This is a genomic window from Achromobacter deleyi, assembly GCF_016127315.1.
GTDB lineage: Bacteria > Pseudomonadota > Gammaproteobacteria > Burkholderiales > Burkholderiaceae_B > Achromobacter > Achromobacter insuavis_A.
Map to the genome: position 1 here is coordinate 5302215 of NZ_CP065997.1, position 55772 is coordinate 5357986.

General features: G+C 69.7%; 54 protein-coding genes (2 of these 54 cut by a window edge). 32 read left to right on the forward strand and 22 right to left on the reverse strand.

The genetic code is table 11. The annotated features are described in order from the left end of the window. Window positions 1–313, forward strand: partial view of a LysR family transcriptional regulator gene (locus tag I6I07_RS23845; protein ID WP_198483990.1) — the final stretch only. 659 nt of this gene lie to the left of the window's left edge; 313 of the gene's 972 nt are visible here — the last part of the coding sequence; the start codon falls outside the window, past its left edge; it ends in the stop codon at window positions 311–313. Window positions 314–442: 129 nt separating this feature from the next. After that, window positions 443–1066 (forward strand): glutathione S-transferase family protein, encoded by a 624-nt coding sequence (locus I6I07_RS23850; RefSeq protein WP_006394992.1) that lies wholly within the window; start codon window positions 443–445, stop codon window positions 1064–1066. Window positions 1067–1138: 72 nt separating this feature from the next. Here the strand turns inward: I6I07_RS23850 and I6I07_RS23855 are convergent, their stop codons facing one another. Then, a complete protein-coding gene (locus tag I6I07_RS23855; protein WP_198483991.1) occupies window positions 1139–1597 on the reverse strand; it encodes a DUF6389 family protein in 459 nt (152 codons plus the stop codon). A gap of 78 nt (window positions 1598–1675) precedes the next feature. Here I6I07_RS23855 and I6I07_RS23860 point away from each other — a divergent pair, with 78 nt between their 5' ends. The 6 genes from I6I07_RS23860 to I6I07_RS23885 all read left to right on the forward strand — a co-directional run bounded on the left by I6I07_RS23860 (window position 1676) and on the right by I6I07_RS23885 (window position 8108). Continuing rightward, a complete protein-coding gene (locus I6I07_RS23860) occupies window positions 1676–2206 on the forward strand; it encodes a GbsR/MarR family transcriptional regulator (RefSeq protein WP_006394990.1) in 531 nt (176 codons plus the stop codon). Window positions 2207–2317: 111 nt separating this feature from the next. After that, window positions 2318–3574 (forward strand): SDR family oxidoreductase, encoded by a 1257-nt coding sequence (locus tag I6I07_RS23865; RefSeq protein ID WP_198483992.1) that lies wholly within the window; start codon window positions 2318–2320, stop codon window positions 3572–3574. Beyond that, on the forward strand, window positions 3571–4044 hold the full coding sequence (locus I6I07_RS23870; RefSeq protein ID WP_061071241.1) for a DUF2269 family protein: 474 nt from the start codon (window positions 3571–3573) through the stop codon (window positions 4042–4044). Before I6I07_RS23865 ends, I6I07_RS23870 begins: the two co-directional genes overlap by 4 nt. Before the next feature lie 281 nt (window positions 4045–4325). Then, window positions 4326–5312 (forward strand): amino acid ABC transporter substrate-binding protein, encoded by a 987-nt coding sequence (locus I6I07_RS23875; RefSeq protein WP_061071242.1) that lies wholly within the window; start codon window positions 4326–4328, stop codon window positions 5310–5312. 36 nt (window positions 5313–5348) lie between these two features. Next, a complete protein-coding gene (locus I6I07_RS23880; protein WP_198483993.1) occupies window positions 5349–6551 on the forward strand; it encodes a trans-sulfuration enzyme family protein in 1203 nt (400 codons plus the stop codon). A gap of 63 nt (window positions 6552–6614) precedes the next feature. Next, complete coding sequence (locus I6I07_RS23885; protein WP_198483994.1) at window positions 6615–8108, forward strand: PLP-dependent aminotransferase family protein; 1494 nt, start codon at window positions 6615–6617, stop codon at window positions 8106–8108. A gap of 53 nt (window positions 8109–8161) precedes the next feature. Here the strand turns inward: I6I07_RS23885 and I6I07_RS23890 are convergent, their stop codons facing one another. From I6I07_RS23890 to I6I07_RS23935, 10 genes are all read right to left on the reverse strand, one after another. Further along, a complete protein-coding gene (locus I6I07_RS23890; protein ID WP_198483995.1) occupies window positions 8162–9142 on the reverse strand; it encodes a Bug family tripartite tricarboxylate transporter substrate binding protein in 981 nt (326 codons plus the stop codon). 100 nt (window positions 9143–9242) lie between these two features. Then, window positions 9243–10043, reverse strand: coding sequence for a 2-oxo-hept-4-ene-1,7-dioate hydratase (gene hpaH, locus I6I07_RS23895; RefSeq protein ID WP_198483996.1), 801 nt, complete (start codon window positions 10041–10043; stop codon window positions 9243–9245). Between the two features lie 49 nt (window positions 10044–10092). Then, window positions 10093–10500 carry a nuclear transport factor 2 family protein gene (locus I6I07_RS23900; RefSeq protein ID WP_232625711.1) on the reverse strand — a complete coding sequence of 136 codons (408 nt, stop codon included), beginning with the start codon at window positions 10498–10500 and terminating at the stop codon, window positions 10093–10095. 18 nt (window positions 10501–10518) lie between these two features. Continuing rightward, entirely contained in the window at window positions 10519–11745 is a 1227-nt protein-coding gene (locus tag I6I07_RS23905; RefSeq protein ID WP_198483997.1) for an NAD(P)/FAD-dependent oxidoreductase, read from the reverse strand. After that, window positions 11742–12062 carry a non-heme iron oxygenase ferredoxin subunit gene (locus tag I6I07_RS23910; RefSeq protein WP_035361513.1) on the reverse strand — a complete coding sequence of 107 codons (321 nt, stop codon included), beginning with the start codon at window positions 12060–12062 and terminating at the stop codon, window positions 11742–11744. Before I6I07_RS23910 ends, I6I07_RS23905 begins: the two co-directional genes overlap by 4 nt. A gap of 2 nt (window positions 12063–12064) precedes the next feature. Continuing rightward, window positions 12065–13333 carry an aromatic ring-hydroxylating dioxygenase subunit alpha gene (locus I6I07_RS23915; protein WP_198483998.1) on the reverse strand — a complete coding sequence of 423 codons (1269 nt, stop codon included), beginning with the start codon at window positions 13331–13333 and terminating at the stop codon, window positions 12065–12067. 22 nt (window positions 13334–13355) lie between these two features. Further along, the gene (locus I6I07_RS23920; protein ID WP_198483999.1) at window positions 13356–13847 is read right to left on the reverse strand and encodes an aromatic-ring-hydroxylating dioxygenase subunit beta; all 492 of its coding nucleotides are present in this window, start codon (window positions 13845–13847) and stop codon (window positions 13356–13358) included. 28 nt (window positions 13848–13875) lie between these two features. Continuing rightward, a complete protein-coding gene (locus I6I07_RS23925; RefSeq protein ID WP_198484000.1) occupies window positions 13876–14976 on the reverse strand; it encodes a cupin domain-containing protein in 1101 nt (366 codons plus the stop codon). 67 nt (window positions 14977–15043) lie between these two features. After that, a complete protein-coding gene (locus I6I07_RS23930) occupies window positions 15044–16042 on the reverse strand; it encodes an ornithine cyclodeaminase family protein (RefSeq protein WP_198484001.1) in 999 nt (332 codons plus the stop codon). Between the two features lie 16 nt (window positions 16043–16058). After that, window positions 16059–16910 carry a fumarylacetoacetate hydrolase family protein gene (locus tag I6I07_RS23935; protein WP_198484002.1) on the reverse strand — a complete coding sequence of 284 codons (852 nt, stop codon included), beginning with the start codon at window positions 16908–16910 and terminating at the stop codon, window positions 16059–16061. A gap of 219 nt (window positions 16911–17129) precedes the next feature. On the opposite strand from I6I07_RS23935, the gene I6I07_RS23940 reads away from it, so the two are divergent. Further along, entirely contained in the window at window positions 17130–17864 is a 735-nt protein-coding gene (locus tag I6I07_RS23940; protein ID WP_198484003.1) for a GntR family transcriptional regulator, read from the forward strand. A gap of 113 nt (window positions 17865–17977) precedes the next feature. On the opposite strand, the gene I6I07_RS23945 is transcribed toward I6I07_RS23940, so the two are convergent. Next, a complete protein-coding gene (locus I6I07_RS23945; protein ID WP_198484004.1) occupies window positions 17978–18325 on the reverse strand; it encodes a hypothetical protein in 348 nt (115 codons plus the stop codon). Between the two features lie 119 nt (window positions 18326–18444). Here I6I07_RS23945 and I6I07_RS23950 point away from each other — a divergent pair, with 119 nt between their 5' ends. From I6I07_RS23950 to I6I07_RS24005, 12 genes are all read left to right on the forward strand, one after another. Continuing rightward, on the forward strand, window positions 18445–19587 hold the full coding sequence (locus I6I07_RS23950) for an NAD(P)/FAD-dependent oxidoreductase (protein WP_198484005.1): 1143 nt from the start codon (window positions 18445–18447) through the stop codon (window positions 19585–19587). Window positions 19588–19600: 13 nt separating this feature from the next. After that, entirely contained in the window at window positions 19601–19972 is a 372-nt protein-coding gene (locus I6I07_RS23955; RefSeq protein WP_061071255.1) for a RidA family protein, read from the forward strand. A gap of 116 nt (window positions 19973–20088) precedes the next feature. Beyond that, the gene (locus I6I07_RS23960) at window positions 20089–21534 is read left to right on the forward strand and encodes a M81 family metallopeptidase (RefSeq protein ID WP_198484006.1); all 1446 of its coding nucleotides are present in this window, start codon (window positions 20089–20091) and stop codon (window positions 21532–21534) included. Between the two features lie 49 nt (window positions 21535–21583). Then, window positions 21584–23161, forward strand: a complete 1578-nt coding sequence (locus tag I6I07_RS23965) for an ABC transporter substrate-binding protein (RefSeq protein WP_198484007.1) — start codon at window positions 21584–21586, stop codon at window positions 23159–23161. Between the two features lie 106 nt (window positions 23162–23267). Continuing rightward, complete coding sequence (locus I6I07_RS23970; RefSeq protein ID WP_198484008.1) at window positions 23268–24203, forward strand: ABC transporter permease; 936 nt, start codon at window positions 23268–23270, stop codon at window positions 24201–24203. A gap of 13 nt (window positions 24204–24216) precedes the next feature. Then, window positions 24217–25092, forward strand: coding sequence for an ABC transporter permease (locus tag I6I07_RS23975; protein ID WP_198484009.1), 876 nt, complete (start codon window positions 24217–24219; stop codon window positions 25090–25092). A 9-nt stretch (window positions 25093–25101) separates the two neighbouring features. Beyond that, a complete protein-coding gene (locus I6I07_RS23980) occupies window positions 25102–26115 on the forward strand; it encodes an ABC transporter ATP-binding protein (protein ID WP_232625714.1) in 1014 nt (337 codons plus the stop codon). Then, window positions 26112–27104: an ABC transporter ATP-binding protein gene (locus I6I07_RS23985; RefSeq protein WP_198484010.1), complete on the forward strand. Its 993-nt coding sequence runs from the start codon at window positions 26112–26114 to the stop codon at window positions 27102–27104. Before I6I07_RS23980 ends, I6I07_RS23985 begins: the two co-directional genes overlap by 4 nt. Window positions 27105–27131: 27 nt before the next feature. Beyond that, window positions 27132–28586, forward strand: coding sequence for an N-acyl-D-amino-acid deacylase family protein (locus tag I6I07_RS23990; protein ID WP_198484011.1), 1455 nt, complete (start codon window positions 27132–27134; stop codon window positions 28584–28586). Window positions 28587–28680: 94 nt separating this feature from the next. Beyond that, window positions 28681–29325, forward strand: coding sequence for a helix-turn-helix domain-containing protein (locus I6I07_RS23995; RefSeq protein WP_198484012.1), 645 nt, complete (start codon window positions 28681–28683; stop codon window positions 29323–29325). Window positions 29326–29609: 284 nt separating this feature from the next. Further along, complete coding sequence (locus tag I6I07_RS24000) at window positions 29610–30917, forward strand: APC family permease (RefSeq protein ID WP_198487651.1); 1308 nt, start codon at window positions 29610–29612, stop codon at window positions 30915–30917. Between the two features lie 40 nt (window positions 30918–30957). Further along, entirely contained in the window at window positions 30958–31821 is an 864-nt protein-coding gene (locus I6I07_RS24005) for an SAM-dependent methyltransferase (protein ID WP_198484013.1), read from the forward strand. Between the two features lie 30 nt (window positions 31822–31851). On the opposite strand, the gene I6I07_RS24010 is transcribed toward I6I07_RS24005, so the two are convergent. From I6I07_RS24010 to I6I07_RS24035, 6 genes are all read right to left on the reverse strand, one after another. Next, entirely contained in the window at window positions 31852–33000 is a 1149-nt protein-coding gene (locus I6I07_RS24010) for a zinc-binding metallopeptidase family protein (RefSeq protein WP_198484014.1), read from the reverse strand. Window positions 33001–33016: 16 nt separating this feature from the next. Continuing rightward, window positions 33017–33970, reverse strand: coding sequence for a S66 peptidase family protein (locus I6I07_RS24015; protein ID WP_198487652.1), 954 nt, complete (start codon window positions 33968–33970; stop codon window positions 33017–33019). A 413-nt stretch (window positions 33971–34383) separates the two neighbouring features. Next, on the reverse strand, window positions 34384–35109 hold the full coding sequence (locus I6I07_RS24020) for an RNA pseudouridine synthase (protein ID WP_198484015.1): 726 nt from the start codon (window positions 35107–35109) through the stop codon (window positions 34384–34386). A gap of 245 nt (window positions 35110–35354) precedes the next feature. Then, on the reverse strand, window positions 35355–36533 hold the full coding sequence (locus I6I07_RS24025) for a cystathionine beta-lyase (protein ID WP_198484016.1): 1179 nt from the start codon (window positions 36531–36533) through the stop codon (window positions 35355–35357). A gap of 153 nt (window positions 36534–36686) precedes the next feature. Then, the gene (ydiK, locus tag I6I07_RS24030; RefSeq protein WP_198484017.1) at window positions 36687–37787 is read right to left on the reverse strand and encodes an AI-2E family transporter YdiK; all 1101 of its coding nucleotides are present in this window, start codon (window positions 37785–37787) and stop codon (window positions 36687–36689) included. 73 nt (window positions 37788–37860) lie between these two features. Then, window positions 37861–38916 carry a DNA-binding protein gene (locus I6I07_RS24035; protein WP_198484018.1) on the reverse strand — a complete coding sequence of 352 codons (1056 nt, stop codon included), beginning with the start codon at window positions 38914–38916 and terminating at the stop codon, window positions 37861–37863. Between the two features lie 299 nt (window positions 38917–39215). On the opposite strand from I6I07_RS24035, the gene I6I07_RS24040 reads away from it, so the two are divergent. The 6 genes from I6I07_RS24040 to I6I07_RS24065 are packed head-to-tail and all read left to right on the forward strand — an operon-like array spanning window position 39216 to window position 47003. Then, window positions 39216–41486 (forward strand): TonB-dependent siderophore receptor, encoded by a 2271-nt coding sequence (locus tag I6I07_RS24040; RefSeq protein ID WP_232625716.1) that lies wholly within the window; start codon window positions 39216–39218, stop codon window positions 41484–41486. Window positions 41487–41496: 10 nt separating this feature from the next. Beyond that, window positions 41497–42645, forward strand: coding sequence for an ABC transporter substrate-binding protein (locus I6I07_RS24045; protein WP_232625718.1), 1149 nt, complete (start codon window positions 41497–41499; stop codon window positions 42643–42645). Then, complete coding sequence (locus I6I07_RS24050; protein ID WP_198484019.1) at window positions 42642–43730, forward strand: FecCD family ABC transporter permease; 1089 nt, start codon at window positions 42642–42644, stop codon at window positions 43728–43730. The genes I6I07_RS24045 and I6I07_RS24050 overlap by 4 nt, the downstream gene beginning before the upstream one ends. Beyond that, complete coding sequence (locus tag I6I07_RS24055) at window positions 43727–44530, forward strand: ABC transporter ATP-binding protein (RefSeq protein ID WP_198484020.1); 804 nt, start codon at window positions 43727–43729, stop codon at window positions 44528–44530. The genes I6I07_RS24050 and I6I07_RS24055 overlap by 4 nt, the downstream gene beginning before the upstream one ends. Then, window positions 44527–45609 (forward strand): hypothetical protein, encoded by a 1083-nt coding sequence (locus tag I6I07_RS24060; RefSeq protein ID WP_198484021.1) that lies wholly within the window; start codon window positions 44527–44529, stop codon window positions 45607–45609. The genes I6I07_RS24055 and I6I07_RS24060 overlap by 4 nt, the downstream gene beginning before the upstream one ends. Window positions 45610–45623: 14 nt before the next feature. Further along, a complete protein-coding gene (locus I6I07_RS24065) occupies window positions 45624–47003 on the forward strand; it encodes an MmgE/PrpD family protein (protein ID WP_198484022.1) in 1380 nt (459 codons plus the stop codon). On the opposite strand, the gene I6I07_RS24070 is transcribed toward I6I07_RS24065, so the two are convergent. Both I6I07_RS24070 and I6I07_RS24075 read right to left on the reverse strand, forming a co-directional pair. Continuing rightward, window positions 46978–47628, reverse strand: a complete 651-nt coding sequence (locus I6I07_RS24070) for a TetR/AcrR family transcriptional regulator (protein ID WP_420094519.1) — start codon at window positions 47626–47628, stop codon at window positions 46978–46980. The genes I6I07_RS24065 and I6I07_RS24070 overlap by 26 nt on opposite strands. A gap of 167 nt (window positions 47629–47795) precedes the next feature. Continuing rightward, entirely contained in the window at window positions 47796–48698 is a 903-nt protein-coding gene (locus tag I6I07_RS24075) for a LysR family transcriptional regulator (protein ID WP_198484023.1), read from the reverse strand. A gap of 129 nt (window positions 48699–48827) precedes the next feature. Between I6I07_RS24075 and I6I07_RS24080 the strand changes: the two genes are divergently transcribed. The 3 genes from I6I07_RS24080 (at window position 48828) to I6I07_RS24090 (ending at window position 52619) form a co-directional block, all read left to right on the forward strand. Continuing rightward, complete coding sequence (locus tag I6I07_RS24080) at window positions 48828–49760, forward strand: 2-hydroxyacid dehydrogenase (protein ID WP_198484024.1); 933 nt, start codon at window positions 48828–48830, stop codon at window positions 49758–49760. A 104-nt stretch (window positions 49761–49864) separates the two neighbouring features. Beyond that, window positions 49865–50947, forward strand: coding sequence for a site-specific integrase (locus I6I07_RS24085; RefSeq protein WP_198484025.1), 1083 nt, complete (start codon window positions 49865–49867; stop codon window positions 50945–50947). 118 nt (window positions 50948–51065) lie between these two features. Continuing rightward, on the forward strand, window positions 51066–52619 hold the full coding sequence (locus tag I6I07_RS24090) for a sensor domain-containing diguanylate cyclase (RefSeq protein WP_198484026.1): 1554 nt from the start codon (window positions 51066–51068) through the stop codon (window positions 52617–52619). Between the two features lie 12 nt (window positions 52620–52631). On the opposite strand, the gene I6I07_RS24095 is transcribed toward I6I07_RS24090, so the two are convergent. Continuing rightward, the gene (locus I6I07_RS24095) at window positions 52632–53048 is read right to left on the reverse strand and encodes a DoxX family protein (protein WP_198484027.1); all 417 of its coding nucleotides are present in this window, start codon (window positions 53046–53048) and stop codon (window positions 52632–52634) included. A 123-nt stretch (window positions 53049–53171) separates the two neighbouring features. Here I6I07_RS24095 and soxR point away from each other — a divergent pair, with 123 nt between their 5' ends. Then, window positions 53172–53636, forward strand: a complete 465-nt coding sequence (gene soxR, locus I6I07_RS24100; protein ID WP_006394949.1) for a redox-sensitive transcriptional activator SoxR — start codon at window positions 53172–53174, stop codon at window positions 53634–53636. A gap of 213 nt (window positions 53637–53849) precedes the next feature. Continuing rightward, on the forward strand, window positions 53850–55613 hold the full coding sequence (locus tag I6I07_RS24105; protein ID WP_198484028.1) for a sensor domain-containing diguanylate cyclase: 1764 nt from the start codon (window positions 53850–53852) through the stop codon (window positions 55611–55613). A 78-nt stretch (window positions 55614–55691) separates the two neighbouring features. Here I6I07_RS24105 and I6I07_RS24110 read toward each other — a convergent pair whose 3' ends face one another. Then, a protein-coding gene (locus I6I07_RS24110) for a hypothetical protein (protein ID WP_198484029.1) crosses the window boundary here: on the reverse strand, window positions 55692–55772 show its 3' portion. The gene runs 69 nt beyond the window's last position; 81 of the gene's 150 nt are visible here — the last part of the coding sequence; the start codon falls outside the window, past its right edge; the stop codon is at window positions 55692–55694.

Here is a 55772-nt window from a genome sequence, read left to right on the forward strand (position 1 = left end):
GCTGTCGCCGCTGACCATCTTCCGCGACGAGCAGGGGTTCACCGGGCGCATCGTCGGCACCTCGCCGCACATCGAGGAGGTGCGGCGCATGGTGGTGGCCGGCATCGGCCTGAGCTTCCTGCCCGAGCACCTGATCGTGCCGGACGTGGTCAACGGCGAGCTGCGGCGCCTGCCGCCCAACGAAAGCGTGGCCGAGATCGACGTGTTCCTGACCTGGCACCGGCAGCGCAAGCTGAGCGCGGTCGAAATGGCCTATCTGGCCGCGTTCGAGCGTTTCCTGGAGCGCACGCCGCTGGCCGCCCGCGCACGCTGAGGCCGTGGCGCCGCACCCCGGGCCGGCCACGGCCTGCCCCGTTCGATTACCGGCAAGATAACCCTGCCCGGCGGCCCCGGTTCTGGCGATAATGATCGTTCCCCATCGCTTCGCCACCTGAGGACGCACATGTCTCGTTGGACCTTCTACACCGCGCCGGGCACCTGCGCCCTGGCCACCCATATCGCCCTGCATGAAGCCGGCGCCGACTTCGAGGTCGTGAAGCTGGACTTCAGCGCCGGACAGCAGCAAAGCCCCGAATACCTGCGCGTCAATCCCAAGGGCCGGGTGCCGGCGCTGGCCACCGAGCATGGCGTCCTGACCGAAACGCCGGCGCTGCTGGCCTTCGTGGCGCAGTCCTTTCCCCAGGCCGGCCTGGCGCCGCTGGGCGACGCCTACGCCTTCGCGCGCCTGCAGGAACTGAACAGCTACCTGGCGTCCACCGCCCACGTGGCGCACGCGCACAAGCGGCGCGGCGCGCGCTGGGCCGACGACCCGGCCGCGCATGAAGCCATGCGCGCCAAAGTGCCCGAGACCATGACGACCTGCGCCGCCTACCTGGAATCGCAGATCGCCGGGCCGTGGGCGCTGGGCGAGCAGTTCAGCGTGGCCGACGCCTATCTCTACACCATCGGCAGCTGGCTGGAGGGCGACGGCGTCGACCTGGCGCGTTTCCCCAAGCTGGGCGCCTACCTGGCGCGGGTCGCGGCGCGGCCGGCGGTGCAGCGTGCGCTGGCCGACGCCAGCCAGTGACGCGCTGAGCGATCCGGCCCCGGCCGGATTCCCTGGCGGCCGGACCGTCACATGGCGGCCCGGGTCGTGGCTTCAGCGCGCCGCGTCCGCCGCCAGGCTGCGCGGCGTGGTCGTGCCGTACTCCTCGTCCGCATAGATGCAGGCCGGCAAGGGCGACACAGAGCGGCCGCCCTGCTGCCACAGCGCTTCGAGCCAATCGGCCGCGGTGTCGGCAATGGCGTCCTGCACGCAGAAGCCGGGCTCGCGCCCGAACAGCGGCACCTTCGGTGACACGCCCTCTTCGCCGTGCACCACGTCGAACAGATGCCGATAGCCGTCGATGGCCTTGTTCAGCACGTACAGGTCGGGGCCGTCCAGGCCGATGACGATGGAAAACGTCCCTTCGCCGTCCTGGTCCGGAAAGATGCCGAACTGGATCTCGCGCGCCTTCTCGGGCAGGCGCGGAAACAGCTCCCGCAGGGTGCGCAGCGCGCCGTCGGTGTGGGCATCGAGCACGCGCCGCAGCGCTGCCTGGTAGTCTTGTTGGTTCATGGCGCCAGCTTAGCGGATCGAATCTATTTCTGTTATTTCTGTCTTGACAGAAATAACAGAAATACCTACAGTGGCCGCATGACACTCACACCGATCGCCGAACGCTTCATCCTCCACTGGGGCGAAATGGGCTCGCGCTGGGGCGTGAACCGCACCGTCGCGCAGATCCACGCCCTGCTCTACCTGCTGGGCCGCCCCGTGCCCGCCGAGGAAATCGCCGAGACCCTGGGCGTGGCGCGCTCGAACGTCAGCAACAGCCTCAAGGAATTGCAGGCCTGGCGCCTGGCCCGGGTGGTGCACGTCATGGACGACCGGCGCGACCACTTCGAGACCTCCACCGACATCTGGGAGCTGTTCAAGCTGATCGTCGAGGGCCGGCGCCAGCGCGAGATCGATCCCACGCTGACCATGCTGCGCGACACGCTGGCCAGCCCCGAAATGGCCGACGAGACCCCGCTGACCGCGCAGCGCGTGCGCGAAACGCTGGATTTCCTCGAGATCCTCACCACCTGGTCGGATGAAATGCTGCGCATGAAACCGGAGACCCTGATGAAGACGCTCGGCGTGGGCGCGAAGATCAGCAAGACGATGCGGCGCACCAAGGGCTGACGGCACGGCGGGACCGGGTTCCCGCTTTTTTTTGGCTTCTATATTTCTGTCTATACAGAAATATCAGAAATAAAAGAATCGAACAATGAAGACCCACGGAGGGCGGAATCCATGAACATCCTGGTATGCGGCGCGAACGGGTTCGTCGGCCGGGCGCTGTGCGAGGCGCTGGCGCGCGATGGCCACCGGGTGCTCAGAGGCGTGCGCCACCCCCGCCGGCAGGACGAGATCGCCGTGGACTACCTGGCCGACACGGCCCCCGCCCACTGGGTGGACCGCTTGCGCGGCATCCACGTCGTCATCAATGCGGTCGGCATCCTGGTCGAAGGCGGCGGCCGCGATTTCGACCGCATCCACCGCCGCGCGCCGATCGCGCTGTTCGAGGCCGCGCTGCGGGCCGGCGTCAGGCAGGTGCTGCAACTGTCGGCGCTGGGCGCGCAGCACGGCGACACGCCCTACTTCCAGAGCAAGCGCGCGGCCGACGACCACCTGCGCGCCTTGCCGATCGCGCATCACGTCCTGCGGCCGGCGCTGGTCTATGGCGCACAAGGCGCGTCGGCGCGCTTTTTCCGCGCGGTGGCGTCGTTGCCGCTGCACGTCCTGCCAGCGGGCGGACGGCAGGCGCTGCGTCCGATCCACGTCGACGAGCTGGCCGAAATCGTCGTCCGGCTGGTGCGCGGCACGGCCGACGCCCCGCCGGTGCTGGATCTGGTGGGCGGCACCGAAGTCACCTTCAAGCGCATGCTGGCGATCTATCGGCAGGCGTTGGGGTTCCCCGCCGCGTGGTCCATCGCCGTGCCCGGGGCGCTGATCGGCGCGGGCGCCGCGCTGTTCGATCGCATGCCGGGCTCGCTGCTGACGCGCGACACCTGGCGCATGCTGCGCGCCGGCAACAGCGCCGATGCGTCCGCCACGACGCGGGCGCTGGGACGGCCGCCCGCGGGACTGGAAAGCTTCATTCCCGCGGCCGAGGCGCCCGCGTTGCGCCAGCTGGCCCTGGCGGCCTGGCGCCCCGCCCTGCTGCGCGGCGCGCTGGCGCTGATCTGGCTCTGGACCGCCGTGTGCAGCGCCTTCATCTATCCGGTCGAAGGCAGCCTGGCGCTGTTGGCGCCCGTCGGCCTGCATGGGCCGGCGGCCATGGCGGCCCTGTACCTGGCGGCGGCGCTGGACGGCGCGCTGGGCATCGCCACGCTGTGGCGGCCCGGGCGGCGGCTATGGGCCGCGCAGCTCGCGCTGGTGCTGGCGTATTCGGCGGTGATCGCCGTCGCGCTGCCGGCCTTCCTGTGGCATCCCTTCGGCCCGCTCCTGAAAAACGCCGCCGTCATCGCGCTTCTGTTCATTCTGCTCTGCGAGGAAACCCGACCATGAACGCCTATCTCACGATCAAGACCCTGCACATCCTGTCGTCCGTCCTGCTGGTGGGAACCGGCTTCGGCACCGCGTTCTACCTGTTCTTCGCCAACCGCACCGGATCGGTGCCGGTCATCGCGGCGGTCTCCAAGCTGGTGGTGCGGGCCGACCTGTGGTTCACCACGCCGGCCGTGGTGGTGCAACCGCTGTCCGGCCTGTGGTTGGCGCATGCCGCCGGCTGGCACTGGAGCACGCCCTGGATCAGCCTGTCGATCGGTCTGTATCTGCTGGCGGGCGCCTGCTGGTTGCCGGTGGTCTGGCTGCAGCTCGAGATGGCCCGGATGGCCGCCCGCGCCCAGGCCGACGGCGCCGCCGCGCTGCCGCCGCGCTACTGGCGCTTTGCGCGCCGCTGGGAATGGCTGGGCTATCCGGCGTTCGTGGCAATGGTCGTCGTCTATTACCTGATGGTGGCCAAGCCGGCCTGGTGAGCGCGGCCGCAGGCGGACCACTTTGACGCAATTTCACTGAACCAGAACCGCGCGGCGATCCGGCGCGCGGCCGCCGGGTTACGGTGTTTCTCCCAGGAGCCGGGCTCGCGCCACGCGACGCGAGCCCGGCCCCGGCGCGAGGGCGGCTGGCGAAACGGTGTTTTCCCTCATGTACACAAAGTGTCCTGAAAGACACATTGCGTCCGACGACGCCGGCCCCTGCCGCCGCGCCGCCTATCCTGGGAGAGCACGCAGTGAACATTCCACGAATCCTTGGCGCCATGGGCCTGGCCCTGTTCAGCGCCCATGCGGCCCACGCCGGCGCCACCTTCGACACCGTCAAGAAGCGCGGCTTCGTGCAGTGCGGCGTCACCACCGACCTGCCCGGCTTCGCCTACACCGACAGCAAGGGCATCTGGCAAGGCATTGACGTCGACACCTGCCGCGCCCTCGCGGCGACGATGTTCGGCGACGCCACCAAGGCCAAGATCGTGCCGCTGACCACCCAGGCTCGTTTCACCGCGCTGCAATCGGGCGAGGTCGACGTGCTGACGCGCAACACCACCCAGACCATGACGCGCGACACGACGCTGGGCCTGATCGGCGCGGGCATCAACTATTACGACAGCCAGGGGCTGATGGTCCATACCGCGCTCGGCGTCAAGAGCGCCCGCGAACTGGGCGGGGCCACGGTCTGCGTGCTGCCCGGCACCACCACGGAGCTGAACCTGGCCGACTGGTTCCGCGGCAACGGGCTGGACTTCAAGCCGGTGGTGCTGGAGCGCTTCGACGAGATCCTGCGCAGCTTCGCCGCCGGCCGCTGCGACGCCATCACCGCCGACAAGTCGATGCTGGCCGCGACCCGCCGCAACCTCGGCGAGGCCGACCTGGCCATCCTGCCGGAGCCCTTGTCCAAGGAACCGCTCGGACCCATGGTCCGGCAAGGCGACGAGCAGTGGTTCAACACGGTCCGCTGGACCCTGAACGCACTGCTCGAGGCCGAGGAATACGGCATCACGCAGCAGAACGTGGACCAGCAGCTCAAGAGCGCCAACCCCAACATCCAGCGCATCCTTGGCGTGACGCCGGGCCTGGGCAAGAACCTGGGCGTGGACGACAAGTGGGCGTACCAGATCATCAAGCAGCTCGGGAACTACGGCGAGATCTACGAACGCACCCTGGGCATGCAGAGCGCGCTCAAACTCGAGCGCGGCATGAACGCCCTCTATACCCATGGCGGCCTGATGTACGGCTGGCCATTGCGCTGAATTTTCCCCCACCCGCCGCCACGCCGAGGAATCCGCATGAAAGAAGCACGCAACGCCCGCCCCGGGCTCCATTTCGCGACCCGGGCCATCCACCACGGCTACGATCCCGCCAACCACCAGGGCGCGGTGACCCCGCCGGTCTTCATGACCTCGACCTACGCGTTCGAGTCGACCGCCGATTTCGAGGCGGTGTTTTCCGGCGACAGCGACCGCTGCGTCTACGGCCGCCAGCAGAACCCCACCCAGCAGCTGCTGGAAACGCGGCTGGCGGCGCTGGAAGGCGGACAGGCCGCGCTCGTCACGGCGTCGGGGATGGGCGCGATCGCCTCGACCCTGCTGACCTTGCTGTCGGCCGGGGACGAGATCGCGGTGCACCACACCATCTACAACACCGCCAGCGCGCTGATGAACGAAGGCCTGCCGCGCTTCGGCATCAAGGTGGTGCGTGGCGACCTGAGCACGCCGCAAGGCACCGCGGCCGCCATCGGGCCGTCGACCCGGCTGGTGTATTTCGAGACTCCGATCAATCCGTCCGCCGAGGTGCTGGACATTGCCCGCATCAGCGCCGCCGCGCAGCAGGTCGGCGCGCGCGTGATCGTCGATTCGACTTTCGCCTCGCCGGCGCTGCAACGACCGCTGGAACTGGGTGCGGACCTGGTCATCCATTCGCTGACCAAATACCTGAACGGCCATGGCGACGTGCTGGGCGGCGCCGTCATCGGCGACCGCGAGACGATCGAGGCGATCCGCGCGGCGGGCACCAAGTACCTGACCGGCGCGACGCCATCGCCCATGTCGTGTTTCCTGGTGCTGCGCGGCCTGAAGACGCTGGCGCTGCGCATGCGGCAACACAGCGACAACGCCTTGGCCGTGGCGGAGATGCTGCGGGAACATCCGGCGGTGGCCAAGGTCACCTACCCCTTCCTGGCGGATTTTCCGGACCGCGAGATCGCGCGGCGGCAGATGTCGGCGGGCAGCGGCATGGTGTCGTTCGAACTCAAGGCCGGATTCGACGGCGTGGCGCCCCTGATGGACCGGCTGCGCGTCATCTCGCGCGGCATCAGCCTGGGCGACACCGATTCGCTGATCTACCACACGGCCGGCATGATCCGCGCAAGGCAACGGGTCAGCCCGGGATTGCGGCTGAGTCCCGGCGTGACGCCGGAACTGGTGCGCCTGTCGGTCGGGCTGGAGGACGCCCGCGACCTGATCGACGATCTGCGCCAGGCCCTGGCATGACCCTGGTCCGGCCGGCCCCGCGGCCGGTAATATCGGCAGTGGCAGCCATCGTCCGACCCATCCATGCCCCGCACCGCAAACCGCATCGAACTTCCCGTCCTCGCGCCCCTTGACCGGGGCGCGGGGCGGCTCGGCCAGCAACTGGCGCAACAGCTGCGCGACGCCATCCGCGGCGGCGCGCTGCGGCCGGGCGATCCGCTGCCTGCCACCCGCCATCTGGCGGCAGCGCTGAAGGTGGCGCGCGGCACCGTGGTCGAGGCCTTCGAGCTGCTGGTGGCCGAAGGCTGGCTGGCGTCGAAGGCCGGCGCGGGCACGACGGTGGCGCGGCCGCCGCCCGCGGATCCGCCCGCCGCATCCGCGGGCGCCGCCGGTTTCGTGCGACCGCTGCCGGCCGCCGCCGCGCGCTACGCCGCCGTCGCCGCGGCGCTGTATCCCTTGCCGGCCGCGCCCTTCGCCATTTCGGTGCCAACCGGGCCGGTCGCGCCCGACGACTCCTGGCGCAAGCTCAGCAACCGCGTGCGCGCCAGCCGTGCCGCCGCGCCCGCCGGCTATGCCGATCCGCAAGGGCTGCGGCCTTTGCGCGCCGCCATTGCCGACTACGTGCGCAAGGCCCGCTCGGTCGCCTGCGAGGCGGACCAGGTCGTCATCACCGCCGGCACGCAGCAGGGCCTGCACCTGGCCAGCGCCGTGCTGCTGGGAGAGAACGACCAGGCCTGGGTCGAGGATCCGGCCTACGTCGGCCTGACCGCGCTGCTGGAAGGCGGCGGCCGCGCCAGCCGCATCGTGCGGGTGCCGGTGGATGCCGAGGGCCTGCGCGTGGAGGAAGGCGTGCGGCGCGCGCCGCATGCCCGCGTCGCGTTCGTGACGCCGTCGCACCAGTACCCGCTCGGCATGCCGATGAGCATGGCGCGCCGCGAGGCCCTGCTGGCCTGGGCCCGCGCCCGCAATGCCTGGATCGTCGAGGACGACTACGACAGCGAACTGCGCTATGCCGGCCACCCCTACCCCGCCCTGCAGGGCATGGGCGGCCGTCAGGTGATCTACCTGGGCACGTTCAGCAAGATCCTGTTCCCGTCGCTGCGCATCGGCTACCTGATCGCGCCAGCCGATCTGGTGGCGGCATTCCTTGGAGCCCGCATCACGCTGGACCGGCATCCGCCCACCGCCGACCAGCACGTGCTGGCCGCGTTCATCGCCGAGGGCCTGCTCGACCGCCACGTGCGGCGCATCCGCCAGGCCTATTCCGACAGCCGGCTGGCGTTGATCGATTTGCTGCGCACGCACCTGCCGGCGGAACTGGCCCAGGTCCAGCCGATCGACCAGGGCGTGCACCTGCTGGTGTGGCTGCGTGCGGCCATCGACGACGTCGCCCTGGCGCGCCGCGCCGCCGACGCGGGCGTCGCGGTGCGGCCGCTGTCGGTCACCTACGGCGAGCAAGGCGGCCTGCGCCGGTCCGGCCTGATCCTCGGTTTCGGCGGCTATCCGGTCGACAGGATGACCCTGGCCGCGCAACGCCTGGCCAGGCTGATCCGCGACGCTGCGCGCCCGCGAGACTGACGGCCGCGGCTTGCCGCGGCGGCGCGTTGCCGGGCCGCCACGGCGAGCCGGGTTCAGTCGATCGCCGCGCCCGCCGTCTTCACGACCTTGCCCAGCCGGGTGTATTCCTCGGCGCCGAACTCGGCCAGCGACTGGCGCGTGGTCGGCGACGGGATCGCGCCGCGCGATTCCAGCGCCTGCTTGACTTCGGGACGCGCCAGCGCGCGGCCCACGGCGGCGTTGAGCTTGTCCAGGATGGCGGTCGGCGTGCCCTTGGGCGCATACAGCCCGTCCCAGGCAAAGAACTCGTAGCCCTTGACGCCGGCCTCGCTCATGGTCGGGATATCCGGATTCGAGCCTACCCGCTGCGGCGTGGTGACGCCCAGGGCCCGCAGCTTGCCCGCCGCGACCTGACCCGACACGTTCGGCATCACGTCGATCAGCAGCGAGATACGGCCGCCCAGCAGGTCCGTCATCGCCGCGCTGCCGCCCTTGTAGGGAATGTGCATGATCTTGACGCCGGCCATCTGGTTCAGCAGCTCACAGGCCAGGTGCGACGAGGTGCCGTTGCCGGCCGAGCCACAGGTCAGTTCGCCCGGGTGCGACTTGGCGTAGTCCAGCAGCTGCGCCAGCGACTTGAAGCGGTCGTCTGTGGCGTTGACCACCAGCGCCGCGGCGATCACGGTGAAGCGCGAGATCGGCTCGAAGTCGCCTGGCGCATAGCCGGGCGACTTGTACAGCCAGTGGTTGGTGGCCTGGGTGCCGTTGGTGCCATAGGACAGCGTGTAGCCGTCAGGGTTGGCGCGCGCGGCGATGGAGGTGCCGATGTTGCCGCCCGCGCCCGGGCGGTTCTCGACGATGATGGACTGGCCGAGCTCGCGCGACAACGGTTCGGCCACCAGTCGCGCCAGCGTGTCGCCACCGCCGCCGGCGGCGAACGGGACGACCAGCGTGATGGCGTGGGTGGGCCAGTCGGCGCCTTGCGCCAGGGCCGGGCCGGCCGCCAGTGACAGGCACGCGGCCGCCAGGCGGATCGAGGTCTTGAAGGGGGTCATGGTTTGTCTCCTTGGGGGTGCGGGACGCGCGTCCGCTGGTTTTGGTGTATCGGGCGCGCGGAATGAAAAATGGGTCTGGGGCGGTCTCCGGCCGGCCGGGTCACACAAAGCGGCAGCTGACCGCGCCAAGCGGGCCATAGTCCACGTGGAACGTGTCGCCCTGCTGGGCGAACACGGGCCGCGTGAACGAACCGCTCAGGATGATCTGGCCGGGCTCGAGCGCCACGTCGTAGCCGGCCAGCTTGTTGGCCAGCCACACCACGCCGTTGGCGGGATGATTGAGCACGCCGGCCGCCAGGCCGGTCTCCTCGATCACCGCGTTGCGCGACATCATCGCGCCGACCCAGCGCAGGTCGACCGCGTCAACGCGCACCGGCCGGCCGCCCATCACCACGCCGGCGTTGGCGGCGTTGTCGGCGATGGTGTCGAAGACCTTGCGCGGCCGCTTGCTGTCGGGGTCGATCTGGTGCGAACGCGCGTCGATGATCTCGAGCGCGGGGATCACGTAGCGCACCGCGTCCAGCACGTCGAACAGCGTCACGCCGGGGCCCTCGAGGCGGCGCTCCAGGATGAAGGCCAGCTCGACCTCGACGCGCGGCACGATGAAGCGGTCGCGGGGGATCTCGGCGCCGTCCTCGAACAGCATGTCGTCCAGCAAGGCGCCGTAATCCGGCTCGTCGATCTGCGACGACAGCTGCATGGCGCGCGAGGTCAGGCCGATCTTGTGGCCGACCAGCCGGCGGCCGCCGGCGATCTTGGCCGCCACCCACTCGCGCTGGATGGCGTAGGCGTCGGCGATGGTGATGTCGGGATGTTCCAGCGACAGCTGGCGCACCTGGGTACGGCTGCTTTCCGCCTGGTCCAGTCGCTGGGCCAGCCTCTTGATGGTCGCGGCATCCATGGGATTTCCTTGGGGTGTCATGGGATTTTCCGGCAGGGTTTCGGCAATGTCATTCGGGCGGCAGATGGCGCCGGCTGCGCTTTTCCGCCAGCAGCCAGTCCTGGCCGCTGGCGCTCAGCCGGTCCTGGCAGTCGCGGATGGCGACCAGGCGCGGCGCCCCGCCCTGCACCTGCGGATCGCTGTCGTAGGCGGTCAGGAAATAGCCCACCGCGGCCTGCGAGCCACTGTGTTCGAGCACACGCAGGTTGGTGATGACATGACAGGTGGTGCGCTGCGGCGGGCGCGCCTCGAGAGCCGCCAGCACTTCGCGCGGCCCGGTCAGCAACTGGCCCTGGCGCAGCCAGGTGCCGTCCGGCGCCATCAGCGCGGCGGCGGCCTTGTGGCGCCGGGTATCCAGCGCATGGAAGAAGGCCAGCACGACCGCCTCGCAGGCGGCCTTGACGTGTTCGGTCTGCATTCGGTTCTCCATCATGGTTCAGCCGATCCGGGCGCTGGACAGCGGCGCGTCGGCACGCGCCAGTTGCGCCGGGTCCACCTGGGTGCCCTGGGCGATCCATTGGCGCAGCTGGCGCAGGTCGCGCGCCGCGTTCACCGCCACGGCGCCGACGACGCGGCCGCCCTCGTCCAGCGCCACCGACAGCAGCGCCCGCGCATCCGCCTGGGGCCGCAGCACTTCACATTCGGCCCGCGCCGGAAAACCGGCGATCTGCACCATGGCGTCGTATTGTTCCGACCAGACCGCGCCGCTGGGCAGGTACGGCTGGCCGGCATCCAGCGCCGACAGCGCCGCCGCCGCGCCCTGGTCCTGCGCGTTCTGCCAGGATTCGAGGCGGATGGGGCCGCCGCCGGCGGGCGCCGCCACCGCCACGTCGCCCGCCGCCAGGACGTCCGGCGCCGAGGTGCGGCAGTATTCGTCGACCAGCACGCCGCGTTCGCAGGCGATGCCGGCCTCGCGCGCCAGGGCGTCGTTGGCCTGCATGCCGACCCCCAACACCACCGCGTCGGCCTCCAGGCGGCCGCCGTCGGCCAGCTCGGCCACGCAGCCGCCCTCGGGCCGCGCATGCACCGCGCGCAGGCTGGCATTCAGGCGCAGCGTCACCCCTTGCGCGGCGTGCAGCGCCGCCAGGTGGGCCGAGACGCCGGGCGGCACGCTGCGGGCGCACAGGCGCGACGCCTGCTCCAGCACCGTGGTGGCGCAGCCCGCCTGGCGCGCGGTGGCGGCCACTTCCAGGCCGATCCAGCCGCCGCCGGCGATGACGATGCGACGGCCGGGGCCCAGGCGGGCGCGCAGGCGCAAGGCATCGTCGCGGGTCCGCAGCACATGGACGGCGCGGCCGTCGGCGCCGGGCAAGGCCGGCACGATGGGCCGGCCGCCGGTGCACAGGATCAGCTTGCCGTAGTCGAGCACGGCGCCATCGGAAGTCTCGACCTGATGGCGCTCGGGCCACAGCCGGGTTGCCGCGACGCCGGGCCGGAACGTGATGTCCAGCTCGGCCAGCTTTTCGCGCGAGAACAGCTCGGTGCTTTCGGGCGCGGCCTGGCCGCCCAGCACCGCCTTGCTCAAGGGCGGACGCTCGTAGGGCGCGTGCGGCTCGTCGCCCAGCAGCACGATGCGGCCGGCGTAGCCGTGGCCGCGCAACGTCGCCGCGGCCCAGCCGCCCGCCTGCCCCGCGCCGACGATGACGATGGCGCCCGCGCTCACGCCGCCTCCGGGCTCAGGTAGATGGTGCCGGCCTCGACCCGCACCGCGTAGCGCCGCAGGTCGGTGGTGACCGGCGGGCATTGCGGCTTGCCGCTGCGGATGTCGAACACGCCCTGGTGCAACGGGCATTCGATGGTGCCGTCTTCCATATAGCCGTCGGCCAGGCTGGCGTTGCCGTGCGGGCAGCGGTCCTGGGTGGCGCAGATCTCGCCCTGCAGGTCGTACAGGCAGACCGCTTCGCCCTCCAGCGCGACGCGCAGCGTGCCGGTGTCGGGGGAAATGTCGCCCACCTGGGCGACCGGAATCCAGGTGTCCATGATCACAGCCCCATCGCGTTGCGGTAGTAGTCGTAGAACGAGCGGATCAGCACCTCGGTCACCATGTAGTCGGCCGGCTCGGTGTCGCGGCCGCCCATCTCGACGATGCCGCGCGCCTCGGGATAGCCGGTGACGCCGATCTGCACCTGGTTCAGCATCTCGCTGTCGTCCATCGAGACGAAGCCGGCCGGCCCCAGCAGGTTGGCGTGCTTCAGGCGCAGGCGGGTCATTTCCTCGTCGTCGTCCTCGTAGCCGTAGTAGGTGAACACCAGTTCGTGCTCGGTCGGGCTGCGCGGGATCACGTGGCGGGTCTTGAGCGAATTGGCCTGGATGCCGAACTGGGCGGCGGGAAAGACCCAGGCGCCGCCGACCCGGCCGCGGTTGAATTCGGCGCGCGGGGTCACGGTTTCCAGGTCGAGCAGCTCCAGGTCGTCGCGGAAGCGGCTCATTTCGCTGGTGGCCTCGGTCTTCTTCTTGCCCTCGTTGTGCGACACCATCACGCTGTGCGCGCCGCCGCCGGTGGGAATGCACTCGGACTTCGAATCCGCGCGCCACAGGCCGAAGGTGATGTAGAAGGTATGCAGCAAGGTAGCGTGGTACGGATCCTTCAGGTTCTCCAGGTACATCTTCCAGTTGCTGGGGATCAGCTGGCGGCTGTAGCCCAGCAGCTTGAGCTTCTTGCCCGGCAGCATGTGGTCGATCTCGGCCAGCACCTCGGCGCCGCAGTATTCCTCGAAACTGGGCGCATCGTCGGCGAACGTCGCCCAGATCGAGCCGCCGCGATTGACGCTGCGCAGTTTGCGGATGCCGTTCTGCTTCGGATCGAAATCGCGCGGCATGCCGCCCTTGCCCATGGCGCCGCGGCGGAACGGCACGCCCTGCAGGTTGCCGTCCAGGTCGTAGTTCCACTGGTGGTACGGGCAGGTGAAGTCGGTCACCTGCCCGGTGTTCTGCCAGCAGATCTGCGCGCCGCGGTGGGCGCAGCGGTTCTCCAGCACGTTGATCTCGCCGCTTTCGGTGCGCACCATGACGACCGGGCGGTTGCCGATCCAGTTGCGCTTGTAGCAGCCGGTCTCGGGCACTTCGCACTCCAGGCCGACGTAGTTCCAGGTGCGGCCGCCGAAGAACACGTCCATTTCCTTCTGGAAGATGGCCGGATCGGTGTAGACCCAGTTGGGAATGCGCGTGTAGCCCTCCTTGGGCCAGCGGCGCTCGAGATGGATGGGGGCCGCGGCGGGAGCGTCCAGCACGGCGGAATCGGAACAGGTCATGGCGGGTTTCCTGGCAGCGGGATCAGAGGGGAACGATGAGCGAGGTGCGCACGCGGTAGTTGTCGTAGACGCAGTCGCGGCGGGTCAGCGCCAGCCCTTGCGGCGTCAGGCGCAGTTCGTCCAGGTAGCGGCCCACCATGTTCAGCGTGGGCTCGCGGTCGGACAGCGACTCCATCACGGCGAAGTTGGCCTGGGCCACGATGCGATCGCCCTGCGCCTCGATGACGCGCACGCCGCTGATGAAGTGGCGCAGCGAACGCGGCTCGAACATGGTGGTTTCGCGCAGCGCGGTGACGCGGTCGCGCAGCATGTTCTTGTTCATGCAATAGATCAGGCCGAGCGGCAGGCCGGCGTCGTGGTTCTCGCGCGACAGCACGCGGTAGTGGCAGTCCTCGGTGAAGAAGTCGGGCCACTCCTCCAGCCGGTCTTCGTCCAGGCAATAGGCGTAGTCATCGTGGAAGTCACGCAGGCGGGCGCGCAGCGAGGTGTCGTCGGGCAATTGGATCTGGGTCATGGGATTTTCCGGGATGCGGCGGGCGCGCTCAGGACGCGGCGGCCAGTTGCGCCAGGTTGCTTTCGAAGCCGCTCTGGCTGCCGAGCGCCAGGATCGGCTCCTGCATGCGCTCCTGCCAGATCAGCGATTCCATGGCGATCTGCAAGGGGTGGTCCTGCACCGTCAGGGCCGAGGTGGTCTCGGTGCCCGAGTGATGCGAATGCATGGCCCAGCCGGGCGCCGACAGGATCAGGTCGCCGGCCTTCCAGTCCAGCCGCACGCCGTTGACCTTGCTGTAGCCGTTGCCGCGCAGGTAGTAGTTGATGGCCGACGAGCTGTGGCGATGCGGCACGTGGTGGTTGTCCGGCGGCGACGACGAGATCGTGGCGAAGAAGCTGTGGGTGGTGCCGATGCGGCGCTCGGTGGCCGGGTTGTACAGCACGAACAGGCGGCGGCCGTTGTAGCCGCGCGCCATGTCCTCGACGCTCGGCAGGTGGCGCGAGACGGCCGCCCAGGGCCAGTGCAGCGCCTTGGATTCGAGCACGTCGATGTCGATCAGCCACTCGTAGCCCATCAGCCAGGCGCCTTCCGGCGTGATCTGCTCGCGCAGCGCCAGGTCGCGGGCCCGCGCCGCCTCGGGCGAGCGGCTGGGCGCCGGCCGGGTGTTGGCGTCGGCCGGCGGCACGTCGCCCTCGAACTCCTCGACATAATGGATCTCCAGCTTCTCCAGCAGCGGCGCGTTGGAGTACGACAGCCGCACCCAGGGCGTCTTGCCTTCATTGCGGTACGAATGCACCTGCATCGCCGGCGTGTTCCACACGTCCCAGCGGCCCACCGGGATGTCGCGGCCGGCCACCGTGGCCACGCCCTCCCCGCTGATACAGATCTCCAGCATGTTGGAGTTCTTGCGCAGGTTGAAGGTGCGTTCGCCCGGGTTGACGACGTTGATGGTGACGTCCGTGCCGGGGGCCAGGCCCAGGCCGGGCGCGGTCGCCTGCGGATGCGCGATGAGCGAAGCGCGGCGGCCGTTGGCGGGGCGCGGCGCGTCGATCAGGCGGGCGATCTCCAGGTCGATCTCCTCCTTGGGGATCACGATCGATGGCCATTTGTTCTGCTCGCGGGGCGCCGCCCCGCTGACGTCGATGAACATGTCTGTCTCCTGTGGCCGGCGGCGGTTTCGCGCCGGCGTCATGATGATTTGAAGGGGGTGATTGAAATCAGGGCTGCGCCAGCAGCAGGTTCTCGCGGGTCTGCGGCGGCAAGGCGACGCCCAGGCCGTGGTCGCGGGCGTGTTCGTACGCCACCTGCGCCATCGCCAGGTCCGACAGGCCCATGCCCATGCCCTTGAACAGCGTCAGCCGCGCGTCCGCCGCGCGCGTCTCGCCGCGCGCCAGCAGCTCGCCCAGCACCGCCACGCCGTCCCAGGGCGCGCCGTCCGCGCCATAGCGCTCGCGCAATTCGCGCGAGCCGCGCCGGGCGTTTTCCAGGTCGTCGACCACCACGCGGTCGGCGCGCTCGAACACGTCCTGGGCGAATTCGGCCTTGGCCGGCAGGATCGCGCCCACCGCGTTCAGGTGGCGGCAATCGGCCAGCAGCGCCGCGTCGACGAACGGCTCGACGGCGCGCGTGATCAGCGTCACGATCTCGGCGCCGGCCAGCGCGTGTTCCAGCGTGGGCGATTCCTCGATGGCGAAGGCGTACTTGCCGGCCACGGCCTCGACGAAGGCGCGGCGTTTTTCCGGGGTCGGGCTGTAGATCCGCACGCGTTGCAGCTTGCGCACCGCGGCCAGCGCCGCCAGTTGCGTCACCGCCTGCGGCCCGGTGCCGATCAGCGCGGCCCGCGCGGCGGCCTCGGGCGCCAGGGCCCGGGTGGCCACGCCGCTGATGGCGGCCGTGCGCAGCATGCCCAGCGCGCGCGCCTCGATCACTGCCCGCAACCGACCGGTGTCGGCGTCGAACAGGCTGAACAGCGACCCGCCGCCCGCCTTGGTGTGGACCCAGGTCTTGAATCCGGCGTAGCCGCCAGGGCCGGGCTGCACCGAGCCCAATGCATGCATCGAGCTGCCGTCGCCCCAGGTGGCCAGCGCCTTGGGCACGTTGCGCGCGCCCTCCTTCGCCTGCGCCACCAGCATGCGCTGCAGCGCGTCGATGGCGCGCGGGATGGTCAACGCCGCCACCACGTCTTTTTCGGTGAGATACCGCAATGCCTCGGTCATGCCTGTGTCCTTCGTGTCAGTGGGGGTGGACGGGTTCATCCGCCACCGTGTTGCGCAGCGTGCCGACGCCCGGCACTTCGATCTCCAGCGTGTCGCCGACCGCCAGGAAGCGCGGCGGCTGGCGGCTGGAACCGACGCCTTCCGGCGTGCCGGTGGCGATCACGTCGCCGGGCGCCAGCGGCGTGAAGGCGCTGATGTAGGCAATCAGTTCGGGAATCGGGAAGATCAGGTCGGCCAGTTCGCCCTGCTGCACGGTCTCGCCGTTCAGGCGCGTCTCGATCCGCAGGCCCGCGGGGTCGCCGATCTCGTCGGCGGTGACCAGCCAGGGGCCGATCGCGCCGCTGCGCTCGAAGTTCTTGCCAGGCGTGACCTGGGCGTTGTGCTTCTGGAAGTCACGCACCGAGTTCTCGGCCATACAGGTGTAGCCGGCCACGTGGGCCAGGGCGTCCCGCGCCGCGATGTGGCGCCCTGCCCGGCCGATCACCACGGCCAGTTCGCCTTCGTAGTCGAAGCGGTCGGAGGCGCGCGGCTTCCAGACCGGCGCGCCGTGCCCGACGAAACTGTCGGGGTAGCGGGCGAACAGCGAGGGATGGCGCGGCAGCTCGCGGCCGGCCTCGGCCACGTGGCGGCCGTAGTTCAGGCCGACGCAGAGGATCTTGCGCGGCGCCGGCACCGGCGGCAGCCATTGCAGGCCGGCCAGCGCAATGCGGGGGCCGTCGTGGCGCGCGGCCGCTTGCGCGATCTCGGCCACGCCCGCCGCCAGGGCGGTGGCCAGGTCGGGCCAGTACCGCGTCAACGGCACGACTTCGGCGTCGCGCAGCACGCCCCAGGCCGGCTGGCCCGCGGATTCGAAGCTGATCAGCTTCATCTTGTCTCCTGTCCTGTGGGCGGTCCTTCTGGCATGCAATTGAGTGACGCATTGCATGCATTCAGTGGCTTTTAAGTGCCTTGACCGCTGTTTTTCCGAATTATTGCATGCAATTTTGATAAATCGCAAGGTCGTATTGTTTTTTTTATGCGCGATTGCATGCAATTTTGTAGGTACACTGGAGGCCCCTTTCAGACCCGCTCCCGCCGACGCTCCGCCATGGCCGCTCAGATCGACAAAGTGATTTCCGAACTCCGGGACATGGTGCTTTCCGGCGCCCTGCAACCCGGCGAACGCGTAGTGGAACTGCAGTTCTCGGCGCGCCTGGGCGTGTCGCGCACGCCGCTGCGCATCGCGCTGACCGAGTTGGAAAAGGAAGGCCTGCTGGAACGGCTGCCCTCGCGTGGCTTTCGCGTGCGGGCGTTCACCGTCGACGAGATCGGCGACGCGGTGGAAGTGCGTGGCGTGCTGGAAGGCATGGCGGCGCGGCTGCTGGCCGAGCGCGGCGCCAGCGCCGACGTGCTGGAACAGTTGTCGCAGGCGGTGGAGGAAGGCCGCGCCCTGCTGGCGCCGGCGCGGCGCGACCCCAAGGCCACAGTGGATGCGCGCGCCTGGGGGCAGATCAACCGCCGCTTCCACGAGATCCTGTGCGAAGCGGCCGGCAACCGCGCCCTGCTGTCGGCGCTGGAACACAACAACAAGACGCCGCTGGCCGGCCCGGCCGCGCTGACGCTGCCATCCACGCCGTCGCAGCTGGAGACGCCGTTCGTGCTACGGGCGCAATCGGATCACGAGGACCTGCTGCGGGCGATCACGCGCCGCGAGGCCGCGCGCGCCGAGAACCTGATGCGCGAACACGCCTACCGCAGCCGCGAGAACAAGCGCGTGCTGCTGGAATCCCTGCGGGGGGGCGTGGCGGGGCTGGCGCAGCCGGCCGACAGCGCGGCGGCCTAGGACCGGGCCACCGATTTGAAAACGCGAGGCCTAGAGCCTGCCCACGTGCCTGACATGGGCCGGGGCCACGCATCCGAACGGCGGCCCGATGCGGCCGCCAGGCCAGGCTGCGTTCAGAACAGCCGGCGCACGCGCTCGCGGATGGCGCCGGCGTAGGCCCAGCACCACACCGCCAGCGCCAGCATCGCCACCGTGAAGTAGGCGCGCGCCTCGAGCGGCACGGGATTCAGGCGCGACAGCGTGGGAAACGGCTCGTAGCCGATGAAGTCGCTGGCGGCCAGCGCGCTGAACAGCAGCGCCAGCGCCGGGCCGGTGAAATGCGGACGGTCGCCGCGGGTCTGCGGATCGGCCCGGAAATACCAGTGGCACCAACGCAGCAACTGGATCACGACGGCGACCAGCGGAACGACCAGGGCAAGCTGCAGCACGAGCAGCGCAACGATGACTTGAGTGGGAAGCATGGCCGCGATTTTACGCGGCCGCGCGATCGGCCATCGGGACAACCCCTATTACCCGCTCCGGTTCAAACAACTATCGTATTCGAGAATTATCAAATAAGAGAATTCTCGCTTCCGACAAAATGGCCGCAGACACAACCTACGATTACGCCGTCATCGGCGCCGGCATCGCCGGCGCCTCCGTGGCCTACCGCCTGAGCGCGGCCGCCTCCGTGGTGGTGCTGGAGCGCGAGGCGCAGCCCGGCTACCACTCCACCGGCCGTTCCGCCGCCATGTTCATGGAGACCTACGGCACCGCCCAGATCAAGGCGCTGACGCGCGCCAGCCGCGATTTCTACGAACATCCGCCGCAGGGTTTCTGCGAGCATCCCCTGCTGAGCCCGCGCGGCGTGCTGTACATCGCCGCGCCCGGCCAGCAGGACCTGCTGCGCGAGGTCTATGACGATTTCCGCAGCCAGTCGCCCAACGTCACGCTGATCGACGCCGAGCAGGCAATGGCGCGGGTGCCGTGCCTGCGTCCGGACCAGTTGTGCGGCGCCATCGAAGAGCCGGACGCCCGCGACATCGACGTACATGCGCTGCACCAGGGCTTCCTGCGCGGCATGACGCGCCAGGGCGCGGTGCTGCGCAACCACGCCGAGGTGGTGACGGCCCGCCATGAGGACGGGGCCTGGACGCTGACGCTGGCCGGCGGCGATTCGCTGCGGGCACGGGTGCTGGTGAATGCCGCCGGCGCCTGGGCCGACCATACCGCCGAGCTGTGCGGCGTGCGGCCGGTGGGCCTGCAGCCATGCCGCCGCACCGCCTTCACCTTCACCGGGCCGGACGATATCGACTTCGCCCACTGGCCGGCCGTGGTCGGGGTGGACGAGAGCTTCTATTTCAAGCCCGACGCCGGCCAGTTGCTGGGTTCGCCCGCCAATGCCGATCCGGTGCCGGCGCACGACGTGGTGCCGGAGGAACTGGACGTGGCCACCGGCATCTACCGCATCGAATCGGCCACCTCGCTGACCATCCGCCGTCCGCGCCACACCTGGGCCGGGCTGCGCTCGTTCGTGGCCGATGGCGATTTCGTGATCGGCTGGGACCCGGCCACGCCCGCCTTCTTCTGGCTGGCGGCCCAGGGCGGCTACGGCATCCAGTCGGCCGCCGGCGTCTCGCGCCTGGCCGCCGACCTGCTGCTCGACCTGCCGCTGAACGCCGCCCTGACCGCGCAGGGCGTCGACCCCGCGCGCCTGTCGCCAGCCCGTTTCTCCCCTTCCTGATAGGAGCCTTTCCATGAGCCAAGCCATCCAGCGCCTGCCCAGCAGCCTGCCGTTCCCGTTCTCGCGCGCCGTGAAGGCCGGCGGCTTCCTGTTCCTGTCGGGCCAGGTGCCGATGAGCGCCGCGGGTGAGGTGGTGCGCGGCGACATCCAGACCCAGACCCGCGCCGCCTGCGAGCGCATCGTCGAAAGCCTGGCGGCCGGCGGCGCGCGCCTGGACCAGGTGGTCAAGGCCACCGTGTGGCTGTCGGACATGAGCCATTTCGCCGGCTTCAACGAGGTCTACAAGGAATTCTTCGGCGCGGCGCTACCGGTGCGTTCGACGGTGGCGTCGGCGCTGGCGCTGAACGTCGACGTCGAGATCGAAGTGCAGGCGTATATCGGGTAGAACCCAAGCGGGCAGGCCCCAAGCAGACAAGACAGAAGCGGGCAGGACTGAAGCGTCGGCACGGAGTCCCGGACGCGAACAGACGAACGGACAACCATTCAGAACGGAGCGATCGCATGAAGATTTTTTCCGGGTCCCTGGCGACCGAGACCAACACCTTCTCCCCCATTCCGACCGGCCTGTCGGCCTATCGGTCGCGGGGCTACTATCCGGCGGGCCAGCACCCGGACCGCATGCAGATGTTCTCCGGGCCGCTGTGGGCCGCGCGCCAGCGCGCCCAGGGCAAGGACTGGACCCTGGTCGAGGGCATGACGGCGGGCGCGACCCCGGCCGGCCTGACCACCCGCCATGCCTATGAAACCCTGCGCGACGAACTGCTGGAAGACCTGCGCCGCGCCGGCAAGGTCGACATCGCGCTGTTCGGCCTGCACGGCGCCATGGTGGCCGACGGCTATGACGATTGCGAAGGCGACCTGCTGCGCCGGGCGCGCGAGATCGTCGGCCCGGACACGGTGATCGGCGCCGAACTGGATCCGCACTGCCACCTGACCGACGCCATGGTGAACAGCGCCGATTTCCTGGTGTGCTTCAAGGAATATCCGCACACCGACATCCTGGACCGCGCCTACGACCTGGTCGACTTGTGCGTGGCGCGCGCCGAAGGCCGCATCAAGCCGACGCGCGCGGTCTTCGACTGCGAAATGATCTCCATCATGCACACCAGCCGCGAGCCGATGCGCAGCTTCGTCGACCGCCTGCTGGCGATGGAAGGCAAGGAAGGCGTGCTGTCGGTGTCGATCGCGCACGGCTTCCCCTGGGGCGACACGCCCGACATGGGCTCCAAGGTGCTGGTCTACACCGACGGCGACGCCGGCCAGGCCGAACGCCTGGCGCGCGCGCTGGGCGAAGAGATCATCGGTTTCCGCGACCAGCTGGCGCCGCCCTACCCGGGCGCCGACGAGGCGCTGGACCAGGCGCTGGCGCTGGCCGACTTCCCGGTGGTGCTGGCCGACTCTGCCGACAATGCCGGCGGCGGCGCGCCCAGCGATGCGACCTTCATCCTGGAACGCGTGCTGGCGCGCAGCATCCAGGACGTCGCGATCGGCCCGTTCTGGGACCCGGTGGCGGTGCAGCTGTGTTTCGAGGCCGGCGACGGCGCGCAGATCAAGCTGCGCATCGGCGGCAAGGTGGCGCCGGTGTCGGGCCAGCCGCTGGACCTGGCCTGTGAGATCGTCGCGCTCAAGCGCGACGCCATCATGACCGGCCTGGCCGGCACCCCCGCGCTGCTGGGCGACGTCGCCGTGGTGCGCAGCCAGGGCGTGACCATCGTCATGACCACCAACCGTACCCAGGCCATGGACACCGACCTGTTCACGCAGTTCGGCGTCGATCTGGGCGCGATGAAGCTGGTCATCCCGAAGTCGTCGCAGCACTTCTACGCCTCGTACTCGAAGATCGGCCGCCACGTCATCTACGTCGAGACGCCCGGCGCCATCACGCAGGACTACAACGCGCTGCCGTTCACCAAGCGCAAGTTGCCGAAATGGCCCTTCAAGGGCTGATATCCAACCATTGCCCAAGCAGGCAACCGGAAAAAACAAGGGGATGACCATGATGAAACGATTCAGCCTGCTGGGCGCCGCCGCCCTGCTGGCCTGCGGCCTGGCCGCGGGCCAGCCGGCCCAGGCCCAGACCAAGACGCTGCGGATGGTGCCGCACGCGGACCTGAAGACGCTGGACCCGCTGTTCAATACCGCCTATATCACCCGCAACCACGGCTACATGGTGTTCGACACGCTGTTCGCGCAGGACAGCCAGGGCCAGCCCAAGCCGCAGATGGTGGAAAGCTGGACCGCCTCGCCCGACGGCATGGCCTGGACCTTCAAGCTGCGTCCCGGGCTGAAGTTCAACGACGGCACCCCGGTCACCGCCGAGGACTGCATCGCCTCGCTGCAGCGCTGGGCCAAGAAGGACACGATGGGCCAGGCCTTGATGGCCGCTGGCGCCGAACTGGCCGCCACGGGTCCCGACAGCTTCTCGCTGACGCTCAAGCAGCCATTCGGCCTGGTGCTGGACGCGCTCGCCAAGCCGTCCGGCATGCCGCCCTTCATCATGCCCAAGCGCCTGGCGATGACGGATCCGAATACGCCGGTCACCGAGATGGTCGGCTCCGGCCCGTTCCTGTTCAAGCGCGATGAGTGGGTGCCGGGCAACAAGGTCGTCTACGTCAAGAACCCGGCCTACGTGCCGCGCAACGAACCGGCCGACGGCCTGGCCGGCGGCAAGGTCGCCAAGGTCGACCGCATCGAATGGATCTACATTCCCGACGGCAACACGGCCACCGCCGCGCTGATGAACGGCGAAGTCGACATGATCGAGCAGACCACGCCCGACTTCCTGCCGGTGCTGGAGACCAACCCCGCCATTACCCTGAACACCTCGGTCGCGACCCAGGGCATGGCCATCGTCAACGCGCTGCATCCGCCGTTCGACAAGCCGCAGGCGCGCCAGGCCCTGTATTACCTGTTCAGCCAGAAGGAAATGCTGGCGGCCATCGGCTACCCGGAAAAGTACCGCGTCGACTACTGCGCCACGCTGTACATCTGCGGCTCGCCGCTGGCCACCGACGCCGGCGCGGCGCCCTACGCCAAGCCCGACCTGGCGCGCGCCAAGCAGCTGCTGCAGGAGGCCGGCTACAAGGGCGAGAAGATCGTGGTGCTCTACCCGACCGACCACATCAGCGCGCCCGCCGTCATGGTGTTGACGCAGAACATGAAGAAGGCCGGCCTCAAGGTCGACCTGCAATCCATGGACTGGGCCTCGCTGGCGGCGCGCCGCCTGAAGAAGGATCCGCCCGAGCAAGGCGGCTGGAGCCTGTTCCTGACCTGGGGCGGCTATTACGACGCCAGCACGCCGCTGACCAACCCCTGGCTGTCGGCCGCCTGCGGCAACAGCCTGCCCGGCTGGCCCTGCGACAAGGAACTGGACGCGCTGCGCACCCAGTGGATCCAGGAGCCCGACGCCGCCAAGCGCAAGGACATCGCGGCCAAGCTGCAGGCCCGCGCCTACGAGTCGGTGCCTTACGTGATGTGGGGGGAATTCAAGCCGGTGTCGGCCATCCGCGGGCTGTCGCACACGGAGCTGATGAAGACCGGCATCCCCGTGATGTGGAACGTCGAAAAACCATGATGCGGCGCGGGGCCGCGCGTGCCCGGCACGCGCGCCCCGCTCCCGGACAATCAGGCCGCCGCCAAGCGCTCCGCGCGCGCCGCGCCCGGTCGGGGGGAAACCCAGCGTGAAATTCATCCTGCGCCGCATCGCGGCCGTCATTCCCGTCATGGCCGTGGTCGCGGTCGTGGTGTTCCTGTTGATCCATCTGTCGCCGGGCGATCCGGCGGCGGTGATCGCGGGCGACAACGCCACCACCGAGGACGTCGAGAAGATCCGCCAGAACCTGGGCCTGGACAAGCCGCTGCTGCTGCAGTTCGGCATCTGGGTCGGGCATCTGGCCACCGGCGACCTGGGCACCTCGATCGCCACCCAGATGCCGGTGGCGCAATTGATCGGCCAGCGCATGGGGCCGACCCTGTCGATCGCCATCTTCACCATGCTGTTCGCCGTGCTGGCGGCGCTGCCGCTGGGCGTGCTGGCGGCCTGGAACGCCGGCAAGTGGCTGGACCGCCTGGTGATGATCGGCGCGGTCTGTGCGTTCTCGGTGCCGGTGTTTCTGATCGGCTACAGCCTGGTGTACGGCTTTTCCATCAAGCTGGGCTGGCTGCCGGTGCAGGGCTACAAGCCGCTGGCCGAGGGCCTGGTGCCGTACCTGCGCCACCTGGTGCTGCCCTGTCTATCGTTGGGGCTGGTGTACATGGCCCTGCTGACCCGCATGACCCGCGCCACCATGCTGGAGGCGCTGTCGGAAGACTACATCCGCACCGCCCGCGCCAAGGGCCTGGCGGCCGGCCCGATCGTCTGGCATGCGCTCAAGAACGCCGCCAACCCCATCGTCACCACCATCGGCGTGGGCGTGGCGCTGCTGATCGGCGGCGTGGTGGTCACGGAAACCGTGTTCGCCATCCCCGGCCTGGGCCGCCTGACCATCGACGCCGTGCTGCGCCACGACTATCCCGTGATCCAGGGCGTGCTGCTGGTGGCCTCGGGCATCTACGTGCTGATCAACCTGCTGGTCGACCTGAGCTACCGCCTGTTCGATCCGCGCATCCGCTATTGAAGAGGGGCGATCCATGACCACCACCACCCTGCCCCTGGCCGTGCCGCGACCGCGCTGGCGCCGCGCCGCCCGCTCGCTGCGGCGCCACCCGATGCTGTACGTCGGCGGCGCCATCCTGCTGGCGCTCGCGGTGATCGCGCTGGCCGCGCCCTGGCTGACCTCGATCGATCCGCAGGACATCAACCCGATGGCGCGCATGAAACCGCCCTCTGCCGAACACTTCTTCGGCACCGACGCGCTGGGCCGCGACGTCTACGCCCGCACCCTGTGGGGCGCGCGGGTATCGCTGCTGGTCGGCGTCGTGGTCGCGCTGGTGTCGACCGCGGGCGGCGTCCTGCTGGGCATGCTGGCCGGCTACTTCCGCCGCCTGGATGCCGTGATCATGCGCATCATGGACGGCCTGATGGCGATTCCGGGCGTGCTGCTGGCGATCGCGCTGATGGCCACGCTCAAGGGCGGCCTGGGCACCGTGATCGTGGCCATCGTGGTGCCGGAGGTGCCGCGCGTGGTGCGGCTGGTGCGCGCCCTGGTGCTGACCATCCGCGAGCAGCCGTACATCGAGGCGGCGGTGGCCGCCGGCACCCGCGTGCCGGCCATCCTGCTGCGCCACATCCTGCCCAACCTGTTCGCGCCGCTGATGGTGCAGGCCACCTTCATCGCCGCCTCCGCCATCCTGACCGAGGCCGTGCTGAGCTTCCTGGGCGTGGGCATCCCGCCGCAGACCCCGAGCTGGGGCAACATCATGGCCGAGGGCCGCAACTTCGTCGCGGTGGCGTTCCACATCATCCTGTATCCGGGCCTGTTCCTGGGCGTGGCCGTGCTGGCCGTCAATCTGGTGGGCGACGGGCTGCGCGACATGCTCGATCCGCGCCTGGCGAAAAAGCTGTAAGGAGCGCGCATGCCATCCCAACCTGTCCTGCAAGTGAATGACCTGACCACCTGTTTCGACGGCGACGAGACCACGGTGCTGGCCGTGGACGGCCTGTCGTTCGACCTGATGCCGGGCGAGACCCTCGGCCTGGTGGGCGAATCCGGCTGCGGCAAGAGCGTCACGTCGCTGTCCATCATGCGGCTGCTGCGGGCGCCCGGGCGCGTGGCGCGCGGCAGCGTCGAATTCGACGGCCGCGACCTGCTGGCCCTGCCCGAGAAGACCATGCGGGCCGTGCGCGGCAACCAGCTGTCGATGATCTTCCAGGAGCCGATGACCTCGCTCAACCCGGTATTCACGATCGGCCGCCAGATCAGCGAGCCGCTGATGCTGCACCAGGGCCTGTCGCGGCGCGAGGCCATGAAGCAGGCCGAGGCGCTGCTGGAGCTGGTGCAGATCTCCGACCCGGCCCGGCGCGTGCACGAATACCCCTACCAGCTGTCCGGCGGCATGCGCCAGCGCGCCATGATCGCCATGGCGCTGGCCTGCCAGCCCAAGGTGCTGATCGCCGACGAACCGACCACCGCGCTGGACGTCACCATCCAGGCGCAGATCCTGCACCTGCTGCGCGACATCCAGGCGCGGCTGGGCACGGCGATCGTGCTGATCACCCACGACCTGGGCGTGGTGGCGCAGATGTGCCAGCGGGTCATCGTCATGTACGCCGGCCGCAAGGTCGAGGAAGGCAGCGTCGACGACGTGCTGGACCATGCCGCCCATCCCTATACCCAGGCGCTGATCCGCTCGCTGCCCGACTTCGTCGACGGCCAGGACCATACCGCCCGCCTGGCCGAGCTGCCCGGCATCGTGCCGGTGGTGACGCCCGAATCGCGCGGCTGCGCCTTTGCCGCGCGCTGCCCCGAGGCCCTGCCGCGCTGCGCCGACGAGGCCCCGCCCGAGGTCGCCGCCGGCGACCGCCACCGCGTCTGGTGCTGGGCGCGCCAGGCCGCGCCCGCCGCCACGCTGGAACGAGATCCGCGATGAACCTGCACGACGCTCCTTTCCCCGCCCCCGCCGCGGCCTCCGCCCCCTCCGCCCCCCTGCTGGAGGTGGTCGGCCTGAAAAAGCACTTTCCCGTGGACGGCGGCAAGGTGCTGCGCGCGGTCGACGGCGTGTCGCTGTCGGTCGCGCGCGGCCAGACCCTGAGCCTGGTGGGCGAGTCCGGCTGCGGCAAGTCGACCACCGGCAAATGCCTGATCCGGCTGACCGACCCCACCGAGGGCCGCATCCTGCTGGAAGGCGCCGACCTGGCGGGCATGAACAGCAGCCAGCTGCGCGCCATGCGGCGCCGGATGCAGTTCATCTTCCAGGATCCGTTTTCGTCGATGAACCCGCGCATGCGGGTGCGCGACATCATCGGCGAACCGCTGCGCAATTTCGGCTATGGCCGCGAGGCCATCCGCGAGCGCGTGGCGCAGCTGCTGGCCCGTGTCAGCCTGCGGCCGGATGCGGCCGACCGCTATCCGCACGAATTCTCCGGCGGGCAGCGCCAGCGCATCGTCATCGCGCGCGCCCTGGCCCCGGAACCGGGCCTGATCGTCTGCGACGAGCCGGTCTCGGCGCTGGACGTGTCGGTGCAGGCGCAGGTCATCAACCTGCTGATGGACCTGCAGCGCGACCTGGGCCTGACCTATGTGTTCATCTCGCACGACCTGAGCGTGGTGCGCCACATCAGCCACCACGTGGCGGTGATGTACCTGGGCAGGATCGTCGAGACCGGCACCCGCGACGCGGTCTTCAACCACCCGGCCCACCCCTACACCCGTGCCCTGCTGGCCGCGGTGCCCTCGGCCCGCCGCGGCGAACGCGCCCCCGTCGCGGTGCTCAAGGGCGAGATTCCCAGTCCGCTGGCGCCGCCGTCCGGCTGCGCCTTCCGCACCCGCTGTCCGCAGGCCCAGGCGCGTTGCGCCCAGGAAACACCCGTGGCGCGCCCGGTCGGCGCAGGCCAACTAGTCGCCTGCCATTTCGCCTGAGCCGCCCCGACATTCACCGGAGATCCCATGACTTCATCCGAATCGCAGCCCTTTGACTACCTGTTCGTCGGCGGCACCGTCATCGACGGCGCCAATACCCCCGGACAGCGCGCCGACGTCGGCGTGCGCGGCGACCGCATCGCCGCCATCGGCGACCTGTCGGACGCCTCCGCGCGCCACCGGATCGACGTCGCCGGCCAGGTGCTGGCGCCCGGCTTCATCGACTCGCACACCCACGACGACAACTACCTGCTCAAGCGCCGCGACATGACGCCCAAGATCTCGCAGGGCGTCACCACGGTCGTCACCGGCAACTGCGGCATCAGCCTGGCGCCGCTGGCGCACGCCAACCCGCCGGCGCCGCTGGACCTGCTGGACGAAGGCGGTTCGTACCACTTCAAGCGCTTTGCCGACTACCTGGACGCGCTGCGCGCCACGCCGGCGGCGGTCAATGCCGCCTGCATGGTGGGCCATTCGACGCTGCGCGCCGCCGTCATGCCCGACCTGCAGCGCGCGGCCACCGACGACGAAATCGACGCCATGCGCGCGCTGGCCGAGGAAGCCATGGCCAGCGGCGCCATCGGCATTTCGACCGGCGCCTTCTACCCGCCCGCCGCCCGCGCCACCACCGAGGAGATCATCGAGGTCTGCCGCCCCCTGAGCACGCACGGCGGCATCTACGCCACCCACATGCGCGACGAAGGCGAGCACATCGTGGCGGCGCTGGAGGAAACCTTCCGCATCGGCCGCGAGCTGGACGTGCCGGTGGTGATTTCGCACCACAAGGTCATGGGCCAGCCCAACTTCGGCCGTTCGCGCGAGACGCTGCCGCTGATCGAGGCCGCCATGGCGCGCCAGGACGTGTCGCTGGACGCCTATCCCTACGTGGCCGGCTCCACCATGCTCAAGCAGGACCGCGTGCTGCTGGCCGGCCGCACCATCATCACCTGGTGCAAGCCCTTCCCCGAACTGAGCGGGCGCGACCTGGACGAGGTCGCGGCCGAACGCGGCAAGTCCAAGTACGACGTGGTGCCCGAGCTGCAGCCGGCCGGCGCGATCTATTTCATGATGGACGAGCCCGACGTGCAGCGCATCCTGGCGTTCGGCCCCACCATGATCGGCTCGGACGGCCTGCCGCACGACGAACGTCCCCACCCGCGGCTGTGGGGCACCTTCCCGCGGGTGCTGGGCCACTATTCCCGCGACCTGGGCCTGTTCCCGCTGGAAACGGCGGTCTGGAAGATGACGGGCCTGACCGCCGAGCGCTTCGGCCTGGCCGAGCGCGGGCAGTTGCGGCCGGGCTACTTCGCCGACCTGGTGGTGTTCGATCCGGCCACCGTGGCCGACACCGCCACCTTCGAACGGCCGACCGAACGCGCCGCCGGCATCCATTCGGTCTACGTGAACGGCGTGCCCGTGTGGCGCGAGCAGGCCTTCACCGGCGAGCACGTCGGCCGCGTGCTGGCGCGCACGCCCGCCTGAGCGGCGCCGCCTTATACAATCCGGCGTATGCGCGGCGGGGCTTGCGGGCCCCGCCCGCTTTCTCCCCAAAACCCCTAGACGCCCAGACCGCTACATGGCCCCTACCCGCAAGACGGCCCCACCCGACATCGTGGGCAAGGAAGTAATGGGCGCCCGCCTGCGCGCCGAGCGCAAGGCCCGGAAAATGACGTTGCAGGCGCTGTCGCAGGCCAGCGGCATCGCGGTATCGACGCTCTCCAAGGCCGAACTGGGCCAGATCGCCCTGAGCTACGAGAAGTTCGCCGCGCTGGCCCGGGCGCTGGACATCGACATGACGCGCATGTTCATGCTGGGCGACGCGCCCCAGGCCGAGGTGGCGCCCACCTACGTGAAGAACAAGCTCAGCGACGCCCGTGACTACGCCACGGACAACTACCACTACCGGCTGCTGATGGGGGAATACCCCGGCAAGAAGATGATGCCGATGCTGGCGCTGATCGATTCGCGCAAGGTGGTCGAGTTCGAGGACTACATCCGCCATCCCGGCCAGGAATTCGCGCTGGTGCTGTCGGGCAAGGTGCGCATCCAGTTCGAGAACGGCGACAGCGTGGTACTGAACCGGCTGGAGTCCGCCTATTTCGACAGCGGCATCGGCCACGTCTACCTGTCGCTGAGCAAGAAGCCGGCCGAAGTGCTGGCCGTCTGCAGCGACCTGGACGAAGTGCCGTCGCGCCTGAAGCCGGCCTCGCCCAAGCAGTAAGCCCTTTCGCGGGCCCGCCTCCCGGCGGGAGCTCGTCCCGCGCCTGACCGCGGCCCGCATCGGCTACGGGAAATCCCGTAGAAACTTTCCTTCCCCGCCCGGGGTCACTCTTTATTCAGCCTACTGTCAGGATGAACGCCTGACACGCCGCACGCCCGTGCGCTGGCGATCCCCGGGAGACTTCGATGCCGCCTTTGCCCCCTTCCTTGCGCCCCAGCCCCAGTGCAGCCGGCGCGGGGAGCGGCGCGGGCGCGCACGCGCTCGGCCCGCCCGGTCTGTCGGTGATGGACGCGACCGTGGTGCTGGTGGGCGTGGTGATCGGCATCGGCATCTTCGGCTTCCCGCCGCTGGTAGCGCAGCACGCCACGTCCGAGGCGATGTACCTGGCCTACTGGGCCGCGGGCGGGCTGGTGATGCTGGTGGGCGCGCTCTGCTATGCCGAACTGGGCGCGGCCTATCCCGGCGCCGGCGGCGAATACCTGTATCTGTCGCGCGCCTGGGGGCCGCGGGTCGGCCTGCTGTTCGCCTGGGCGCGCTGCACCGTGATCCAGACCGGCGCGATCGCCGTGGTGGCCTTCATCTATGGCGACTACGCGCAGCAGCTGCTGCCGCTCGGCACGCATGGGGCCACCGTGCACGCGGCGCTGTCGGTGATCGGCCTGACCGCGCTGAACGTGGCCGGCACCCGCCACTCCAAGCGCCTGCAATGGCTGTTCACGATCCTGACGCTGGTGGCGCTGACGGCGGTGCTGGGCGCCGCCCTGTTCACCGCCTCGCCCGCCGCGCCCGCGCCGGCGCCGCTGGGCGGCAACCCGGCCGGACTGATGGGCATGGGCATGGTGTTCGTGCTGCTGACCTACGGCGGCTGGAACGAGGCCGCCTATCTCAGCGGCGAGCTGCGCAATCCCGGCCGCAACATGGCGCGGGTGCTGCTGATCGGCACCGTGGTGGTGACCGGCGCGTATCTCCTGACCAATCTCGCCCTGCTGGAACTGTTCGGCCTGCAGGGCCTGCGCGACACGCCGGCGCTGGGCGCGGCGGTGATGCAGCTGGCCGCCGGCCCCTATGCCGCCGCCCTGCTGAGCCTGGTGATCTGCGCCACCGCGCTCAGCACCATCAACGGCACCATCATCACCGGCGCCCGCGTCTATTACGCGCTGGGCCGCGACGTGCCGCGGCTGCGCGCGCTGGCCGGCTGGAACGAACGCAACGAGACCCCGGTCAGCGCCTTGCTGGCGCAGGGCGTCATCACCCTGGCGCTGCTGGCGGTGGGCGCCTTCAGCCACAACGCGGTGCAGACCATGGTGGCCTACACCGCGCCGGTGTTCTGGCTGTTCATGCTGCTGGTGGCCGCGTCGGTATGGCGCCTGCGCCAGCTTGACCCGGCGCGTCCGCGGCCGTTCCGCGTGCCCCTGTATCCGCTGACCCCGGCCCTGCTGGCGCTGACCTGCGCCGGCCTGGTCTATTCCAGCGCCGCCTACGCTGGCGCCGGGGCCCTGATCGGCCTGGGCGTGCTGGTGCTGGGCGTGCCGATGCTGCGGCTGCTGCGCCCCGCCGAGACGCGCGCCCCGGACAGGCGCGACCTGCAATGAGCCGCCCCTCCCGCTTTTCTTCGCCCTAGGAGTCTTCATCATGCAACGTGCCCATTCGTCCCTCTCGCCCGCCCGCCGCTGGACCGTCATGGCATCGGCGCTGGCGCTGGCCTTGTCCCTGTCGGTCCTGGCCGAGGCCCGCGCCGCCGGCGCAGGCACTCCCGCCGCGCCCCAGGCCGCCGCGACCGAAGGCTACGTGCCCGACGTCGGCCAGGACGGCAAGGACGTCATCTGGGTGCCGACCCCGCAGACGCTGGTGGACAAGATGCTCGACATGGCCCAGGTCACGCCGCAGGACCGGCTGATGGACCTGGGCTCGGGCGACGGCCGCACCGTCATCACCGCCGCCCAGCGCGGCCTGACCGCCAAGGGCATCGAGTACAACCCCGACCTGGTGGCGCTGTCGCGCAGCAACGCGGCCAAGGCCGGCATGTCGCGCCGCGCCACCTTCGAGGTCGCGGACCTGTTCGAGACCGACCTGTCGCAGGCCGATGTGATCACCATGTTCCTGCTGTCGACCATCAACGAGAAGCTGCGGCCCAAGCTGCTGGAATTGCCGCCGGGCACCCGCATCGTGTCCAACACCTTCCGCATGGGCGACTGGGAGCCGGATGCCTCCGAAACCGTGACCGAGGCCTGCCAGACCTACTGCAACGCGCTGCTGTGGGTGGTGCCGGCCAAGGTCGATGGCCGCTGGCAGGTGGGCGGCCGCACCCTGCAGCTGGAACAGCAGTACCAGATGCTGTCGGGCAAGCTGGGTTCCAGCGAGATCTCCGACGCGCGCATGGATGGCCGCACCATCTCGTTCACCGCCGACGGCGTGCGTTATACCGGCGAGGTCAACGGCACCACCATCCAGGGCAGCGCCGCCGGCAAGGGCGAATGGTCGGCGCGGCGCATCTGAGCGGCCGCGATGCCGGGGCCGGCCGCGGCGTCAGCGCGTCGCGGCCCGGATCACCCGGTGCACGAACTGCAGCTTGCCCACCACGGCGGCGGGCAGCACGAAGGGATAGAAGTCGCGCTGACCCATGCTGCGTGACAGCTCGTTGAGCACGCCGGTCAGCGCCACCCAGCCATTGACCAGGTCGAGGAAACCCTGGCCCTCGGGATCGTCCGGGTCGTACAGCGAGGCCCGGGTGAACGGATCGCTGACCTGCTCCAGCGGCACCCGCGCCACGCCGAAGCTGAAAGCGGTGTCCAGCGCGTCCATCATGTGCAGGTAATGGGCCCAGGTCTCGGCCCAGTCTTCCCAGGGATGCGACGAGGCGTAGGCGCTGATGAAGCGTTGCGCCCAGTCGGCCGGCGCGCCCTGCTCGTAATGGCGTCGCAACGCCTGCGCGTAGTCTTCGCGCTCATCGCCGAACACCTGACGGAATGGCGCCAGCCAGGAACTGCCGGCCACCAGCCGGTCCCAATAGAAATGGCCGATCTCGTGGCGGAAATGGCCCACCAGGGTGCGGTACGGCTCGTGCATCGCCTCGCGCACCTGGACCCGGTAGGCGTCGTCGGCCTCGTGGATATTGAGCGTGATCAGCCCATGGCCATGGCCGGTCAGGAGCGGCGCGCCGTCGTCGGACGGCGCCAGCAGGTCGAACGCCAGCCCGCCGTCGCCCGGCGTGCGCGCCCGCGGAATCGGCAGCCCCAGCGTCAGCAACTGGGCGATCAACTGGCGCTTGGCGCTCTCGACCTTGCGCCACAGCGCGCCATTGCCCGGCACCGACAGGTCGGGGATGGTGCGATTGAGGCTGCAGGCGATGCAGAGATGATCCGCGCGCGCGGCCGGCAGCAGCCAATTGCAGGCGGCCGGCGACGAGAAATTGGCGCAGCGCTTGAAGGTCCTGCCGCGCACCCGCCCGGCCTCGATCCAGGAACCCTCCGTCTTGCCCGGATCCAGCGCCACGATGTGGCCGTGGCGCGGATCGAAGCCCAGTTGCCGATGGCAGTTCAGGCATTCGGTGTTGTTGAAGAACACCCGCTGGCCGCAAACGCAATGGAACGCCTTGGCGCGGGCATGCCGCTGCCGCGGGCGCTGGCGTTCGGGCGCGTTCAACCGGCGGCTCAGGGTATCGAAGAAAGGATTCATGCGGCGGGTCTCCGGGCTACAGCGGCGCGGCCTGGACCGCCACGGCCTGTTCCAGCCGCAGGCCGCGTCGCTGGGTGTCCAGCGTCACCCGCGCGCCGAGCGGCAACGTCAGGTTGGGGTCGCCATGGCCGCTGGGCCAGGCCGCCAGCACCGGGATGCCGCGCGCCTGGAATTGCTCCAGCAGCAGCGGAAACAACAGGCTCTGGCCGACCGCGTCGCCCCCCGGCAGCCCCAGGCGGGTGAAATTGCCGGCCAGCACGCCCTTGATGCGATCGAACTTGCCGGCCGCGCGCAATTGCGACAGCAAGCGGTCGATGCGCGGCAGCGCCTCGTTGACGTCCTCGATGAACAGGATGGCGTCGCGCGTGGCGATCTCGTGGCGCGAGCCGATCATGGCGGCGATCAGCGCCAGGTTGCCGCCCACCAGCCGGCCGCTGGCCACGCCGGGCGCCAGCACCACCGGGCTGGACTCCGGCGGGGCGTCGATCCAGGCGCCCTGCCCGAGCTGGCCGCCGACCATCGCCAGCACGTGGCTGGCGGTGGGCTCCTGCTTGCCGGCCACCAGGTCCTGCGCCAGCATCGGCCCGTGAAACGTCACGAAGCCGGCATGGCGCTGGATCGCCAGGTGCAGCGCGGTGATGTCGCTGTAGCCGATGAAGGGCTTGGGGTGCTGGCGCAGCAGGCCGATGTCGAGCCGGTCCGCCAGCCGCCACGAGCCGAAGCCGCCTTGCAGGCACCAGATGGCGTCGATGGCCGGGTCGGCAAAGGCCGCGTGCAGGTCGTTGAGCCGGGCGTCGTCGTCGCCGGCCAGGTAGTCGTACGGCGCATCGCTGCGCGTCAAGGCGGCCGGCATGATGCGCGGGTCGTAACCGCGCGCCTGCAGCCAATCCGCCGCCTCGAAGGCCGCGCCATCGGCGGCCGAGGCCGGCGCCACGATGGCGACGCGGCCGCCCGGACGCAGCGCCGGCACGGGCGCGTCGCGTCGCGGCGCCGCAGCGGACGGCCCAGAAGACGGGGCCCCCTCGCCCCGGTCGGCCGGCGCCGCCACCCGGCTCGCGCAACCCGCCAGCGCCAGGCTGGACAGGCCCAGCGCGCCGGCGGCCTTGAGCAGGCCGCGCCGTGCCGGATCCATCAGAGCGTGCCGCTCGCGTTGCCTTGCGGGCATATGCCATCCTTCCAGGTCAGTTTTTATTATTCTTATTTATCAATAGTTTGAACAATAAACAGAGAAACAAGATGAAGTCTGTGGTGAGCGAATTCCAGAATTCACTTGAACTTATCCCAGAATCCACTTTAAGTACGTAACTGCGTGTCCGGCAGGCCAACAGCGCCTCGAACACGCCCGCGATCCGCTCGCCGTGGCGGCGGGCACGCGCCGTAACGCTAGAAGCGTTCGTACTCCAACCGGTAGCGCCACTGCCCCACCGCCAGCCCGGCCATCGGCAGGCGGCCGATGCGGATTCGGCGCAGGGCTTGCAGTTGCAGCCCGACGCTGTCGCAGGCGTACTCGATGAATCCCAGGGCGGGCGTCTTCAGCGCGAAGCGCAAGTGGCTCTCATTCTGCCAGCTGACCTTCATCGGCGTGGCCGGCCGGCCCTCATAGGCCAGGCCGCGCTGCAGGCGCGCCAGCGCGGCCGCGTCGAGCGTGCCGCGCACCTGCGCGATGTATTCCTGCTCGACGTGGCGCCCCTCTTCGATCAGCTTGCGCGCCACCGCGAATTCCTGGGTGTACACCACCAGCCCGCTGGCCGCGCGCTCCAGCGGCGTGGCCAGCTTCAGGCCATTGAACATGCGCTTGAGATAGCGCTGGCCCGAGCGGTCGCCCGGCATCAGGTTGGCGGGCACGACCAGGTCCAGCGCCGACTCGGCCGGATCCGAGGCCGACAGGCCGGCCGGCTTGTGCACCAGCACGCTGACCGGGCGCATCTCTTCCAGGCGGGCGCCGGGCAGCAGGCTGACGGTCTGGCCGGGCTGGACGCGGTGGCCGGGTTCCTCGACCACCTTGCCATCCACGGCGACCCAGCCGCCCTCGATGTAGCGTTCGGCGTCGCCGCGCGAACAGGATTGTTCGGTGGCCAGGCGCTTGGCCAGTCGGGCGCTGTCACTCATGGCCGGCCCGCCTGTCGGTGGGAGGCCTGGGAACGGGAAAGGAAAGCAATCGGCGGGTACGTCGTCATCTCGGATACTGCGTCAAAAACGGGAAAGGCCGGCGCCGCGAGGCATCGCGCGAACGCGGCGACAGCGCCTGGCTCGAGATGTTACGCCCTTTCCCGCGGAGGCCACCGCGATCGGGCGCCGCGACGGCCGTTCCCGCGCCTGGGTCAGTGCACGGCTCCTGGTCGCGTGAACAGGCTCTAGGCCAGCGCCGCGAACGCCTGTTCCAGGTCCGCTATCAGCGCCGCGGGCGGCTCCAGCCCCACATTCAGGCGCACCAGCCGGTCGCCATACGGACGCAGCGTGCGGCGCAGGTTGAAGTATGGCGCCGCCAGGCTGGTCACGCCGCCCCAGCTGTAGCCGATCTTGAACAGCGCGAGCCGGTCGACGAAGGCCTCGATTTGCGCACGGCTGGGGCCGTCCCGCAGCACGATCGAAAACACGCTGGCCGAGCCGGTGAAATCGCGCTTCCAGATCTCGTGGCCCGGGCACGATGGCAAGGCCGGGTGCAGCACCGTCCGCACCTCGGGCCGGCGCGCCAGCCATTGCGCCACCTCCAGCGTGCCGCGTTCCAGTTGCGCCAGCCGCACCCCCAGGGTCTGCAGTCCGCGCAGCGCCAGGCTGCAATCGTCCGGCGAGGCCGCCATGCCGAGGAAATTGCGGGCCTCGCCCAGCGCCCGGTAGTGCGCCTCGTCGCGGCAGGTCACCGAGCCGAGCAGCAGGTCGCTATGGCCGCCGATGTACTTGGTCAGCGCCTGCATGGTGACGTCCACGCCGTGGGCGAAGGCGTCGAACAGCACGCCGGCGGCGTAGGTATTGTCCAGCGCCACCACCGCGCCGGCCCGGCGGGCGGCCGCCGCGATCGCCGGCACGTCCTGGATTTCCATGGTGGCCGAGCCCGGGCTCTCGCACCAGACCAGCCGGGTATTGGGCCGCAGCAGCGCGGCGATGCCCGCGCCGATCAGCGGATCGTAGGTCTGCACCTCGATGCCCAGCCGCTTGAGCAGGCCGCCGGCCAGCCCCTGGTTGGGACCGTAGGCGGTATCCGGCAGCAGCGCGTGGTCGCCGGCGCCGCAGAAAGCCAGGTAGATCAAGGCGATGGCGGCCTGCCCGCCCGGCGTGATGAAGCAATGGCGGCCCTGCTCCAGTTGCGCGATGCGCGCGCCCAGTTCCAGCACGGTGGGCGTGCCGTGCAGGCCATAGGTATACGGCGCCTTTTCCGCGTCCCAATCGTCGCGCAGGTCGGCGGCGCGCTCGAACAACGTGGTCGAGCCGCGGCTGGTCGGCGTGACCAGCGAGCGAAAGCCCGCCGGCGCCCGCGGGGTGGGATCGACCACGGCGAGGCGCCAATCGAAGGGTTGCGTGGAATCGGTCGTCACGGAGGTCTCCTGGTTGGATGCGGGCCACGCGCCGCGAGCCGCGGCGCACCCGCCAAGGATACGGACCTGGCGGCAATAAAAATTGCACCAGCTTGCGGTTCCGGCGGGCGCCCGGCGCCAGGCATTGGAGGCCGATGCCCGGCCCGCGATGCCTCAGAGATCGGTGGGCTGCCTGGCGACGGCCGGCGCCTCGGGCGGCGGCACCTCTTCGACCCAGGCCTTGAGCAGCGTCGAGGTCACCGCCAGGATCACCGGGCCGATGAACAGGCCGACGATGCCGAAGGCGAACATGCCGCCCAGCACCCCGGCCAGGATCAGCAGCATCGACAGGTTCACGCCGCGCTTGATCAGCATCGGCCGCAGCAGGTTGTCGAGCATGGTCACCAGCACCGCCCAAACCAGCAGCAGGATCGCGGCCACCTTCATGTCGTTCTGGAACAGCCAGATCACCCCGCCCAGCAACGGCAGGAACGGCCCCAGCTGGGCCAGGCACAGCATCAGCATCAGCGCGGTGATGATCCCGGCCGCCGGCACCCCGGCGATCCACAGGCCCAGCCCGCCCAGCGCCGACTGCACCACCGCCGTCACCACGATGCCCAGCGCCACCGCGCGGATCGACAGGCCCGCCAGGCGGATCGCCGCCACGCCGCGATGGCCGGCCAGGCGGTTGGCGAAGCGCTGCACGAAATTGGCGGCGACGTCGCCCTGGCTATAGAGAATGCCGGCGATGACGATGGTGATCAGCATGTGCATGACGAACACGCCGACGATGGCCGCATTGCTCAGCAGCCACTTGGCCGCCATGGTCACATAGGGCTCCAGGCGCGCCAGCAGTCCGCCCGCGCCGGCATCGGCCAGCGCCTGCCATTCCTGCGCGATGCGCGGCCCGCCCAGCGGGATGCCCTGCACCCAGCCCGGCGGCGCCATCAGGGCGTAGTCGGGCAGGCTCTTGATCGAGGTCATGATGGCGCCGCCATGCAGCGCCAGCGTCGAAATGGCCTGGTACAGCGGCAGCACGATCACCACCAGCAGCACGATCAGCATGGCCACCGTCGCCATCCAGCGGCGGCCGCCGCAGCGCTTCTGCACCGCCAGCATCACCGGCCAGGTGGCCACCACGATGGTGGTGGCCCAGATCAGCCCGAACAGGAAGGGTTTCAGCACATACAGGCTGCCGATCATCAGGGCCGACAGGATGACGACGACGAGCAGGTTGCGGGCAAGGTCCGCGGGCGGGCGTGGGTTCGGGTTCAAGCGGTGCTCCAGGCAACGGCCGCGCAAGGATCGGGCCGTGTACGAATTTATCCGAAATACCCGCCAATACCACCTATTTGGCGCCGCCCGGGGTGGGTCGCACCGCGCCCGGGGCGGCGATCAGGTGGCGCGTCAGCTCCAGCAACTGCCCGTCGCGGGTCCGCAACTGGCCCAGCAGGTCCGTCACCTGGGCGTCGCTGGCCGCCAGCCGCTGGGTCAGGTCCTGTTCGCGGCGGCGCGAGGCCTGCAGCGCCTCCTGGGCGACGGCCATGTCGGCCAGTTGCCGACCCAATTGCGCCTGGGCCTCCGCGCGCACGGCCAGGACCTCGGCCTGGGCCGCCCGCAGCTGGTCGGCGGCATCCGCCTGCGCGCCGCGCAGGCGCTCGGCCGCCTGCGCCAGGGCTTGGCGCGACTGTTCGGCCTGTTGCTGCTGGGCGGCCTGAAGCTCTTCCAGGCGGGCTTGCAGGCGCTTGACGCTGCCGCGCTCGGCGTCCAGCTCGTTGAGCCAGCGGCGCTCGTGGGCGGCGTGGCGCTCCTGGGTGGCGGCCAGGACCTCGGCCTGCTCGCCCCGGGCGCGCTCGGCATCGGCCACGTGGGCCAGCAAGGCATTGCGCGCGTCCGCCAGCTGCCGCTGCTCGACCGCCAGGGCCTCGTCGCGCTGGCGCAGCTGCGCCTCGGCCGCCCGCAGGCGTTCCTCGGTGGCGGCCAGTTGCCCGGTCGCCACCTTCAGGCCCTCCTGCAGGTCGCGTTCGCGGTTTTCCAGGTTTGCCTCGCGCAGGCGCAATTGTTCGGTGAGCGCGTCCAGTCGCTCGCCTTCTTCGTGCAGTTCGGCCCAGCGCTGGCGGTTGGCCTCGGCCTGTTCGGCGCGGGCGGCGGCCAGCGCCGATTCCCAGAAATGCGCGGCGGCCTGGGCCACCGGCTCGGGCACGGCGGCGGGGGCCGAGAAGGCGCCGGGATCCTGGATGCGGGCCCCCAGCGACCGAAACCAGGATTCCAGGTGCGGACTGACCGTATTGGGCGAGCCGCGCCCGATCTTCTGGCGCACCCGCTCGATGGTCGGCCGCGCGCCCTCCAGCAGCAAGGCGTCGGAGGCACGCCAGACATCCAGTTCCGTAATTCCCGTGGCCATGGCTCGATTTCCCGGATCAAAGCGGTTGTTTACTCACGATAATGGAATCTTATCGTGAGTAATTTCATATATACGTTAGATATCATACAGCATATGTATATTTTCATATATATCTCACAACCACGGCGGTATTCGAGGGAATTTGCCTCTCGTACACGGAATCCGCCCCTCCTCCACTAGCCCCTACCCGTGCCTGGGGCATCGCCGCCGCCAAAGCGCAAATGCGATTTATTTACATTGACCGACGGTCGGTCGATGAATATACTGCACCGCTTTCTGCCCACTCACGGATGTACACGATGACCCGCCGATTCAAGGCTCTCCCCGCCTCTGCGTCTCCCCTTTGCGCGCCCCCTCCCCAGGCAATTCCGGCCCTTGGCGCGGGCGCCGGGCTGCTGCTGGCGTCCCTGCTGGTCCTGCCCTCGCTCGGCCTGGCCGCGTCCCCGCCGGGCAACACAAGCGACGCCGGCGCCGAAGTGCCCACCCTTGCGGGCGTCACGGTCAGCGGCGACAGCGACGCGGGCGCCGAAGGACCGGTCCATGGATACGTGGCGGAGCAATCCCGCGCCGGCACCAAGACCTCAACCCCCATCCTGGAGACGCCGCAGTCGATCTCCGTCATCACGCGCGGGCAGATGGACGTGCAGCAGCCGGCCAGCGCCAGCCAGGCGTTGCGCTATACCGCTGGCGCCTACAGCGAGAAGTACGGCGGCTTCGGCGGCCAGCTGGACCTGACCCGGATCCGGGGCGTGGACGCTGACTACTACCTGGACGGCCTGCGCATGATCACCAACGTATCGACCTGGACCACGCAGGTGGATCCGTTCGCGCTGGAACGCGTGGAAGTGCTGCGGGGCCCGTCTTCGGCCGTGTACGGCCAGGGCACGGGCGGCGGCATCGTCAACCAGGTCAGCCGCCGGCCGCAGCCGGAAGCCGCCCACGAGATCAATCTGCAGATGGGCAATTTCGGCCGCCGGCAGATCGCGATCGATACCACCGGCCCGCTCGACCAGGACGGCCAATGGCTCTATCGGCTGACCGCGATCGGCCTGGACGCCAAGGGCCAGGTCGAGGACGTCAGGCACCAGCGCGTCTATCTGGCGCCCGCCCTGACCTGGCGGCCCACGGCCTCGACCTCGTGGACGCTGCTGGCCACGCATTCGCGCGAGCCGGAGATTCCCGACTACAACAGCCTGCCGGCGGTCGCCCTGGGCCTGAACGGCAGCCCCTATCCGCGGGTGGACCGCCGGCGCAATTACACCGACATGGATTTCCAGGGATCGAGCCGCAAGCAGGATTCGATCAGCTCATTGTTCAGCCATGATTTCGGCAATGGCTGGTCCTTCAACAGCAACATGCGCTACATGTACGTCGACTCCGACATCAAGCGCACCTCGATCTACGGCTACCAGAACCGGGCCGGCCACCTGTGGCTCGAAGGCACCTACGGCCTGGCGCCGGCCAGCTCCAACACCTTTTCGGCCGACAACAACCTCACTGGCAGCTTCGACCTCGGTCCGACCCGGCACACCCTTCTGCTGGGCGTCGACTACGCCAAGGGCACGTTGCGCAACGACTCGTATCGCATGGATCCGGTGGCGTTCGACCCTTACGATCCCGACCACTATCGCCCGGTCGCCACGCCGGATTTCACCGACAGCAGGACCCGTTGGCCCTACAACGTGCGCCAGCGCTTTGATCGCGTGGGCATCTACGCCCAGGACCAGGTGGCCTACGGAGGCTGGCGCCTGACGTTGAGCGCGCGGCACGACTCCTCCACAACCGAGGATGAATCGCGCAGCTATTCGCCCGTCTGGAAGCGCAGCGAACAGAAAGACCGCAAGTGGAGCACGCGCGCGGGCCTGGGCTATGTCTTCGATAACGGCCTCTCGCCCTACTTCAGCTATGCCACCTCGTTCGACCCGGTGCTGGGCAACGATTACGGCGGCAGCGCCTTCAAGCCGACCGAGGCGACCCAGTACGAAGCGGGCGTGAAGTTCCAACCCGCGAATTCGGCCACGATGTTGAGCGCGGCCGTGTTCCAGTTGAACCAGACCAACGTCAAGACGTCGGATACCCGCCATCTGGGCTATTGGACGCAATCGGGCGAAGTGCGCTCGCGAGGGGTCGAACTGCAGGCCAACACCCGGCTGGCGCCCGGCCTGAACCTGATCGCCAGCTATGCCTACCTGGACAATCAATTGGTCAAGGATGCGGCGTATCGCGGCAAGAGCCTGGCCCAGACCCCGCGCCACAGCGCCTCGGCCTGGGTGGATTACCGCGTCGGCGGCGGTCCGCTGGCGGGCCTGCTGGCGGGCGTCGGCGTGCGCTACCTGGGCTCGACCTACGGCGACCCGGCCAACACCTTCAAGGTGCCCGCCGTCACGCTGCTGGACATGGCGCTCAGCTATGACCTGGCCCGGCTGTCGCCCGGCCTGCGCGGCGCCAGCCTGGGGCTGAACGTCAGCAACCTGACCAACAGGCATTACGTCGCCAGTTGCGTATCGGCGATGTATTGCTTCATCGGCCAGGACCGCAGCGCGGTCGCGACGCTGAGCTACCGCTGGTGAGCCGGTGCCTGTGACACCCTCCCCCGCCCGCCGGGCGATCCTGCGCGGCATGGCCGGCGCCACGCTGCTGCCTCTGGCCACGGCGGGCGCCACCGCGCAGGGCACCGCCACGCTGACCGACATCGCCGGCCGCCAGGTACGGGCGCGCCTGCCGGCCCGCCGTATCGTGCTGGGCGACGGCCCGCTGGCCTACGTGGTTGCGCTGCTGCGTCCCGACGATCCATTCACGCCCATCGTGGGCTGGGGCGACAACTTCCGTTCCGCCGACCTGGGGGGCTACCTGGCTTATCGCCAGCGTTTTCCCACGATCGACCGCATTCCCACGTTTCGGGGATCCAATGTGGGCGCCATCGACATCGAACTGGCGATTTCGCTGGAACCGGACGTGGTGGTGCTGAACCTGAGTTCGCGCGCCGCCGCCGAATCGTCCGGCCTGGTGGCGCGGCTGGCGCGGGCCGGCGTGCCCCTGGCCTACGTCGACTTCCGCACGCGCATGTTCGAGAACACCCGACGCAGCATCGAAATCATGGGCGAGGTGCTGGGCGAGCCTGTCCGCGCTCAGTCCTTCCTGCAGTTTCGCCAGAGGCAGATCGACCGTGTCATGGCGCCGTTGCGGGACCTCGGCCATCGCCCCAGCGTCATGGTCGAGCGGGCGGCCGGCCTGTACGACGATTGCTGCCTGTCCTATGGCGACGGCAATTTCGGCGAGCTGGTCAGGGCCGCCGGCGGCGACAACCTGGGATCGCACTGGTTGCACGGCACCTTTGGCACGCTGCACTCCGAGCAGGTGATCGCCGCCGATCCGGAAGTCATTCTGGTGACGGGGGCAGACTGGAGGCTGTATTCGCCGACGGGCGACTGGGTCAATCTCGGCCCGGGCGCCGATCCATCCGAGGGCCACGCGCGCCTGCGGCGCCTGATGCAGCGGCCGGCCTATCGCACGCTCGCCGCCGTGCGGCGGGGGCGGGTACACGCCATCTGGCACCCCTTCTATGACAACCCCTACTACTTCGTCGCCTTGCAGAAGGTCGCCAAGTGGCTGCATCCCGAGCGCTTCGCCACGCTCGATCCCGACGCCACCTTTCGCGAGCTGCATGCGCGGTTCCTGCCCGTTGCCTATCAACCGGGCTACTGGCTCAGCCTGAACACCGACTCATGACACACGAACTCACTGCGCTGTCCGTCCCGCAATCCGCCTCGCCGGCCGAACGCGAACAAGGCCGGCGGGCCTACCGCCGACGGGTCCGGCGCCAGCGCCTGATCCTGCTCGGTATCACCCTGTTGACGCTGGCTTGCCTGGGCCTGGATCTGTCGACCGGCCAGGCGGTCTATCCGCCCGGGCAAGTACTGGCCGCCTTGTGGCGGCCGGATGCGCCCTTGGCGGTGCAGGTCATCTTCTGGGAATTGCGCCTGCCGGTCGCCCTGTCCGCGCTGGTGGTCGGCGCCAGCCTGGCGGTGGCGGGCGTGCAGATGCAGACCGTCCTGAACAACCCGCTGGCCAGCCCCTTTACGCTGGGCCTGTCCGCCGCCGCCAGTTTCGGCGCCGCCATCGGCCTGGTGCTGGGCGTGACGCTGTTGCCGACCGCGGCAGTGGCGTATGCCATCCCGGTCAATGCCTTTATCGTCTCCATGGGCGCCGCGCTGTTCATCCACCGCCTGAGCCGCAAACCGGGCATCAGCAGCGAGATGATCGTCCTGCTGGGCACGACACTCGTGTTCTCGTTTACCGCCCTGCTCGAAGCGCTGCAGTATGCCGCGCCTGATCAGGCGCTGTCGGCCGTCGTGTTCTGGACCATGGGCAGCCTGTCGCGCGCGAACTGGCTCAAGCTGGCCATCATGAGCGGCGTGCTTGCCGGGGTCTGGCTGGTCTTTGCGCGCCAGGCATGGGCCCTGACGGCGCTGCGGCTGGGCGAGGCGCGCGCGGCCAGCCTGGGCATTCCCGTCGCCCGCCTGCGCCTGAGCAGCATCCTGCTGGGCAGCCTGCTGGCGTCGGTCTGCGTGTCGTTTGTCGGCACCATCGGGTTCATCGGGCTGGTGGGACCGCATATCGCGCGGATGCTGGTGGGCGAAGACCAGCGCTTCCTGCTGCCGGCCGCCGCGCTGTGCGGCGCGCTGCTGCTGTCCGCCGCCTCGGTGCTCAGCAAGTCGGTGCTGCCCGGCCAGACCTTGCCGATCGGCATCGTCACCTCGCTGGTGGGGGTGCCGCTGTTCTTCACCCTGATCCTGCGCCGGAGGCGGCCATGAGCGCGTCCCTGCTCGACGTGCGCGGCGTGGGCGCGTCATACGGCTCCCGGCGCGTGCTGCACGGTATCGATCTGCCCGCGCTGATGCCGGGCAGCGTGACCGCCTTGTTGGGGTCGAACGCGGCGGGCAAGTCGACACTGTTGCGCCGCATCGCCGGGGAGTTGCCCGGTCCGGGGGCGGTCACGGTAGCGGGCCAGCCTGTCGTGTCGTGGCCGCCGCAGCACCCCAATCGCCCCGCCCACGTGCCGCAGGACATCTCCAGCGGATCGTCGCTGCGGGTGTTCGAGGCCGTACTGCTCGCGGCCAAGCAAGGGGCGGGCTGGTCGGTCGATGAGACCGAACTCGACGCCGTGACGCATCTGCTGAAAGCCCTGCGGATCGGCGACCTGGCCGGGCGTGAACTGGCGGCGTTGAGCGGCGGACAGCGCCAGCTGGTGTCGATCGCCCAGGCGTTGATCCGATCGCCCCGCATCCTGCTGCTGGACGAGCCCACCAGCGCGCTCGACCTGCAACGCCAATACGAGGTGCTGGCCCTGCTGCGCGCGCTGTCGCGCCAGCAGTCGCTATGCATCGTCATGGCGATCCATGACCTCAATCACGCGCTGCGCTTTGCCGACCTGGCGGTGGTCCTGCACCAGACAGGCGTGTTCGCCCAAGGCGCGCCGCGGCAGGTCATCACCCCGGCCCTGCTCGCGCGGGTCTACGGCGTCGACGCGCGGGTCGAGCCATGTTCCCAGGGGCACTGGCAGGTCATCGTCGATGGCTCGCTGCGCCAAACTTCACCGGAGCCATCGCCATGATCACCTACTGGAAGCAGGACGCGCTGCGCGCCCGCGTGGAACGCGCATCGGGCGGACGGCGCACCGTGCTGTATACCCGCCGAGGACAGGCCAGCTACATGAATCTGATCGTGAGGCAGGATTTTCCCGGCGGCGCACACCCGGCATTCGTGCTGGAGGGACGGCAACAGCCGGTGTTGTTCTACGGCACCTATGGCGGCGTGATACGCGCCGGCGAACTGCTCAGCCTGCCGGGCCAGGCGCCCGGCAGCGGCATGGATTTCGATCAAGCCCATCGGGCCGCACACGCCTGCGGCCCCGGCTGGCACCTGGCCACCAATGCCGAACGGGCCGCGCTGGCGCAGTGGTGCCGCGAGCGCGGCCACATCCCCGGTGGCAATACCGATCAAGGCCGGGACGCCATGGCGCACGGGCGGCATGGCGTGCGGGTCGATGGCCGCGCGCCCGGCTGCGCCCAGGGCAATCCGGCCACCCTGACCGGGTCGGGGCCGGACTGCTGGCGGCACGATGGCACGGCGCACGGCATTGCCGACCTGTGCGGCAACCTGTGGGAATGGACCGCCGGCCTGCGGCTGCTGGACGGTGAAATCCAGATCATCCCCGACAACGACGCCGTGCATGCCGACCTGTCCGCGCGCTCCAGCGCCTGGCGGGCGATCCGGCTGGCGGATGGGGCGCTGGTGCCGCCGGGCGCCGCCGACACGGCCAAGTTCGATTGCCCGCGCCACGCGCCCGAGGGCAACGCGGGCGCGCCGCTGCTCTCTGCCGCCATCCACTGCTTCGCCGGCCAGGCGGGCAGCAACGCCAACACGGCCGGACTCATGGACGCGCCGTTCGGCGCCATCCGCCCGGCGGCAGGCGTCCAGGCGCCGGCCTTGCTCAAGACCTTGGCGCTCTTTCCCGTTGGCCATGCCGCCGAACGCGCGCAGGCCTATCTGCGCAACTACGGCGAACGCATGATGCTGGCGGGCGGCGCCTGGTACTCGGGCCTGGACGCCGGCCTGAATGCGTTGTGCCTGAGCCATGCCCGCGGCCATGCCAGCGCCACCGTCGGCGCGCGTCCAGCCTTCATGCCTTGAACCCGGAGAACCCCATGCACGCCCAGGATCCGATCTCACCCCTGCTCGACGCCGCCCACGCGGTCCACAGCGACCAAATCCCGCATGCCACGCTGGCGTTTCAGCGCCTGCGCCTGCTCGACCACCTGGCCTGCCTGGCCGCCGGTTACGACGCCTCCGGGGTCGAAGCCGCCCTGTCGCTGGCGCGGCGCTGGAGCGGCGCCGAGGAAGCCACCGTACTGGGAACCGGCACCCGCCTGGCCGCGGGCCAGGCAGCCTTCGTCAATGCCGTGCGCGCGCGGGCGCTGGATTTCTGCGACGTGATCTCTCCGGGCTGGCATCCAAGCTCGTCGGATATCCCGGTCGCGCTGGCCATGGCGGAGCACTGCGGCGCCTCCGGGCGCGAATTGCTCGCGGCGCTGGCCATCGGCCAGGACGTCGGCCAGCGTATCAACCTGGCCGCGCAGGCCCACGGCTTCTTCTACCGCGGCTTCGATTCCAATGTGCTGGGCCTGTTTTCCGGCGCCGTCATCGCGGCCAGGCTGCTGCGCCTGCCGCGGGAATCCTTCACGTCGGCGGTGGGGCTGGCGTTCGATTCCGGCATCGGCACCTTCCAGCACTATCAGGACAAGGTCCTCGCGGTCCGCATTGGCCAGGCCATGGTGGCGCGCCACGCGATCGAAGCCGCGCAAATGGCGCAGGCCGGCCTGACCGGCCCCCGCCGCATCCTGGGAGGCGAAAACGGCTTTTTCCGGCTCTACGCGCCCGGCGAGCCGGACTTGAACGTATTGACGGCCGATCTGGGTCACCGCTACCTGGGGCACGAGGCGACGTGCTTCAAGCCCTATCCGCATTGCAGCATCCTGCTGGCGCTGACGGACACATTGCTGGCGCGTCGCCATGAACTGCCGCGACCGCATCTGGCCGACTGCTCCTTGCGGCTGCATGTGTCGCCCACCATGCGCATGGTGTGCGGCGCGCCCTATGCCCCGGCGGAAACGGCCGAAATCGATGCGCAGTTCAGCGCCCGCTATATCGTGGCCAATGCCCTGCTGCGCGGCGCCGCCACCCCGGCGCAGTTCACCGCCAGGGCGGCCCGGGAACCCGCCGTGCAGGCGTTGGCGCAACGAGTGGAGATCATCGAAGATCCATCGCTGGCGCGCTTCGATGCCTGCCGCCTGGAGATCCGGCCAGCCGATGCGGCGCCGCTCGTGGTGCCGGCCGCGTATGGACGGGGATGGCCCGAAAACCCGCTCGACCAGGCCGCGCTCGAGCGCAAATTCATGCAGTGCTGCAGCCAGTCTGCCAGCGCCGCCATGCGTCGCGCCGCCCCCCTTGTGGCCGCGCGGATCAACGATCTGGCGCAGGCGCCCTGCGTCGCCGCGCTGGTCAAGGCGCTGGCGGGGAGCGCATAGGCACGGGTGGCGGCGGCACGCCCAGCATGCACAGGCAGTCCGCGGCGACGTCACGGGCGAATTCCGAGCAATCCTCCAGGCGCGCCGCGATGGCGTCGTCCGTCACGCCATGCACGCCGGAATAGATCAGCAGCGCCGTGATCCGGGGTCGGGGCAGCGCCCACACGCCGGCGGCCCGCCCCCCTTCCAGGATGCCGAGCAACTGGTCCAGGATGGCGTTCTTGTCGCGGTTCTGGCGGTCGTGGTGGTGGTGATTGCTGTAGACGATGTCGTGCGTGCGGTAGGTGTCGGCATAGGCCTGGACGCTGGCGTGCACCCACGCCCGCAGTTTGCCCACCCAGTCGTCCGCGGCACAGGCATCGACGGCGCGTTCGAGGGCTTCCAGGTACTGGCGCGTGTAACGCTCGGCCAACGCCGCCAGCATGTCGGTCTTGGCGGAGAAGTAGTGATAGAACGTGCCCTTGGCGACCTGGGCCTCTTCCACGATCGCATTGATGGTGGTGGCTTCGACCCCGTTGGCCAGGAACAGCTTTTCGGCGGCGGCCATCAATTCTTCCAGCCGGACCTCCGCGGGTTTGGTACGCGGCGGGCGCGGCGGCTTGTCATCGACTCGGGGGACTTTCATGGCAACGATTCCGGCATCAGGCAAAGAGGCACAGTTTATAGGCGATCCGTTGTCGCTACCCCTTGGTGCGCCAATGTCGGCCTTGGGGAAGCAATCATCGATGGCGAGACGAGCATCGCAGCCCGTGACGCGCCTCGCAGGATGCGCGCCCCGGCACGGCAGCGGCGCTACCGGGCGACAACCTTGATCGCGGTCTCCCGAACCAGGGCGGCCAGCTTGTCGGCGGCGGGCGCCAGCCTGCGCCCCCGCAGGGTCAGGAGCCCCATCTGGCGCGTCAGCGGCGGCGACAGCCGGCAGATCCGCAGCCCCTTGGGCGGCCTGGCGGGCAAAGCCAGCCGAGGAAGAATGGCGACGCCCAGCCCCGCCGCGGCCATCGCGATCAAGGTATGGGCCTGTATGCATTCGTACTTCGGCGTCAAGCGGACGCGCGCCCGCATCGCCGCCTGATCCAGCAGGATGCGCAGCGACGTGGCGTTGCTGAGCAGCAGCAAGGGCAAGCGGGCGACATCCTTCAGCGCCATCGGATCCGCCGCCTCCGGGCACAGGCGGGGCGCCATCAGCGCGCAGATCTCTTCGGCCACCAGCGGCTCGAAATCGCATTCGGCGCCCATCGGACCCGGAACCACGCCGAAATCCACCTCGCCCCGCAGCACCTGGGCCTGCACGTCCGCCGACTGCCGCTCGCGCACCGACATCCCGACGCCGGGATACAGGGCCTCGAAGCGGGCCAGCACGGGCGGCAGCAGCGCGGCGGCGGCAATCGGCGTTGCCGCGACCGCCACGTGGCCGGCCTGCAAGGCCAGCGTCTCCCGCACCTCCCTCACCCCCGCTTCGACCTCGCGCACGCCGCGCCGGGCGGCGTCGAACAACTGCTTGCCGGCCGCCGTCAGCTGGACGCTGCGCGTGGTGCGGTGGAACAGCTCGGCGCCGACCTGCGCCTCGAGCAATTTGATCTGCGCGCTGATCGCCGACTGCGAGCGATGCGCCTGTTCCGACGCGCCGCGAAAGCTCCGGGTCTCCGCGATCAGGAGAAAAGCGCGGAGCAGATTGAAATTGATGTCGGAAGTCATTGATCAGGATTTCTGAATAATTCCGGCTGATTTTAGCGATTGTTCTTCATTGAGAGGAGCGCTACAGTCGCCCCCCGACACGCACGGCAAGGAGCAGATCGTGGCAGTTTCAGTGAGAGCAATCCGACTATGAGCATTTCCGTTCTGGTGCTCTGCGAGCTGGGTCCCGCGCAAGAGGCGGCCCTGCGGCAGCGCCATCAACCCACGTTCGCGCTGACGCCCGAAGAGCGGGGTCGCGTCGTGCAGACCCGCGGCGCCGAATTCGAGGCGGTGCTGACCATCGGCCTGCTGGGGCTGCGCGCCGATGAAATGGACCGGCTGCCCCGCCTCAGGCTGGTCGCCAGCATGGGCGCCGGCTACGAGAACATCGACGTGGCGGCGGCCCAGGCCCGCGGCATCTGGGTGACCAACGGGCGCGGCGCCAACGACGAATGCGTCGCCGACCACGCCATGGGCATGGTGATCGCGGCGATGCGCGACTTCCTGGCGCTGGACCGGCTCTGCCGCGCGGGCGTCTGGCGCACGGCCATCGCCCTGCCCGCCAACGTCTCGGGCAAGCGCCTCGGCATCCTGGGCCTGGGGTCGGTGGGCGAACGCATCGCCAGCCGCGCCCAGGCCTTCAAGATGGCGGTCGGCTACCACAACCGCCGCGCGCGGCGGGAATTCGACTATCGGTACTTCGATGACGCGCTGGCGCTGGCGCGCTGGTGCGACGTGCTGGTCTGCGCCATGCCCGGCGGCGCTGCGACGCGGCACATGGTCAACGCGGCCGTGCTGCGGGAACTCGGCCCGGGCGGCTACCTGGTCAATGTCGGCCGGGGCAGCATCGTGGATACGCAGGCCCTGGCCGCCGCGCTGGCGTCCGGCGGCATCGCCGGGGCGGCGCTGGATGTCTATGAAAGCGAACCCGCCCCGCCCCCGGAATTGGTCGCGCAGGACCGCCTGCTGCTGACCCCGCATGTGGGCGGCTGGTCGCCGGAGGCGATCGCAGCCCAGTTCGGGATCTTCATGCTGAACCTGGAGGGCGTGTTCTTCGGACGGGGGCCGGTGACGCCCATCTAGCAGCGTCCTCGCTGTCGGGCGGCCAGCGGGTCCCGGCGAGGGAATGATAGTATCCACGGGCCGCGCCACGCCGGCTCCCCGTCCCCGGTCATTTCCCGCCCCGCATGCTGCCCTCCTCCCCGGCCCCGCTGCCCCTGCTGGACCCCGGCGCGCTCGACCGCCAGGCCGACGCCGCCATGCGCGACCTGCTGCGCGAAGGCAGTTCGCCCAATACGGCCGCCAGCTATCGCGCCGCGATCCGCTACTGGTCGGCCTGGTTCGGCCTGCGCTATGGCCGGGCCCTGGCCCTGCCGCTGTCCGAGGCCGCGGTGATCCAGTTCGTGGTGGACCACGCCCAGCGGACCAGCGCCCAGGGGCTGACATCGGAGCTGCCGCCGGCGCTGGACAGTGAGCTGGTGCGGCTCAAGGCCAAGGGCCGGCTCGGGCCGCCCAGCCTGAACACGCTGCTGCAACGGTTGTCGGTGCTGTCCAAGGCCCATGAACTGGCCGGGCAGCCCAACCCCTGCCGCGCCGCCGCCGTGCGCGAGCTGCTGGCCCGCACCCGCCGCGCCTACGCCCGCCGGGGCGCCACGCCTGCCCGCAAGGACGCCCTGACGCGCGAGCCGCTGCAGGCCCTGCTGGACACCTGCGACGACTCCCTGCGCGGCCTGCGCGACCGGGCGTTGCTGCTGTTCGCCTGGTCCAGCGGCGGCCGGCGGCGGTCGGAGGTGGTCGGGGCCACCGTCGAGAACACCCGCAAGGTGGGCGAGGATTACCTCTATCTCCTGTCGCACTCCAAGACCAACCAGTCCGGCGCCGACCGCGCCCAGGACCGCAAGCCGATCGCCGGCGCGGCGGCGCTGGCCCTGGACGCCTGGCTGGCCGCCAGCGGCATCCGCCAGGGCGCCCTGTTCCGCCGCATCCGCCGTGGCGACGTGATCGGCGAGCCGCTCGCCGCCGCCGCGGTGCGCGCCATCGTCCAGGAACGCTGCCGCCTGGCGGGCATCGAGGGCGATTTCTCGGCCCACAGCCTGCGCTCGGGCTTCGTGACCGAGGCCGGACGCCAGAATGTGCCGCTGGGCGACGCCATGGCCATGACCGGCCATGCCAGCGTGGCCACCGTGATGGGGTATTTCCGGGCCGGCGCCGCGCCCCGGTCGCGCGCGGCGCGCCTGCTGGACACCCCAACCGGGGACGAAACGGCGTAGCGCGGCCGCCACACCCGCCCGACGGACGGGAGCCCCGGCGCGCGCTTGCATACAATGGCGCCTGCCGGCACACCGCAGCGCCGCGCCCATAACGAGACCCATGCCTGCTGTGCTCCCCATGCGAATCAATCTACGCGGCCTGGTGCTCGCGCTTACGATATTCAGCGCCATCGCCGCTACCGCCAATGCCCTGTATGCCAGCTACCGGCTGCAGCGCGAACAGCTCATCACCACCACCCTGGAAGCGAACCGCGTCTACGCCGCCAAGCTGGCGCAGAGCGCCGGCGGCTTCCTCAAGGCGGCCGAGCGCCAGCTGGGCTACAGCGCGCGCCAGATCGCGCCGCACATGGACGCCCCGGACATGCTGGCGGCCGAGGTGCGGCGGGTGCAGGAGCAAAGCGACACCTTCAACTCGGTGGGCGTGGTCGGCCCCGACGGCGTGATCCTGGCCACCACCCAGGACTTCCGCAGCTTTCTCGGCACCCGGATCGACAGCCCGGGCAGCCGCGCCGCGCTGCAAAGCCGCCATCCGGTCATCACCAAGCCTTACGTCTCGATCGCCGGCAACCTGCTGATCAACCTGTCCTACCCCATACTGGCCGCCGATGGCCGCTTCCTGGGCTATATCGCCGGCACCCTGCACCTGCGCAAGGAAAGCGCGCTGGACGACCTGCTGGGCCTGCACCACTACACCGACGGTTCCTACCTCTACGTGGTGGATGGCGACGGACGGTTGATCTACCACACCGACGCGAGCCGGGTCGGCGAGGTGGTGAGCGGCAATCCGGTGATCGAGGCGGTGATCGAGGGCCAGGCCGGCGCGCGCCGGGTGGTCAATTCACGCGGGGTGGACATGCTGGCCGGCTACGCCCCGGTGCCCGCCAGCGGCTGGGGCGTGGTGGCCCAGCGCCCCACCGCCGTCACCCTGGAACCGATCCGCGAACTGCTGTGGGCGTTGCTGGGCTACGCGGCGCCGCTGGCGCTGGTGTTCCTGCTGGCGATCTGGTGGTGCGCGCGGCAGATCTCGCTGCCGCTGTCGCAACTGGCCACCAACGTCGAGCACCATGACGTGGCGGTGGCGATGCAACGGGTCAAGTCCGTCCGTGCCTGGTATTTCGAGGCCGAGCGCCTCAAGCGCGCGGTGATCTGGAGCTTCACCACCCTGCAGGAGAAGATCGGCAAGCTGAACCTGGCCAGCATCACCGACCCGCTGACCGGCCTGCGCAACCGGCGCGGCACGCAGGACGCGGTCGACCATCTGCAGGCCTCGGGCACGCCGTTCTCGGTGCTGGCGCTGGACATCGACCACTTCAAGCAGGTCAACGACACCTACGGCCACACCGCGGGCGACAAGGTGATCCAGGACGTCGCGCAGCTGATGCGCGACTGCTCCCGGCCCGGCGACATCCTGTGCCGCAACGGCGGCGAGGAATTCCTGATCCTGCTGCCGGGGGTGGCGCCGACGGAAGCGGTGATCGTGGCCGAGCGGCTGCGCCAGCGCACCGCCGAACGCGACTTCCCCCAGGTGGGCGGGATCACGATGTCGGCGGGCGTGGCGCAGTGGCCGACCAGCGGGCCGGACGTGGTGCAGGTGTTCCACGCGGCCGACGCCGCCCTGTATGCCGCCAAGCAGCAGGGCCGCAACCGCGTGGTGCTGCACGGCACCCCGTAGGCAGGTCCGCGCCTAGGCCGCCAGCGCCCGGTAGTGGCTGGCGATGGCGGCCGCGAACAGGCCGCCGATGACCGAGACGTGTTCCAGCGCGAAGAACAGGGCCAGCTTGGCCTGCGGTTCAGGCAGGCGCCAGAAGGCGTGCACGATGAAGATCGTCAGCACCAGGAACACCGCCAGCGCGGCGGCCGCCAGCCAGACCGCGCGGTCCAGCAGGATCAGGATCGAACCGGCCAGCATCAGCGCCGCCACCGCGATGTTGAACAGGCGCGCCGGCTCCAGCCCGGCGCCGCGCATTTCCGCCACCCCGCCCTGGAAATCGATCAGCTTGGCGGCGCCCGAGGCGATGAAAACCACCGCCAGGCACAGCCGGGCGATGAACCAGAGCCAAGTGCTCTGAAGCAGGGATTCGAGGTACTGCGGCGTCTGCATGGGTGCTGTTCCTGAGGGTCGGCGCCGCCCCGTCCGGCGGACGAGGCGGCATGCGGATCCGGCGGGTTGCCAAATCCGGCGCGACGGACTATAAGACCTCAACCTAACTTGAGGTCAACTTCCATGGCGGGCGACAAGCCGATCGACATCACGCGGCTCATGACGGTGGGTGAAGTCGCCCGGCGCAGCGGCGTGCCGGTCTCGACGATCCACTTCTACGAAACCAAGGGCTTGATCCAGAGTTCGCGCAGCGACGGCAACCAGCGCCGTTTTCCCGGCATCGTGCTGCGCTACATCGCCATCATCAAGGTGGCGCAGCGCACCGGCATTCCGCTGGAGGAAATCCGCGAGGCCATGTCGCGCTTCCCGCAGGACGGCAACAAGCTGACGCCGGCGCAATGGAAGGCGCTGTCGTCGCAATGGCGCGCCAACCTGGATGAACGCATCCGCAAGCTGACCCGGCTGCGCGACGAGCTGGACAGCTGCATCGGCTGCGGCTGCCTGTCGCTCAAGGACTGTCCGCTGCGCAATCCGGACGACGTGCTCGGCCGCGACGGACCGGGGCCGCGCATCCTGGAACGGCCCTGAGCCGTCCGCCAGGCCCTCGGCGCCGCGTTTTTCCCGCGCCGGGACACAAATTGCACGGATTTCGCGTGTCGGCGTAATCGACTGCATTTAATTGCAAAACTGTTTCGCCGGCATCGGCGCCCGCGCCAGGCTTCGCGTCGCGGCGGGCCTGGAGGCCGCGTAATTACAGTATCCTGCGCGCACAGTCACATCGCATCAGGCCGGCCCATCCGTATGTTGCGCAGTAGATTTTCGATCAAGTCACTGGAACGCTATTTCCTGATATTGGCGGCGGGCGTGCTGCTGCCGATGTCGGTCCTGACGGGAATCCTGCTGCTCCAGAGCCGCGCCGCCTACCTCGCCACCGGCGACGCGCTGCGCGCCTTCGCCATCGTCCGCACCACTATCACGGCCATGGAAGCGGTGTCCGCCGAGCGCGGTCCCATGAATGCCGCCCTGGGCGCCGACTACCCGGTCGGCACGTCCCTGCTGGAAGCGCTGCAGGCAGCCCGCGAACGCAGCGACACCCGCATCGCCGAACTGCTGGCGCTGTACCGCGCCCCGCTCAGCCCGAACAGCGCCCGGGAATTCACCAATGTCCAGCGCATCCGCTACGCGCTGATCAAGGCCCGCGAAAACGCCGACGCCCTGATCGCCACGCCGCGCGCCGACATCTCGGGCCAGCGCGTGCTGGCGGCGGTGAACGGCATGGTGGCGCTGGTGCCCGAGCTGCAGGCGGCGATGGCCGAGAGCGCCGGCGTGGTGATGCAGAACGAAGCCGACGCGCCCAATCTGCTGACCCTGGCGCTGCTGGCGAGCGAGCTGCGCGAGCAGGCGGGCCTGTTGGGCTCGACCTTCACGCCGGCGCTGGCCAAGCACCGCCAACTGACCGAGTCCGACGAATACCGCATGGAGCGGGTGCTGGGGCGCATCGACCAGCTGCACGATCTGCTGGAAATGCGGCTGGCGGCGCGGCCGGACCTGCGCGCATCGCTGGCCTACGGCGACCTGCGGCACTTCTATTTCGGCGAGGGCATGCGCTATCTACAGGAGGTGCGCGACATGGCGGCGCTGCAACCCGGCGGCGCCACCATCAGCGCGCGCGAGCTGGCCGCGACCTACGTGCCGCTGATGCATGCCATCAGCCAGTTCCGCGACCTGATGCTCGACCAGATGGAGGCGAGCATGCGCGAGCACCGGCGCCAGGCGATCCGGCTGCTGGTCATCACGCTGGTGGCCGCCACCGCGCTGGCGGCGGCGCTGATGCTGTCGCTGCGGCAGTTCCGCCTGCGCGTGATCCGGCCGTTCGTGCAGGCCACCCGCATCATCGGCGCCGTCGCCAACGGCACGCCGGCCGCCGCCATTCCGGTGGGCCAGTACCGCGGCGAGATCGACGGCATGTTCGAGGCGCTGAGCGTGCTCAAGGACAACGCCGCCGCGCGCAAGCGCGCCGAACTGGAGCGCGATCGCCTGATCGTCGACCTGGCGGTCATGGCCGAGACCGATTTCCTGACCGGCCTGCTCAACCGCCGCGCCTTCGAGAGCCGGCTGGATCAGGCCCTGTCGCAATGGCCCGGGGCCGGCACGGCATTGGCCTTCATCCTGTTCGATATCGACGACTTCAAGGGCATCAACGACACCTACGGCCACGCCAGCGGCGACGAAGCCCTGAAAACCATGGCCGAACTGTGCCGGCAGACCTGGCGGCAGTCAGATGTGGTCGCGCGGGTGGGCGGCGAGGAGTTCGCCGTGCTGTGCCACGTCCAGACGACCGCCCAGGCGGTCGAGATGGCCGAGCGCATGCGCCAGCGCATCGCGCAGGCCCGGGTGGCGGCGGAAAACGGCACGGTGTTCGGGCTGACCGCGAGCTTCGGCGTGGCCCTGGCGCGCGCGCCCGGCGCCGGCGCGGCGGACACCCTGTTCCGCTGCGCCGACGAACTGCTCTATCGCGCCAAGATGGAGGGCAAGAACCGGGTGGTGCCGGGAGAAACCGGCTGACGGCAGGCGGTGGCCTTCCCGCTGCCCCAAAAAAAACGCCGCGTCGGATTCGACGCGGCGTTTTTGCCTTGTAGCGGGTCAGTCAGGGACGCGGCTCGCGTTCTTGTCCTGGGTGGCCTCGGTGGTTTCCGGGCGGGTGGAGGTTTCGGGGTCCGGGCG

Excerpts from the sequence above, each read along its gene's own strand:
- I6I07_RS23850 (WP_006394992.1), top strand. The coding sequence starts at position 443 with ATGTCTCGTTGGACCTTCTACACCGCGCCGGGCACCTGCGCCCTGGCC.
- I6I07_RS23855 (WP_198483991.1), bottom strand. The coding sequence starts at position 1,597 with ATGAACCAACAAGACTACCAGGCAGCGCTGCGGCGCGTGCTCGATGCC.
- I6I07_RS23860 (WP_006394990.1), top strand. The coding sequence starts at position 1,676 with ATGACACTCACACCGATCGCCGAACGCTTCATCCTCCACTGGGGCGAA.
- I6I07_RS23865 (WP_198483992.1), top strand. The coding sequence starts at position 2,318 with ATGAACATCCTGGTATGCGGCGCGAACGGGTTCGTCGGCCGGGCGCTG.
- I6I07_RS23870 (WP_061071241.1), top strand. The coding sequence starts at position 3,571 with ATGAACGCCTATCTCACGATCAAGACCCTGCACATCCTGTCGTCCGTC.
- I6I07_RS23875 (WP_061071242.1), top strand. The coding sequence starts at position 4,326 with ATGGGCCTGGCCCTGTTCAGCGCCCATGCGGCCCACGCCGGCGCCACC.
- I6I07_RS23880 (WP_198483993.1), top strand. The coding sequence starts at position 5,349 with ATGAAAGAAGCACGCAACGCCCGCCCCGGGCTCCATTTCGCGACCCGG.
- I6I07_RS23885 (WP_198483994.1), top strand. The coding sequence starts at position 6,615 with ATGCCCCGCACCGCAAACCGCATCGAACTTCCCGTCCTCGCGCCCCTT.
- I6I07_RS23890 (WP_198483995.1), bottom strand. The coding sequence starts at position 9,142 with ATGACCCCCTTCAAGACCTCGATCCGCCTGGCGGCCGCGTGCCTGTCA.
- hpaH (WP_198483996.1), bottom strand. The coding sequence starts at position 10,043 with ATGGATGCCGCGACCATCAAGAGGCTGGCCCAGCGACTGGACCAGGCG.
- I6I07_RS23900 (WP_232625711.1), bottom strand. The coding sequence starts at position 10,500 with ATGCAGACCGAACACGTCAAGGCCGCCTGCGAGGCGGTCGTGCTGGCC.
- I6I07_RS23910 (WP_035361513.1), bottom strand. The coding sequence starts at position 12,062 with ATGGACACCTGGATTCCGGTCGCCCAGGTGGGCGACATTTCCCCCGAC.
- I6I07_RS23915 (WP_198483998.1), bottom strand. The coding sequence starts at position 13,333 with ATGACCTGTTCCGATTCCGCCGTGCTGGACGCTCCCGCCGCGGCCCCC.
- I6I07_RS23920 (WP_198483999.1), bottom strand. The coding sequence starts at position 13,847 with ATGACCCAGATCCAATTGCCCGACGACACCTCGCTGCGCGCCCGCCTG.
- I6I07_RS23925 (WP_198484000.1), bottom strand. The coding sequence starts at position 14,976 with ATGTTCATCGACGTCAGCGGGGCGGCGCCCCGCGAGCAGAACAAATGG.
- I6I07_RS23930 (WP_198484001.1), bottom strand. The coding sequence starts at position 16,042 with ATGACCGAGGCATTGCGGTATCTCACCGAAAAAGACGTGGTGGCGGCG.
- I6I07_RS23935 (WP_198484002.1), bottom strand. The coding sequence starts at position 16,910 with ATGAAGCTGATCAGCTTCGAATCCGCGGGCCAGCCGGCCTGGGGCGTG.
- I6I07_RS23940 (WP_198484003.1), top strand. The coding sequence starts at position 17,130 with ATGGCCGCTCAGATCGACAAAGTGATTTCCGAACTCCGGGACATGGTG.
- I6I07_RS23945 (WP_198484004.1), bottom strand. The coding sequence starts at position 18,325 with ATGCTTCCCACTCAAGTCATCGTTGCGCTGCTCGTGCTGCAGCTTGCC.
- I6I07_RS23950 (WP_198484005.1), top strand. The coding sequence starts at position 18,445 with ATGGCCGCAGACACAACCTACGATTACGCCGTCATCGGCGCCGGCATC.
- I6I07_RS23955 (WP_061071255.1), top strand. The coding sequence starts at position 19,601 with ATGAGCCAAGCCATCCAGCGCCTGCCCAGCAGCCTGCCGTTCCCGTTC.
- I6I07_RS23960 (WP_198484006.1), top strand. The coding sequence starts at position 20,089 with ATGAAGATTTTTTCCGGGTCCCTGGCGACCGAGACCAACACCTTCTCC.
- I6I07_RS23965 (WP_198484007.1), top strand. The coding sequence starts at position 21,584 with ATGATGAAACGATTCAGCCTGCTGGGCGCCGCCGCCCTGCTGGCCTGC.
- I6I07_RS23975 (WP_198484009.1), top strand. The coding sequence starts at position 24,217 with ATGACCACCACCACCCTGCCCCTGGCCGTGCCGCGACCGCGCTGGCGC.
- I6I07_RS23980 (WP_232625714.1), top strand. The coding sequence starts at position 25,102 with ATGCCATCCCAACCTGTCCTGCAAGTGAATGACCTGACCACCTGTTTC.
- I6I07_RS23985 (WP_198484010.1), top strand. The coding sequence starts at position 26,112 with ATGAACCTGCACGACGCTCCTTTCCCCGCCCCCGCCGCGGCCTCCGCC.
- I6I07_RS23990 (WP_198484011.1), top strand. The coding sequence starts at position 27,132 with ATGACTTCATCCGAATCGCAGCCCTTTGACTACCTGTTCGTCGGCGGC.
- I6I07_RS23995 (WP_198484012.1), top strand. The coding sequence starts at position 28,681 with ATGGCCCCTACCCGCAAGACGGCCCCACCCGACATCGTGGGCAAGGAA.
- I6I07_RS24000 (WP_198487651.1), top strand. The coding sequence starts at position 29,610 with ATGGACGCGACCGTGGTGCTGGTGGGCGTGGTGATCGGCATCGGCATC.
- I6I07_RS24005 (WP_198484013.1), top strand. The coding sequence starts at position 30,958 with ATGCAACGTGCCCATTCGTCCCTCTCGCCCGCCCGCCGCTGGACCGTC.
- I6I07_RS24010 (WP_198484014.1), bottom strand. The coding sequence starts at position 33,000 with ATGAATCCTTTCTTCGATACCCTGAGCCGCCGGTTGAACGCGCCCGAA.
- I6I07_RS24020 (WP_198484015.1), bottom strand. The coding sequence starts at position 35,109 with ATGAGTGACAGCGCCCGACTGGCCAAGCGCCTGGCCACCGAACAATCC.
- I6I07_RS24035 (WP_198484018.1), bottom strand. The coding sequence starts at position 38,916 with ATGGCCACGGGAATTACGGAACTGGATGTCTGGCGTGCCTCCGACGCC.
- I6I07_RS24040 (WP_232625716.1), top strand. The coding sequence starts at position 39,216 with ATGACCCGCCGATTCAAGGCTCTCCCCGCCTCTGCGTCTCCCCTTTGC.
- I6I07_RS24050 (WP_198484019.1), top strand. The coding sequence starts at position 42,642 with ATGACACACGAACTCACTGCGCTGTCCGTCCCGCAATCCGCCTCGCCG.
- I6I07_RS24055 (WP_198484020.1), top strand. The coding sequence starts at position 43,727 with ATGAGCGCGTCCCTGCTCGACGTGCGCGGCGTGGGCGCGTCATACGGC.
- I6I07_RS24060 (WP_198484021.1), top strand. The coding sequence starts at position 44,527 with ATGATCACCTACTGGAAGCAGGACGCGCTGCGCGCCCGCGTGGAACGC.
- I6I07_RS24065 (WP_198484022.1), top strand. The coding sequence starts at position 45,624 with ATGCACGCCCAGGATCCGATCTCACCCCTGCTCGACGCCGCCCACGCG.
- I6I07_RS24070 (WP_420094519.1), bottom strand. The coding sequence starts at position 47,628 with ATGAAAGTCCCCCGAGTCGATGACAAGCCGCCGCGCCCGCCGCGTACC.
- I6I07_RS24075 (WP_198484023.1), bottom strand. The coding sequence starts at position 48,698 with ATGACTTCCGACATCAATTTCAATCTGCTCCGCGCTTTTCTCCTGATC.
- I6I07_RS24080 (WP_198484024.1), top strand. The coding sequence starts at position 48,828 with ATGAGCATTTCCGTTCTGGTGCTCTGCGAGCTGGGTCCCGCGCAAGAG.
- I6I07_RS24085 (WP_198484025.1), top strand. The coding sequence starts at position 49,865 with ATGCTGCCCTCCTCCCCGGCCCCGCTGCCCCTGCTGGACCCCGGCGCG.
- I6I07_RS24090 (WP_198484026.1), top strand. The coding sequence starts at position 51,066 with ATGCGAATCAATCTACGCGGCCTGGTGCTCGCGCTTACGATATTCAGC.
- I6I07_RS24095 (WP_198484027.1), bottom strand. The coding sequence starts at position 53,048 with ATGCAGACGCCGCAGTACCTCGAATCCCTGCTTCAGAGCACTTGGCTC.
- soxR (WP_006394949.1), top strand. The coding sequence starts at position 53,172 with ATGGCGGGCGACAAGCCGATCGACATCACGCGGCTCATGACGGTGGGT.
- I6I07_RS24105 (WP_198484028.1), top strand. The coding sequence starts at position 53,850 with ATGTTGCGCAGTAGATTTTCGATCAAGTCACTGGAACGCTATTTCCTG.